Source organism: Streptomyces sp. NBC_01003 (assembly GCF_045162695.1).
Lineage (GTDB): Bacteria > Actinomycetota > Actinomycetes > Streptomycetales > Streptomycetaceae > Streptomyces.
The window spans coordinates 9,442,949-9,498,122 of record NZ_CP108707.1; the positions used below are offsets into that span (position 1 = coordinate 9,442,949).

At 69.7% G+C, this 55,174-nt stretch carries 56 protein-coding genes and 1 pseudogene (2 of these 57 cut by a window edge); 39 read left to right on the forward strand and 18 right to left on the reverse strand.

Translation table 11 applies throughout. The features are described from left to right. Together OG698_RS43400 and OG698_RS43405 are read left to right on the forward strand one after the other, a co-directional pair. On the forward strand, positions 1-143 hold the 3' portion of the coding sequence (locus OG698_RS43400; protein ID WP_406109651.1) for a hypothetical protein. The gene continues 739 nt to the left of window position 1, outside the view; 143 of the gene's 882 nt are visible here — the last part of the coding sequence; its start codon lies beyond the left edge, outside the window; the stop codon is at positions 141-143. A gap of 58 nt (positions 144-201) precedes the next feature. Continuing rightward, positions 202-915, forward strand: coding sequence for an HAD family hydrolase (locus OG698_RS43405; protein WP_406111613.1), 714 nt, complete (start codon positions 202-204; stop codon positions 913-915). 1,095 nt (positions 916-2,010) lie between these two features. On the opposite strand, the gene OG698_RS43410 is transcribed toward OG698_RS43405, so the two are convergent. Then, entirely contained in the window at positions 2,011-2,730 is a 720-nt protein-coding gene (locus OG698_RS43410; RefSeq protein WP_406109652.1) for a haloacid dehalogenase type II, read from the reverse strand. A gap of 258 nt (positions 2,731-2,988) precedes the next feature. Between OG698_RS43410 and OG698_RS43415 the strand changes: the two genes are divergently transcribed. The 5 genes from OG698_RS43415 to OG698_RS43435 all read left to right on the forward strand — a co-directional run bounded on the left by OG698_RS43415 (position 2,989) and on the right by OG698_RS43435 (position 7,935). Further along, the gene (locus OG698_RS43415; RefSeq protein WP_406109653.1) at positions 2,989-3,618 is read left to right on the forward strand and encodes a hypothetical protein; all 630 of its coding nucleotides are present in this window, start codon (positions 2,989-2,991) and stop codon (positions 3,616-3,618) included. 47 nt (positions 3,619-3,665) lie between these two features. Further along, positions 3,666-4,361 (forward strand): alpha/beta hydrolase, encoded by a 696-nt coding sequence (locus OG698_RS43420; protein ID WP_406109654.1) that lies wholly within the window; start codon positions 3,666-3,668, stop codon positions 4,359-4,361. Between the two features lie 304 nt (positions 4,362-4,665). Then, positions 4,666-6,039, forward strand: a complete 1,374-nt coding sequence (locus OG698_RS43425) for a carotenoid oxygenase family protein (RefSeq protein ID WP_406109655.1) — start codon at positions 4,666-4,668, stop codon at positions 6,037-6,039. Between the two features lie 272 nt (positions 6,040-6,311). Further along, complete coding sequence (locus OG698_RS43430) at positions 6,312-7,274, forward strand: RNA polymerase sigma factor (protein WP_406109656.1); 963 nt, start codon at positions 6,312-6,314, stop codon at positions 7,272-7,274. A 97-nt stretch (positions 7,275-7,371) separates the two neighbouring features. Further along, on the forward strand, positions 7,372-7,935 hold the full coding sequence (locus tag OG698_RS43435; RefSeq protein ID WP_406109657.1) for an NADPH-dependent FMN reductase: 564 nt from the start codon (positions 7,372-7,374) through the stop codon (positions 7,933-7,935). Between the two features lie 35 nt (positions 7,936-7,970). On the opposite strand, the gene OG698_RS43440 is transcribed toward OG698_RS43435, so the two are convergent. After that, on the reverse strand, positions 7,971-8,363 hold the full coding sequence (locus tag OG698_RS43440) for a VOC family protein (RefSeq protein WP_383090255.1): 393 nt from the start codon (positions 8,361-8,363) through the stop codon (positions 7,971-7,973). Further along, a complete protein-coding gene (locus tag OG698_RS43445) occupies positions 8,360-8,668 on the reverse strand; it encodes an ArsR/SmtB family transcription factor (RefSeq protein ID WP_406109658.1) in 309 nt (102 codons plus the stop codon). Before OG698_RS43445 ends, OG698_RS43440 begins: the two co-directional genes overlap by 4 nt. A 106-nt stretch (positions 8,669-8,774) precedes the next feature. Here OG698_RS43445 and OG698_RS43450 point away from each other — a divergent pair, with 106 nt between their 5' ends. The 4 genes from OG698_RS43450 to OG698_RS43465 all read left to right on the forward strand — a co-directional run bounded on the left by OG698_RS43450 (position 8,775) and on the right by OG698_RS43465 (position 12,455). After that, positions 8,775-9,263 carry a MarR family winged helix-turn-helix transcriptional regulator gene (locus OG698_RS43450; protein ID WP_406109659.1) on the forward strand — a complete coding sequence of 163 codons (489 nt, stop codon included), beginning with the start codon at positions 8,775-8,777 and terminating at the stop codon, positions 9,261-9,263. Next, a complete protein-coding gene (locus OG698_RS43455; RefSeq protein WP_406109660.1) occupies positions 9,260-10,585 on the forward strand; it encodes an MFS transporter in 1,326 nt (441 codons plus the stop codon). Before OG698_RS43450 ends, OG698_RS43455 begins: the two co-directional genes overlap by 4 nt. Positions 10,586-10,847: 262 nt before the next feature. Continuing rightward, a complete protein-coding gene (locus tag OG698_RS43460; RefSeq protein ID WP_406109661.1) occupies positions 10,848-11,696 on the forward strand; it encodes a calcium-binding protein in 849 nt (282 codons plus the stop codon). Between the two features lie 171 nt (positions 11,697-11,867). Beyond that, complete coding sequence (locus tag OG698_RS43465) at positions 11,868-12,455, forward strand: WD40 repeat domain-containing protein (protein WP_406109662.1); 588 nt, start codon at positions 11,868-11,870, stop codon at positions 12,453-12,455. Here OG698_RS43465 and OG698_RS43470 read toward each other — a convergent pair. Further along, the gene (locus OG698_RS43470) at positions 12,376-13,242 is read right to left on the reverse strand and encodes an NAD-dependent epimerase/dehydratase family protein (protein WP_406109663.1); all 867 of its coding nucleotides are present in this window, start codon (positions 13,240-13,242) and stop codon (positions 12,376-12,378) included. The genes OG698_RS43465 and OG698_RS43470 overlap by 80 nt on opposite strands. A gap of 113 nt (positions 13,243-13,355) precedes the next feature. After that, positions 13,356-14,228 (reverse strand): LysR family transcriptional regulator, encoded by an 873-nt coding sequence (locus tag OG698_RS43475; protein ID WP_406109664.1) that lies wholly within the window; start codon positions 14,226-14,228, stop codon positions 13,356-13,358. 92 nt (positions 14,229-14,320) lie between these two features. Between OG698_RS43475 and OG698_RS43480 the strand changes: the two genes are divergently transcribed. The 3 genes from OG698_RS43480 (at position 14,321) to OG698_RS43490 (ending at position 16,776) form a co-directional block, all read left to right on the forward strand. Then, positions 14,321-14,665, forward strand: coding sequence for a YciI family protein (locus OG698_RS43480; RefSeq protein ID WP_399980996.1), 345 nt, complete (start codon positions 14,321-14,323; stop codon positions 14,663-14,665). After that, positions 14,662-15,909, forward strand: a complete 1,248-nt coding sequence (locus tag OG698_RS43485; RefSeq protein WP_406109665.1) for an RNA polymerase sigma factor — start codon at positions 14,662-14,664, stop codon at positions 15,907-15,909. The genes OG698_RS43480 and OG698_RS43485 overlap by 4 nt, the downstream gene beginning before the upstream one ends. Positions 15,910-16,047: 138 nt before the next feature. Further along, positions 16,048-16,776: a DUF899 family protein gene (locus OG698_RS43490; RefSeq protein ID WP_406109666.1), complete on the forward strand. Its 729-nt coding sequence runs from the start codon at positions 16,048-16,050 to the stop codon at positions 16,774-16,776. Positions 16,777-16,966: 190 nt separating this feature from the next. Here the strand turns inward: OG698_RS43490 and OG698_RS43495 are convergent, their stop codons facing one another. Continuing rightward, positions 16,967-17,917, reverse strand: coding sequence for a helix-turn-helix domain-containing protein (locus tag OG698_RS43495; RefSeq protein WP_406109667.1), 951 nt, complete (start codon positions 17,915-17,917; stop codon positions 16,967-16,969). Between the two features lie 90 nt (positions 17,918-18,007). Here OG698_RS43495 and OG698_RS43500 point away from each other — a divergent pair, with 90 nt between their 5' ends. Then, the gene (locus tag OG698_RS43500; protein WP_406109668.1) at positions 18,008-22,255 is read left to right on the forward strand and encodes a S8 family serine peptidase; all 4,248 of its coding nucleotides are present in this window, start codon (positions 18,008-18,010) and stop codon (positions 22,253-22,255) included. Positions 22,256-22,318: 63 nt separating this feature from the next. Here the strand turns inward: OG698_RS43500 and OG698_RS43505 are convergent, their stop codons facing one another. From OG698_RS43505 to OG698_RS43515, 3 genes are all read right to left on the reverse strand, one after another. Continuing rightward, positions 22,319-23,686, reverse strand: a complete 1,368-nt coding sequence (locus tag OG698_RS43505; protein WP_406111615.1) for an MFS transporter — start codon at positions 23,684-23,686, stop codon at positions 22,319-22,321. Between the two features lie 50 nt (positions 23,687-23,736). Beyond that, positions 23,737-24,381: a TetR/AcrR family transcriptional regulator gene (locus OG698_RS43510; RefSeq protein WP_406109669.1), complete on the reverse strand. Its 645-nt coding sequence runs from the start codon at positions 24,379-24,381 to the stop codon at positions 23,737-23,739. A gap of 70 nt (positions 24,382-24,451) precedes the next feature. After that, positions 24,452-25,450, reverse strand: a complete 999-nt coding sequence (locus tag OG698_RS43515) for a GlxA family transcriptional regulator (protein WP_406109670.1) — start codon at positions 25,448-25,450, stop codon at positions 24,452-24,454. Between the two features lie 169 nt (positions 25,451-25,619). On the opposite strand from OG698_RS43515, the gene OG698_RS43520 reads away from it, so the two are divergent. The 3 genes from OG698_RS43520 to OG698_RS43530 all read left to right on the forward strand — a co-directional run bounded on the left by OG698_RS43520 (position 25,620) and on the right by OG698_RS43530 (position 28,326). Further along, complete coding sequence (locus tag OG698_RS43520; protein WP_406109671.1) at positions 25,620-26,204, forward strand: isochorismatase family protein; 585 nt, start codon at positions 25,620-25,622, stop codon at positions 26,202-26,204. Beyond that, entirely contained in the window at positions 26,204-26,947 is a 744-nt protein-coding gene (locus OG698_RS43525) for a cysteine hydrolase family protein (RefSeq protein ID WP_406109672.1), read from the forward strand. Before OG698_RS43520 ends, OG698_RS43525 begins: the two co-directional genes overlap by 1 nt. 239 nt (positions 26,948-27,186) lie before the next feature. After that, on the forward strand, positions 27,187-28,326 hold the full coding sequence (locus tag OG698_RS43530) for a hypothetical protein (protein ID WP_406109673.1): 1,140 nt from the start codon (positions 27,187-27,189) through the stop codon (positions 28,324-28,326). A 170-nt stretch (positions 28,327-28,496) separates the two neighbouring features. On the opposite strand, the gene OG698_RS43535 is transcribed toward OG698_RS43530, so the two are convergent. Together OG698_RS43535 and OG698_RS43540 are read right to left on the reverse strand one after the other, a co-directional pair. Then, complete coding sequence (locus OG698_RS43535) at positions 28,497-28,865, reverse strand: VOC family protein (protein WP_406109674.1); 369 nt, start codon at positions 28,863-28,865, stop codon at positions 28,497-28,499. Positions 28,866-28,995: 130 nt separating this feature from the next. Next, the gene (locus OG698_RS43540) at positions 28,996-29,466 is read right to left on the reverse strand and encodes a hypothetical protein (protein ID WP_384264780.1); all 471 of its coding nucleotides are present in this window, start codon (positions 29,464-29,466) and stop codon (positions 28,996-28,998) included. A gap of 298 nt (positions 29,467-29,764) precedes the next feature. Between OG698_RS43540 and OG698_RS43545 the strand changes: the two genes are divergently transcribed. The 11 genes from OG698_RS43545 to OG698_RS43595 all read left to right on the forward strand — a co-directional run bounded on the left by OG698_RS43545 (position 29,765) and on the right by OG698_RS43595 (position 39,873). Further along, positions 29,765-30,532 (forward strand): PIG-L family deacetylase, encoded by a 768-nt coding sequence (locus OG698_RS43545; protein WP_406109675.1) that lies wholly within the window; start codon positions 29,765-29,767, stop codon positions 30,530-30,532. A gap of 58 nt (positions 30,533-30,590) precedes the next feature. Beyond that, positions 30,591-31,775 carry a cytochrome P450 gene (locus OG698_RS43550; protein ID WP_406109676.1) on the forward strand — a complete coding sequence of 395 codons (1,185 nt, stop codon included), beginning with the start codon at positions 30,591-30,593 and terminating at the stop codon, positions 31,773-31,775. Between the two features lie 379 nt (positions 31,776-32,154). After that, positions 32,155-33,822: an acyclic terpene utilization AtuA family protein gene (locus OG698_RS43555; RefSeq protein ID WP_406109677.1), complete on the forward strand. Its 1,668-nt coding sequence runs from the start codon at positions 32,155-32,157 to the stop codon at positions 33,820-33,822. A 5-nt stretch (positions 33,823-33,827) separates the two neighbouring features. Next, entirely contained in the window at positions 33,828-34,340 is a 513-nt protein-coding gene (locus OG698_RS43560) for a DUF4387 domain-containing protein (RefSeq protein WP_406109678.1), read from the forward strand. 553 nt (positions 34,341-34,893) lie between these two features. After that, complete coding sequence (locus tag OG698_RS43565; RefSeq protein ID WP_399981033.1) at positions 34,894-35,949, forward strand: chitinase; 1,056 nt, start codon at positions 34,894-34,896, stop codon at positions 35,947-35,949. 118 nt (positions 35,950-36,067) lie between these two features. Beyond that, positions 36,068-36,478, forward strand: a complete 411-nt coding sequence (locus OG698_RS43570) for a VOC family protein (RefSeq protein ID WP_356290994.1) — start codon at positions 36,068-36,070, stop codon at positions 36,476-36,478. Positions 36,479-36,545: 67 nt separating this feature from the next. Beyond that, entirely contained in the window at positions 36,546-36,989 is a 444-nt protein-coding gene (locus OG698_RS43575) for a helix-turn-helix transcriptional regulator (protein ID WP_406109679.1), read from the forward strand. Between the two features lie 5 nt (positions 36,990-36,994). After that, positions 36,995-37,621 carry a glyoxalase gene (locus OG698_RS43580; protein WP_406109680.1) on the forward strand — a complete coding sequence of 209 codons (627 nt, stop codon included), beginning with the start codon at positions 36,995-36,997 and terminating at the stop codon, positions 37,619-37,621. Between the two features lie 58 nt (positions 37,622-37,679). Beyond that, on the forward strand, positions 37,680-38,186 hold the full coding sequence (locus tag OG698_RS43585) for an iron chaperone (protein ID WP_406109681.1): 507 nt from the start codon (positions 37,680-37,682) through the stop codon (positions 38,184-38,186). A gap of 170 nt (positions 38,187-38,356) precedes the next feature. Beyond that, on the forward strand, positions 38,357-39,172 hold the full coding sequence (locus OG698_RS43590; RefSeq protein WP_406109682.1) for an SAM-dependent methyltransferase: 816 nt from the start codon (positions 38,357-38,359) through the stop codon (positions 39,170-39,172). An 11-nt stretch (positions 39,173-39,183) separates the two neighbouring features. Then, positions 39,184-39,873 carry an HAD family hydrolase gene (locus OG698_RS43595; RefSeq protein ID WP_406109683.1) on the forward strand — a complete coding sequence of 230 codons (690 nt, stop codon included), beginning with the start codon at positions 39,184-39,186 and terminating at the stop codon, positions 39,871-39,873. Between the two features lie 64 nt (positions 39,874-39,937). On the opposite strand, the gene OG698_RS43600 is transcribed toward OG698_RS43595, so the two are convergent. Beyond that, positions 39,938-40,897, reverse strand: a complete 960-nt coding sequence (locus OG698_RS43600) for a nitronate monooxygenase (protein ID WP_329578963.1) — start codon at positions 40,895-40,897, stop codon at positions 39,938-39,940. A gap of 219 nt (positions 40,898-41,116) precedes the next feature. Between OG698_RS43600 and OG698_RS43605 the strand changes: the two genes are divergently transcribed. Next, positions 41,117-41,872, forward strand: coding sequence for an SDR family NAD(P)-dependent oxidoreductase (locus OG698_RS43605; RefSeq protein WP_406109684.1), 756 nt, complete (start codon positions 41,117-41,119; stop codon positions 41,870-41,872). Positions 41,873-42,097: 225 nt separating this feature from the next. Further along, positions 42,098-42,646: pseudogene (locus OG698_RS43610) on the forward strand (DUF1062 domain-containing protein). A gap of 87 nt (positions 42,647-42,733) precedes the next feature. Here the strand turns inward: OG698_RS43610 and OG698_RS43615 are convergent. Continuing rightward, on the reverse strand, positions 42,734-43,210 hold the full coding sequence (locus OG698_RS43615) for a LysR substrate-binding domain-containing protein (protein WP_406109685.1): 477 nt from the start codon (positions 43,208-43,210) through the stop codon (positions 42,734-42,736). 56 nt (positions 43,211-43,266) lie between these two features. Here OG698_RS43615 and OG698_RS43620 point away from each other — a divergent pair, with 56 nt between their 5' ends. Together OG698_RS43620 and OG698_RS43625 are read left to right on the forward strand one after the other, a co-directional pair. Continuing rightward, on the forward strand, positions 43,267-43,632 hold the full coding sequence (locus OG698_RS43620) for a hypothetical protein (protein WP_406109686.1): 366 nt from the start codon (positions 43,267-43,269) through the stop codon (positions 43,630-43,632). A gap of 156 nt (positions 43,633-43,788) precedes the next feature. Further along, positions 43,789-45,036, forward strand: coding sequence for an MFS transporter (locus tag OG698_RS43625; protein ID WP_406109687.1), 1,248 nt, complete (start codon positions 43,789-43,791; stop codon positions 45,034-45,036). Here OG698_RS43625 and OG698_RS43630 read toward each other — a convergent pair. Continuing rightward, a complete protein-coding gene (locus tag OG698_RS43630) occupies positions 45,029-45,943 on the reverse strand; it encodes a LysR substrate-binding domain-containing protein (protein ID WP_406109688.1) in 915 nt (304 codons plus the stop codon). The genes OG698_RS43625 and OG698_RS43630 overlap by 8 nt on opposite strands. Positions 45,944-46,088: 145 nt before the next feature. Between OG698_RS43630 and OG698_RS43635 the strand changes: the two genes are divergently transcribed. From OG698_RS43635 to OG698_RS43650, 4 genes are all read left to right on the forward strand, one after another. Then, positions 46,089-47,099 carry an aldo/keto reductase gene (locus OG698_RS43635; RefSeq protein ID WP_406109689.1) on the forward strand — a complete coding sequence of 337 codons (1,011 nt, stop codon included), beginning with the start codon at positions 46,089-46,091 and terminating at the stop codon, positions 47,097-47,099. 33 nt (positions 47,100-47,132) lie between these two features. After that, positions 47,133-47,555 carry an SRPBCC family protein gene (locus tag OG698_RS43640; RefSeq protein WP_406109690.1) on the forward strand — a complete coding sequence of 141 codons (423 nt, stop codon included), beginning with the start codon at positions 47,133-47,135 and terminating at the stop codon, positions 47,553-47,555. Between the two features lie 148 nt (positions 47,556-47,703). Next, positions 47,704-48,135, forward strand: coding sequence for a hypothetical protein (locus OG698_RS43645; protein ID WP_406109691.1), 432 nt, complete (start codon positions 47,704-47,706; stop codon positions 48,133-48,135). 91 nt (positions 48,136-48,226) lie between these two features. Next, positions 48,227-48,790 carry a dihydrofolate reductase family protein gene (locus OG698_RS43650; RefSeq protein WP_406109692.1) on the forward strand — a complete coding sequence of 188 codons (564 nt, stop codon included), beginning with the start codon at positions 48,227-48,229 and terminating at the stop codon, positions 48,788-48,790. Positions 48,791-48,846: 56 nt separating this feature from the next. Here OG698_RS43650 and OG698_RS43655 read toward each other — a convergent pair whose 3' ends face one another. Beyond that, complete coding sequence (locus OG698_RS43655; protein ID WP_406109693.1) at positions 48,847-49,650, reverse strand: PP2C family protein-serine/threonine phosphatase; 804 nt, start codon at positions 49,648-49,650, stop codon at positions 48,847-48,849. Between the two features lie 184 nt (positions 49,651-49,834). On the opposite strand from OG698_RS43655, the gene OG698_RS43660 reads away from it, so the two are divergent. Then, positions 49,835-51,178, forward strand: a complete 1,344-nt coding sequence (locus OG698_RS43660; RefSeq protein ID WP_406109694.1) for a phosphoribosyltransferase family protein — start codon at positions 49,835-49,837, stop codon at positions 51,176-51,178. A 27-nt stretch (positions 51,179-51,205) separates the two neighbouring features. On the opposite strand, the gene OG698_RS43665 is transcribed toward OG698_RS43660, so the two are convergent. The 3 genes from OG698_RS43665 to OG698_RS43675 all read right to left on the reverse strand — a co-directional run bounded on the left by OG698_RS43665 (position 51,206) and on the right by OG698_RS43675 (position 54,464). Then, entirely contained in the window at positions 51,206-51,793 is a 588-nt protein-coding gene (locus tag OG698_RS43665) for a TerD family protein (protein ID WP_100594350.1), read from the reverse strand. 392 nt (positions 51,794-52,185) lie between these two features. Further along, positions 52,186-53,910 carry an MFS transporter gene (locus OG698_RS43670; protein ID WP_406109695.1) on the reverse strand — a complete coding sequence of 575 codons (1,725 nt, stop codon included), beginning with the start codon at positions 53,908-53,910 and terminating at the stop codon, positions 52,186-52,188. Between the two features lie 80 nt (positions 53,911-53,990). Further along, positions 53,991-54,464, reverse strand: coding sequence for a MarR family winged helix-turn-helix transcriptional regulator (locus tag OG698_RS43675; protein ID WP_406109696.1), 474 nt, complete (start codon positions 54,462-54,464; stop codon positions 53,991-53,993). Between the two features lie 230 nt (positions 54,465-54,694). On the opposite strand from OG698_RS43675, the gene OG698_RS43680 reads away from it, so the two are divergent. Continuing rightward, positions 54,695-55,174: the 5' portion of a YbhB/YbcL family Raf kinase inhibitor-like protein gene (locus OG698_RS43680; protein WP_406109697.1), read on the forward strand. The gene runs 60 nt beyond the window's last position; the window shows 480 of its 540 coding nt (coding positions 1-480); its start codon is at positions 54,695-54,697; its stop codon lies off the right edge, out of view.

The following is a 55,174-nucleotide window of genomic DNA, read 5'->3' on the forward strand; positions in this document are numbered from 1 at the left end:
CCAAGGTCCTGGAAGGCGAGAAGACCACGTACTGCCCACCCGAGGAGTTCAACTCCGAGTACGTGGTGGCGACTGCCGACGGGCCGATGGAGCTCAGGAACCTTGGCGACACCACGCCACTGGTGACGTACCGGAAGTCGTGATGCAGGCGCCAGGGGCGTCGTCCGTCTCCTTGCCCGCTCCCGGGCTTGCGTTCCGGTGATGGGGGAGGCGAGGATCGCCGGCATGGTCAAAGGTGTGATGTTCGACTTTTCCGGGACCCTCTTCCGTATCGAGTCGGTTTCGGAATGGCTGGGAGCGGTTGTCGCCGAGGCCGGACTCGATATCGGTGAGGACGAACTCGCCGCGTGTGCCGGTCGGTTGACCGAGGCGGGGGCTCTGCCCGGAGGGGCTCCACCTCGCGCGCTGCCGTCGCATCTCGAGGGGCTGTGGCGTGAACGGGACCTCAGTGCCGAGCAACACCGTGCTGCGTACACCGCTCTTGCCCGCGAGGCGTCCCTCCCGTCGGCGGAGCTGGCCGAGGCTCTGTATGACCGGCATCGCATTTCGGCCGCATGGCGCCCCTATCCCGACACCGAGGCGACTCTTCGTGCTCTGCGTGGGCGGGGCGTTCCGGTCGCCGTGGTGAGCAATATCGGCTGGGACCTGCGGCCCGTCTTCCGCGACCACGGTGTCGACAGCCTCGTCGACGCGTATGTCCTCTCCTTCGAGCACGGCGTGCAGAAGCCGGATCCGGGGCTCTTCCGAGCGGCCTGCGACAAGCTCGGACTGCCGCCCGGCGAGGTCCTCATGGTCGGCGACGATCGCGTCGCGGACGCCGGGGCTGCGGCGCTCGGGTGTCCGGTTCATCTGGTCGACCACCTGCCCGTCGATCGACGCCCGAACGCACTGCGGGCGGTTCTTGACCTCGTCTAGCTCGTCTGCGAATCAGTCCGGGACAGCTCTCGAGCTCGCCCACTCCTGCGATGCCCTGGACCGCTCGGCGGACGCGCTCACCGTCCTGAACCAGGCCCGCGCCGTCCGGCACGGCCTCGGAGAGTACGCCCCCAGCCTGTACACGGAGGGGCATGCAACCGCTCTCCACGACCTCTCCGACCTGTACCGCGAGTACGACCGTCCGGTGGCGGAGAGGATCCTTCTGCGCCACGCGCACCCCCTCTACCGCCGGCTGTCCCGCGTGACCGAGGAGGGGCGCGAGGGGTTGGCGTGGTGTCCGCATGGCCTCGGCACGAGCTACGCCACGTCCTGGGCGACGGCCGACCGGGCGGTTACGTCCCTGCGGGAGGCGTACGAGCTGCGCGTACAGCTGTCGGCCGGCGACGCGAGACATGAGGAGGACCTTGCGAGCACCTGCGCGCAGCTGGCCCGCGCCCTGCTGATGACGAGCTCCTTCCACGAAGCCGTCCGTATCGCGGAGCACGAGGTGAGCCTTCGCGGCCGCCTGTTCGTCACGAACCGGGCCCGCTACGAGCGCCCGCTGTGTTTCGCGCTCCTACGGTTGGCCGAGGGGCGGGCGCCGACGGGGAACGAGGTCGAGGCACGGCGCACCGCACTGCAGGCGGGGCAGGCCTGCCTGACGCTGGTCGACCGCCCCGGCGAACCGCCGGCCGAGCGCGCGCTGCTCCTGTGCCGACTGGCCAGAGCGCTGAGCCGGACGGGCTGTTCGATCAACACACGGCACCCGCGACGAAGGACCCGTTCTCCCGGGACTGACCAGGTCTGTCGTGTGTTCCGCCGAGAACCTCTCATCCGCCCGGACGGAGTCGTCGGACGCCATGAAGCACACGGACTTCCGGCAGCATCAGGGGCGTTCGCGACTACGCTCGTATGTCGTGAACGCCTACTTCACGACGGAACAGTGCCCCAGCTGCGGCTGCCATACCGACGGCCTGTCCAACAGATTCGCCTGCACTTCCTGCGACACGGTGTGGACGTCGGGGGACCCGGACTCGGTCGTGAGCCCTCGCACGAGCGTCATGTGACGGTCAGGCAGCGCTGGTTCGTCAAACCCTATGGCTTGGGCCGGCCGGGGCGGGCAGGGCCGCCCTTGTCGAGTTGCTCGGCCAGGTCGTCCAAGTCGTCGGCGTACAGGTCGAATCGGTCCTCGGCGGTGGGCGGGTCGCCGACGGGGCGGGTGACGTAGGCGGTGCGCAGGCCGAGGGTTCGTGCCGCGCGCAAGTCCCACGCGTGAGTGGCGACCATCAACAGCCGCTCCGGCGGTCGTGCGGAGACGGTGACGGCAAGCCGGTAGACCGCTGGGTCCGGCTTGTAGGTCCGGGCGTCCTCGGCGGACAGCGCCTGGTGCCAGCGCAGGCCGGCGTGGGCGTTGACTTCCAGCAGTGCCGTCCGGCTCGCGTTGGAGAGTCCGATCAGCGGGAACCGTTCCGCAAGTCGGGCGAGCCCCGCCACGGTGTCGGCCCAGGGCGGGAGCCGGCGACCCGACACGGCCAACGCCGTTACAGCGGAAGGGACGTCGACTCCGGCGGCGTCGGCGACTAGCTGGGCCGCTTCCCGGTTGAGAGCGTCACTGGTGACGTAGGGCCGGCCACCGTCGACGATGCGACGCTGCTCGCCGTCGATGTGCTCCTGCCACAGCGACAGAAGGTCTTCGACCTGCGGATCGTCGAGCAACGGATCGAGTTCACGAATGCCGGCGCGGATACCGGCGGGCTCGTCGACGAGCGTGCCGAGTACGTCGAAGACGACGGCATCGATCTCCAGCTCCGGCATGGGCGAGGTCTCCGTGTGAGGGGCGAAACGCCTGATGGTCGAACGTAACGGGAGGTCGCAAGGGGTGCAAGTTGCGCTGGACGCTTGCGGCCGAGTGGCAGACGGCTCCAGGTAGCCCCTAGCCAGTTGTGACGAGCGCCACAACGTCTGGTTCGAACTTCCGTACTCGCCGCGCATCTTGTCGGTGTCGGTCACTCGACGGCTTCGGTAACGCACTCCTTCCGTAGTCGTCGACTCCCTTTCACCGAGGAACTTTTAATGGGTTATCTGCGCGGATTCATCCCCTGGATCGTCGCCGGCGTCGTGTCGTCCTTCGACTGGCGCTGGGGCGCGGTCGGGGGTCTCGTCACGGGGCTGCTGCTCCTGCTGCAGGACCGCCGCCGCGGGGTCGGCCTCGACGCTCTGATCCTGGAGATCAGCACAGTCCTGTACTTCGTCGTGGTCGGCGCCGTCGCCGTCTCCAGGCCCGACTCCGGCCTGGCGGACCACACCGACGTCATCTCCTTCGCCTGGCTGGCCGCCACCGCCTGGGGGAGCCTGGCCATCCGCCGTCCCTTCACGCTGGGCATCGCACGGCGCCAGACACCCCGCGAGTACTGGGACATGCCGGAGTTCATCCGGGTCAACAACCACATCACCAGTGCCTGGGGCTCGGGCTTCACCTTCATCGGCGTGAGCCTGGCTGTCTGCGGCGCGGTGGACGCCCCTGCCTGGGTGGGCATCGCGGCCCATGTCGCCGGTCTCGTCGGCCCCGCCGTCTTCACGAAGGTCTATCCGGCCCGGGCCCAGGCCCGGCTGCTGGCGGCCCAGGCCGCGCCGGTGGCGACCTCTCCCCGCACCAAGACCAAGACCAAGACCACAACGAATGAAGGAGTTGGCGCATCGTGAGCACCACACCTGAAGCAGGGCGGGCAGGGCAGGCGGGGCAAGCAAGGATGGCAACGCAAGCTACGAACGTCGTTCTCGTTCACGGCGGCTTCGTCGACGGATCGGGCTGGAGGGGGGTCCACGAGCTGCTGCGCGCGGACGGCTACAACGTGAGCGTCGTCCAGAACCCCACGCTCTCGCTCGAAGGCGACGTTGCCACGACCAACCTGACACTCGACGCTCAGGACGGTCCGACCGTACTCGTCGGACACTCCTACGGCGGAGTCGTGATCACCGAGGCGGGCAATCACGAGAACGTGACGGCGCTCGTGTACGTCACCGCGTTCGCGCCCGACAAGGGCGAGTCCGTGAACACCCTCATCGCCGACCCTCCGCCCGGGGCTCCCGTCCCTCCGATCCTCCCTCCCCGCGAAGGGTTCCTCTTCCTGGACCGGGAGAAGTTCGCCGCGTCGTTCGCCGGGGACCTGCCCGCCGACGAGGCCCGGTTCCTCGCTGACTCCCAAGTGCCATGGGGCGTGGACGCGTTGGGCGGGACGGCCGGACAGCCCGCCTGGCGATCCAGGCCGAGCTTCTACCTGGTCGCCACCGACGACCGCATGATCCCGCCCCCTGCGCAGCGCGCCATGGCCGAGCGGGCCGGCGCGACGGTGGTCGAAACCGGCGGCAGCCACGTCGTGTATGTGTCCAGGCCCGCCGAGGTGGCCGCGCTCATCAAGAAGGCCGCTTCAGGAGTGACCGGATGAGGAACCTGAGCTGACGGGTGCGTTCCCTCTATCGACGTGGACGGGGCCACCGGTGAGGACCTCTGTCTGCGGGCCCGACGGGTTCCCTGACGTGCTCGCCGCCGGTGTGTCCCAGAGGGCCACGCGTGTGATGGCGGCCGGTCAACGGCGGTTCAGCGTAACGACGTTCACCGAATGCTCTCCCCTGCGGATCCCGTGCCCCCTCACGGGATCCGCAGGGGGCTCCACCGGGGCGACGGCCCCATGGCACTCGGCACGAGGTAATTGCCGCAAGTCGACATCGAAGCCAGGAAAGCAGAGCAGTATGACCGACGAGACCACCCTTCCCCTGTATCTCCGGGGCCGCTTCGCCCCGGTCCCCGAGGAGCGAGACGCGGCGGATCTCACCGTGAGAGGCTCCCTGCCGCCCGACCTGGACGGCCGCTATCTGCGGAACGGTCCCAACCCGCTGCCCGGCGAGGACAAGGGCCACTGGTTCACCGGCCCCGGCATGCTCCACGGCATCCGGTTGCGGGGCGGCCGCGCCGAGTGGTACCGCAACAGGTGGGTCCGCACAAGGGAGTTGGAGGGGCATCCGTTCATCCGCGCGGACTCCACCGTCGACCTGGCTGCGACGCCGGCCAACACCCACGTGATCCGGCACGCCGACACCGTCCTCGCCCTGTGCGAAGTGGGGCTCCCCTACTGGGTCACTCCGTCGCTCGAGACCGTCGGACCGTACGACTTCGCGGGACGGCTGACCACCTCGATGACCGCACATCCCAAGGAGGACCCGGTCACGGGCGAACTGCACCTGTTCGGGACCGGATTCGCCCCACCGCACCTCACGTACCACCGGGTCACGGCGGAGGGAGTACTGCTCGACAGCCGCCCCGTCGACGTGCCGGGACCGACGATGATGCACGACTTCGCCATCACCGAGCACCACATCGTCTGGATGGACCTTCCCGTCGTCTTCGACCCCGCCCTGGCCGGACAGGGGGGCATGCCCTACCGGTGGGACGACGGTTACGGCGCACGGCTGGGCGTCATGTCCCGCACGCCCGGGAGGGCCGCCGTGCGGTGGTACGACGTCGATCCCTGCTACGTCTTCCATGTCGGCAACGCCTACGAGGACGCGCAGGGAAGGATCGTGCTGGACGCGGTGCGTTATGACCGGACCGGCTTCCAGCACACGTGGACAGGCATCGGCGGCCCCGCGGGCCCGAGCGGTCCGGTCGGCGTACGGGAGCCGGATCCTGCCTCCCAGGCCGATTCCGTCCTGTACCGCTGGACGCTGGACCCGTCGACCGGCCGCGCGGACGAGTCCCAACTCGACGACCGCACAAGCGAGTTCCCCACCCACAACGAGACTCTCACCGGGCGCCCGAACCGCTACCTGTACACCGTCAACGGTGACGGCATCGCCAAACACGACCTCACTCGGAGCACGGGACGCACCTATGAGACGCCCGGTAGCCGCTCCGCGGGGGAGGCGGTCTTCGTGCCGGCGGCGGACGGCGCGGCCGAGGACGAGGGCTGGCTCCTGTCACTCGTCTCGAACGACGAGGGCGAGGCGGGGGAGTTGCTCGTACTCGACGCCGCGCAAATGACCGTACAAGCAGTGGTGGAACTGCCCTACCCGGTTCCGTCCGGCTTCCACGGAAGCTGGCTGCCGGAGCCCGCCCCCCGGTCCTGACGCTCGGCTGACAGAGGAGTCCTGTCAGAGGGGTCGTAGCCGCCATGGTGGACGCCGAGAAGCTGCACCGGCGTATTCTCCCCGGCAAGCGACCCTCGACCTGATACCCAAGGTCTACCCTTCGCGCATTGCCGAGCGGCAGGAAGGGAGATTCCAACTGCCTGGCAATACACGGGTTTTGAGCCGCGGGGACCGACCCTGAGACCAAGAGAAACACTGGCCCCGATCCCGACACCGATCCATCGCTCACACCGTCACGGAGACGTTCAGACATGGTGCCCCTCGACCCACCCACGGATGAGGAACTCACCCGCCGGGCCCAGGCCGGCGAGACCGGATCCCTCGGTCTGCTGCTGGCCCGCCACCAGGCGCCGATGCGGGCGGTGGCGATGAGCCTGCTCGGTCACGGCCCCGACGCGGAGGACGCGGTGCAGGACGCCGCGTTGACCGCGCTGCGGCGCATCGGGGACGTGAGAGACCCCGCGGCCGTGGGAGCGTGGCTGCGGGCGGTCGTGCGCAACACCTCCCGCATGCGCCTGCGCGCCACTCGGGAGACGCCAGGCCTTGACGGGCTTGACCTCCTGCACCTTCGCGACCATGGTTCGACGCCCCCCGATCAGCTCATCGAGCAGCACGCGATGCGTGACTGGATCTGGGGCGCGGTGGAGGAGCTTCCGCAACAGCTGAGACTGGTGCTGATGCTGCGCCACTTCAGCGGCATCACGTCCTACCAGGAGATCGCCGACGCGTGCGAGGTGCCGGTCGGCACGGTGCGCAGCCGGCTCAGCCAGGCCAGGGCGAGAATGGCGCAGGTGCTCCTGTCGACCGCCGCGCAGGCGCACGACGACGCGGCCGCGCTCACCGAGGAAAGCAGGCACGAGGCCGTGGCGACTCTGCAGGCGTCCGAGCGCGGCTCCCTGCCCAGGGAGATCTCGGAGCTGTGGCCGGAGGAGACCAAACTGGTCGGCATCCTGAACCGGCCGGGGGAGCGTGTCCATCCCGTCCCGGTCATGCGCCGGACCCTGGAGGCCGGGGTGCGCCAGCGTCTGCGCCATGTGATCGCGAGCCGCGACATCATCATCTGGGAGATGGATGTCACCAACCCCGTCGGCGCGGTCAATCCCTGCCCGTCGAACCTGGCCTGGCTCATGTTCCGCAGCGAGGGACGGGTCCAAAGGCTCCGGGTGGTGTTCCCGGGGCCGGAGCGGCGGGCGTCGCTTCAGGAGGGTGGCTGACGGGTGGCGGCTACCGGCCTGTCGTCCACCCCGCCTTCGCGGCCGAACTACGCAGTACGTCCGCCGGGGTTGGTGAACGGGCAGATATGTTGGGCCGATGTCTGAGCCGCCATCGATCCTGTTGCTGTCCGGAAGCCTGCGGACCGATTCCTCCAACGAGGCCGTGCTGCGCACCGTGCAGGCCCTGGCCTCCCCGCCGGTGCGCACGGTCATGTACGACGGGTTGGCCGCCCTTCCGCATTTCAACCCGGACGACGACGCGGATCCGTTGCCGACTCCCGTGGCTGGATTGCGCGCGGCGATCGCGGAGGCGACCGCGATCTTGATCTGCACGCCGGAGTACGCGGGCACGCTGCCGGGTTCGTTCAAGAACCTGCTGGACTGGACAGTGGGCGGCACCGAGATCTGCGACAAGCCCGTGGCCTTCGTGAACGCGGCCTCCCCCGGCCGGGGCGAGGGTGCGGCGGCGACGCTGCGAACGGTGCTCGGCTACACGGGCGCCGACATCGTGGAATCGGCCTGCTCGAGGATCCCGGTGGAGCGCCGGATGGTCGGCACGGACGGAGTGATCACGGACGCGGCGGCGCGCGGGCGACTCGGCGAGGTGCTTGGTCTGCTGGCAGGTCTGCATGCACCGGCCGCTGAGCCCGACGAGACGTAGTTCCATCCCTGGCCCCGCACGCGGCCGGTCGGCGCCTACTGCGGCTCCGTCGCGATCTGGATCAGGTTGCCGCAGGTGTCGTCGAAGACAGCGGTGGTGACGGGGCCCATCTCCAGGGGGGCCTGGGTGAAGGTGACGCCGAGGTTGCTCAGGCGCTCGTACTCCGCCTGCACGTCGTCGACCGCGAACTGGGCGAGCGGGATGCCGTCCGCGATGAGCGCGTCGCGGAAGGGCTTGACGGCGGGGTGGTCGGCGGGCTCCAGGAGGAGTTCGGTGCCGCCGAGCTCGTCCGGTGAGACGACGGTCAGCCACCGGTGCTTCTCGCCCACCGGGACGTCGTGTTTCTTCACGAAGCCGAGGATCTCGGTGTAGAAGCGTTCGGCCTTGGCCTGGTCGTCGACGAGGACGCTGGTCAGGTGGATCTTCATGGGGTGCTCTCCTCCGGTCCGGATGTGTGGGGCGCGGGCACGGGCCATCGCTCGACGATGTGCCGTAGTGGCTCCGTGTTCAGCTCGTGGAACTTGTAGCGGCCTTCACGCCTGGTCTCGACGAGCCCGGCTGCCTCGAGCACGGCAAGGTGCTGGGAGACCCCCTGGCGCGAGATGCCGAGCTGGTGCTTCATGCTCAGCCGCCCGCAGATCTCGAACAGTGTCTGTCCGGACTTCTCCGTGAGCTCGTCGAGGATGGTGCGGCGGGTGGGGTCGGCCAAGGCTTTGAAGAGATCGTCGGCCATGGCCGAATGATAGGCAACTCCTCGCTTGCCTATCAAGTCGAGGCGCCCGAGGTGGCGAATTCCGTCGTGTTCCGCGCTATTGCATTAGCGCTGTTATATTAGCGCTGTGACATCTTCTGACCCCACCGCGCTGCCCGACCCCTGGCACTCGCTGCACGAGCTGCTGGCCGCCATGGATGCCGAGATCGAGCAGGTCTACGTCGAGCGTGGCATCAAGGGGGTGCGGCCGCGGTTCGCGTACCCGCTGATCCGGCTCGCCCACACCGGACCGCTCACCATCCGCGAGCTCGCGGAGTCCCTGAACCGCTCGCACTCCGCGATCAGCCAGACCATCGCCGCCATGCGCAAGGAGGATCTGGTCACCTCCGAACCGGGGCCCGACGCCCGCACCCGGCGGATCAACCTGACCGAGCGCGGACGTTCGCTGGTGCCGTTCCTGGAGGCCGAGTGGCGGGCCACGCACGCGACGGTCGCCGAACTGGACGGTGAGACCCCGCACGCGATGACCGCTGTCGTCGAGGAGGTGCGGCGGGCGCTGGAGCAACGGTCGATGCGCGAGCGCATCCTCCACCACCTGGCCGAGCCGCCGCAGTGAAAGTGGGGGTGCGGTTCCTCGACACCCGCCCGCTGCGTGGCAGCCGACCGTTCCGGCACCTGTGGATCGGCACCTCGGCATCCCAACTCGGCGGCCAGATAGCGACCGTGGCGGTGCTCGCCCAGGTCTGGGACCTGACCGGCAGCACAGTGGGCACCGGCGCCATCGGGCTCGCCACCGGCCTGCCGATGGTGCTGTTCGGACTGATCGGCGGCACGCTGGCCGACAGTGTCGACCGCCGGGCGCTGGTGAGGGCCACTACGGCAGGCCAACTGCTGGTCGCCGCAGGGCTGTCGACTCAGGCCCTGGCGGGCAACCGGAACGTGTTCCTGCTGCTCGCCCTGGTTGCTGCCGGGACCGCCTGTGGCGCGCTGGGTGCCCCGGCCCGGCGCACGTTCCCGGTCCGGCTGCTGCCGGCCGACCAGGTAGCGGCCGGCCTCGCGCTGACGAACATCTCCTTCCAGGTGGCGATGCTGGCCGGGCCCGCACTGGCCGGGCTGATCATCGCCCGCTGGGACCTCTCTGCCGCGTACGCCGCCCAGGCGGTGGCCACGGTGGTCTCGATGCTCGCGGTGATCCGTCTTCCGGCCATGAGGCCCGAGGGTGCGGATGCAGCTGTCGCCGAGCGGCGCCCGCAGCGAGGCGGTTGGCGGATCGTCCTGCGTCGCCCGACGCTGTGGGGCTCGATGGTCACCGACCTGTCCGCGACGCTCCTCGCCATGCCGATCGCGCTGTTCCCGCTGGTGAACGAGATCCGCTTCGGCGGCAACCCGCAGACACTCGGCCTGTTCCTCTCGGCCATCGCGGTCGGCGGGATCACGGCCGGCCTTCTCTCCGGCACGGTGACACGCTGGCGCCGCGGCGGCCTGGTCCAGCTGGGCGCGGCTGCCGTCTGGGGCCTGGCGCTGGCCGGCTTCGGCCTCTCCGGGCCGCTGTGGCCGGCCCTCGGCTGCCTGGCCGTGGCAGGTGCCGCCGACACCGTCTCCGTGGTCACCCGCAGTGCGCTGGTTCAGTTGGAGACCCCGGACGCGTACCGGGGGAGAGTCTCCTCCGTGGAACATGTCATCGGCGTCGCGGGCCCCGAACTCGGCAATTTCCGGGGCGGGTTGATGGCTTCGGCGACCTCCGCCCCCTTCGCTCTGGTCGTCGGCGGCCTGTCCGCCACGCTGGCGGTCGCGACGGTGGCAGCGACCAACGCCCCCCTCCGCGCCTACCGCACGCCGCGCACCCCCAACAATCGCCGGAGCGAGGAGCCTTACGGAGGCCCGTCGTCCGAAACTGCAGACGCCGCGCCGAAATATGACGGCTCAGAGACAGGATGAGGCCAATGAGTGAACCCGAGTTGGACCGCCACTGAAGAAAGAATTGGCCAATTGTCGATCGCATTACCGATAGCCGCAGTTCATAGCCGTCTCCGACGTCTTTGACGCACCTGCGAGGCGCATTTCCTGCCAACCGGCGACGCAACCAAGCGAATACCACGGGAGTCACATGTAGTTGTTAGAGGCACATACTCCTCATGGAGGCAATGCAATGCACTCTCGTCCCTTAAGCCGCCGTACGCTGCGCGCCGCGTCGGCGGTGATGCTGGCTGTCGGTGCGGGGCTTGCCGGCCCCGTCCTGCTGGCCGGAACGGCCGGTGCCGCGACGTCGCCGGCCACCGCCGCGATCGACGGCCGTGCGGTCGCCTACACCGCCGCCCCCGGTCAGACCAACGACGTGACCGTCACAGCGTCGAAGAACGGAGCTGACATCACGTACCTCATCGACGACGTGGTCACGATCAGCGCGGGCGACGGCTGCTCGTACCCGAGCGGCACGGACCAGACCGAGGTCACCTGCACGATCACCACGGTGGACAGCCAGGACCCGTACGCCTCCCTCGAGTTGTTCCTCGGTGATGGCAACGATGTCCTCACCCACGACAACCAGACCGACGAGACGTACAACTTCGCCTCGATCGACATGGGCGACGGCAAGGACACCCTGACCGAGACCGGCGGCGTTCAGGGCAATGGCGTCACTGGTGGAGCGGGCGACGACAACCTCTCCGTGGGTCCGGTCACGGTGGTGCTCGGCGGTGACGGCAACGACACGATCGACGCCGCCGACGGCACCATCGCGCAGGGCGGCATCGGCAACGACACCATCCACTCCAGGGGCGAGGACAGCGCCGTCGACGGCGGTGCCGGCCGCGACTCGATCTACGGAGGTGCGGACAGGCAGATCCTGTCCGGCGGCGACGACAACGACACGATCCGCGGCGGCGACGGGAGCGACTACCTGTACGGCGGCAGGGGCGACGACGTTCTGTACGGCGAAGCCGGCGACGACACGATCTACGGGAACAGCGGCAACGACAAGCTGTACGGGGGAGCCGGCACGGACACCCTCTCGGGCGGACCCGGCACGAACGTCGTCCACCAGGACTGACGTCCCATCCGCCGGCCCGGGAACTCCCAGTGCCCGGGCCGGCGTCGGCTGCCCTCACTGACGTGCCTCCGACGAAACTCGCAGCCCCTCACGCGGTGTGCTCGTGGCGTAGGTTCCGTACCTCGGAGGGATGCCGCGAAGGCCGCGCGACCGGTCCGGACGGGGGTACGGATGGAGCTTTCCGGTGTGACCCGCAACGTCGCCGGTGGAGGAGACAAGAAGACGACGAGACTGTGGCACGTCCCCACGGGTCAGCTCCGCTGGAAGCTGTCCGGCCGGACTTCCTGCACAAGCCTCGCGTTCAGCCCGGACGGAGAAGTCCTCGCCACCGCCCACGGCGCATCTACCGTGCACCTCAAGGACACCCGCACTGGTGAGGATCTCCGCGTACTGGACGGACAGCCGCAAAGAGTCACCTCCCTGGCCTTCGCCCCGGACGGCCGCACCGTGGCCGGCGGCGGCCACGACGGCGTGATCCACCTCTGGGACGCGGCCACCGGAGACCGGCGACTCGCCCTGACCGGGCACGTCGGGCCGGTGATCTGCGTGGCGTTCGGCCCCGACGGACACACCCTTGCCAGCGGTGGCCAGGACCGGGTGATCCGGCTCTGGGACGTGCGGATTCGTTGGACGGGGCTTGTTGCCGGTCGGGAACGGCCGGCCGAAGCGGATTCGCGGTTCAGCCCCTCGCGAGCTCGGTCAGCGCGTCGAGACGGGTGGGTGTCCAGCCGAGTTCGCGGCGGGCACGGGCGCCGGTGAACTGCTGGTCGAGGGCGAATGCCTCGGCGACCGGGCCCATCCGCCGCACGGCCTCCTCGAGCGTCAGCGAGTCGATACTGCCCGGGCACCCGACGGCCTGGCTGAGGGCTCGGGTGATGTCCGCCAGTGGGACGTTCTGGTCGCTGACCCCGGCGTAGGCCGAACCGGCCGGGGCATTCAGAGCCAGTACGTACAGCTCGGCGAGGTCGTCCACGTGGACCAGGGCCCAGTGGTTGGAGCCGTCCCCGATGCAGGGCACGGCGCCGGCGGCGCGTCCCGGCTCGGCGAAGAACGACTGCACAAGGCCGCCGGAGTGGCCGTAGACGAGTCCCGGCATCACCACCACCGGGCGCTCCCCGGTGGCGGCCCGCGCGAGCACGCGCTTCTCGTTCTCCAGCCGCCACGAGGTGATGCGCGGCGGGCTGAGCGGGGCGGTCTCATCGACGACTCCGTCGGTGTTCCCGTACACCCAGACCCCGCCTGTGTGTACATACGGGTGGCTTGCCGCGCCGTCCTGCAGGGCCTCCGCCGCGACGCGGTCGACGTCCGCGGTGCCCTCGGCGTAGTCCACCCCCAGGTGGATCACTCCGTCGGCCTGGCGGGCCGCCTCACGAAGGACGTCGGTGTCGGTGAGCGCCCCCGCGACAGGCGTCGCGCCCAGGTCCGACACGGTGCGCGCCGAGCGTTCGCTGCGCGCCAGCGCCGTCACCTCGATGCCACGCCGGATGAGCGCCTTGATGGTGGAGCGGCCGATGTACCCGGAGCCGCCCGTGATGAAGACCTGCATCGCCCTCACGGTCCTTTCGCATGGCGGCGGGAGGTCCGCCGCTCCTCCACCCTGGCCCCGTGCCGTACCCCGCGTCCAAGACCTAGTCCGTCGTCGGTGATGCCCTCAGGGCATCAGTGCTGTGCAACGGCGATGTCGGCGAATTCCTGCAGCAGCGGGGACTGCCGGTGAGCGCTCCAGGCAAGGCACACCTCGTTGGGGCCGATGTCGTCGATGGGTACGTGGGCGACATCCGTGTGGGTGTAGTACGCCGCGGTCGAGAGCGGAAGGACGACGACGCCGCCGGAGGTCGCGACGTGTTCGAGCTTCTCCTCGACGCTGCGGAACACGGGCGGCGGCCCGGATGCCTCGCCGCCGGTCCGGTCGGGGAGGTCGCGCCACTCGGGGACGGCGTCGGGGTCCTGGAGCAGGCGCTCGGCGGCCAGGTCCGCGATACCGATGGACTCCTTGCCCGCGAGGCGGTGATGCGCCGGCACGACGGCGACGCGCGGTTCCCGGTAGACCGGGCGCAGAACCAGGCCGCTGTGGTCGACCGGCAACCGTACGAAGCTCACGTCGAGAAGCCCCTCGTGCACCGCCTGAACCTGGTTCTCCCAGGAGGTGCGCACCACCTCCACGCCGAGGTCGGGATGTCTGGCGGCGAAGGCCCGCACCGCGCCGGTCACGGTGATCCCGGGCATGAAGCCGACCGTGAAGGTCGACGTCCCGTGCGCGGCCCGCTGGACACGAAGCTGGAGCGCCTGCGCGCCGGCCAGCAGGGGACGGGCGTCCTCCAGCAGCTGGCGGCCTGCCTCCGTCAGCTCCGTGGACTGTTTGTTCCTGGCGAACAACTGCGCGCGCAATTCATGCTCCAGGGCGCGGATCTGCCGGGAGAGCACCGGTTGCGTGATGTGCAGTCGCTCCGCGGCCCGGCCGAAGTGCAACTCCTCGGCCACGACCACGAAATAGCGCAGCTTGCGCAGATCGACATCCACTACATTTCCCACCGTTCCCGCTGTGCAGACGCCATGCGCCCAGGCTAATCCTCCGTACCTGCGTCGTGATGCGACGCTCTCGCGCCGGGAGCATCGGGGGCAGAATGAACAGGGTGAAGTACGTGCTGCTCATCTGCGACGACGAGAAAGCTTCTCCCAGTAACGAGGAGCTGGAGGCGGATCCGACACACCAGGCCTGGCTCGCGGATCTCGACCGGCGGGGCGGCATGCTTGTCGGCGCGCGGCTGCGTCCGGTGGTGGACGCGACCACGGTCCGGGTCCGGGACGGCGAAACCCTGGTGTCGGACGGCCCGTTCGCGGAGACCAAGGACTTCGTCGGCGGCTTCGTCATCGTCGAGTGTGCGGACCTGGACGAGGCGATCGCGATCGCCGAGGGCCATCCGTACGCGCGCTGGGGTGGCGTCGAGATCCGCCCGGTCTGGGAATGACCGCGCCGGACGACCGGGTCCGGACGGCCGTCGACGAGGCGTTCCGGGGCGAGTGGGGCCAGGTGGTCGCGACCCTGATCGGGACGACGGGCGACTGGGACCTGGCCGAGGACTGCGCGCAGGACGCGTTCGCCGCAGCGCTGACGACCTGGGCGCGCGACGGCGTGCCGCGCCGCCCCGGCGCATGGCTCACCACCACCGCCCGCAACCGCGCCACCGACCGGCTGCGGCGCGACGCCGCGGGTGCGGCCAAGCTGCGCCGGCTCGCCGTGATCACCCGCGACCCGGATGAACCGCCGGTGGAGGACATCCCGGACGAGCGGTTGCGGCTGATCTTCACCTGCTGCCATCCCGCGCTGCCCTTCCCCGCACGGGTCGCGCTCACCCTCCGTACGCTGGCCGGGCTGAGCACCGCCGAGATCGCCCGTGCCTTCCTGACCGCCGAGCCGACGATGGCGCAGCGCCTGGTCCGCGCCAAACGCAAGATCGCCGAGGCCGGCATCCCGTACCGCGTGCCACCCGCCGACCTGCTCCCGCAGCGACTCGCCGCCGTCCTCGCCGTGCTCTACCTGATCTTCAACGAGGGGTACGACGACGCGGGTGCGGACGACCGCCGGGCGCTGACCGCCGAAGCGATCCGGCTGGCCCGGGTCCTGATCCGGCTGATGCCCGCCGAATCCGAGCCACGCGGGCTGCTCGCCCTGATGCTGCTGCACGAGGCGCGGCGCATGACCCGTACGTCCGACGGCGTGCTCGTCACACTGGAGAAGCAGGACCGGAGCCGGTGGGATCAGGGGCTGATCGCCGAGGGGGTGGAGACCCTTGACGAGGCGCTGGCCACGAGGCGCAGTGGGCCGTACCAGGTACAGGCCGCCATCGCCGCCTGTCATGCCACCGCGCCCGACACGGAGAGCACGGACTGGCCGCAGATCGCGGTGCTGTACGCGGAGCTGGCCCGGTTGGCCCCGTCCCCGGTGGTCGAGCTGAACCGGGCGGTGGCGGTCGCGATGGCGGACGGCATCCCGGCCGGCCTGGCGCTGGTCGACGAGCTGGCCGCATCCGGGCGGCTCGACGGCTACCACCTGCTGCCCGCGACCCGGGCCGACCTGCTGCGCCGCTCCGGCCGGAGGGCCGAGGCCAGGCACGCGTACGAGGAAGCGGTGAAACTGGCGCCGACTGAGGCCGAGCGCCGCTATCTGACAAGCCGGATCCGGGAGCTGACCAGCGGAAACGGCGAGCTGTGAGCGACGTCGTGCACATCCGGCGAATTTTTTCGCCGTCGGTGTCGATCCGGGGGGTCCGTCTTCGTCGGTGGGGTGACAGTCGCTCCGGAGTGAGCCGGAGAAGACGCTCCGGACAAGGACATGAAGGGATGAGTTCTCATGAGCACCGAAACGAGCGCACCCGCCCCCAAGGCCGTCGACCGAGCCGCCTACCAGGCGGAACTGGACGCGCTGCGGATCCGGGAGAAGGCGTATACCCGTGAAGGCGACGCGATCGCGGCGGCCCGCCGCCGGCTGCCCATGGTGGAAGTGGACGCCGGCGCCCCGCTGACCGGTTCGTCCGGTCGGGTCACGCTGCTGGACGCGTTCGAGGGCCGCACGCAGCTCATCGCGTACTTCCAGATGTGGCACGCCGGCCACCCCGCCGCCGACCAGTGCGAGGGCTGCACGTTCTTCAACAGTCAGGTCCGCGAGCTGTCCTACCTGCACTCCCGAGACGTCACCTACGCGACGCTGTGCCAGGGCCCGTACGAGGTGAGCGTCCGTTACCGCGACTTCATGGGCTGGGACGTGCCCTGGTACTCGGCCGAGGAGTCGATCGACACGCTGATGGCGGGGCGCGGCCCGTTCATGCTGGCGTGCTATCTGCGCCAGGGAGACCGCGTGTTCGAGACGTACTGGACCACAGGCCGCGGCGTCGAGGCCATGGATCAGACGTACAGCCTGCTGGACCGGACGGCGTACGGGCGGCAGGAGTCGTGGGAGGAATCGCCCGACGGCTGGCCGCAGATCAGCGGTAACTACCTGCGCACCGACGGACGCCCCACCGCCCAGTGGCCCCGCCTGGACGCCGGACGCTCCGACGAACTGGAAGCCGCCGGGAGCTAGGGTCTTTCGTTTGGATCACGCCGGGCTCGCGGGGTCTGGTGCCGCACCTCGCGGCGTTGCCGTCAGTTGCCGACTCCCCAAGCTCTCGGCTGCGCTCGAGCAGGGGGGACCCCCATGACCCCGCTCCCTGATCCGGCCTGATCCAAACGGAAGACCCTAGTCGTTCAACCGCCTTACGGCTGACGGGAATTCAGATCCACCCCCGGCGCGCCGCGATCACCCCCGCCTGGAAGCGGTTCGCGGCGCCCAGCTCTTCGTGGAGGCGGCTGATCCGGCGCCGCATCGTCCGTACCGACCAGCCCAACTGGCGGGCTATCGCCTCGTCCTTGAGGCCGCCGACGAGGAGGGTCAGCATCTGGCGGTCCTCCTCGCCGAGGGGGTCTTCCTCGGCGGGGGCACCCAGTGGGGTCGCGGTGCGCCAGCACAGTTCCCAGTAGTCGATCAGGCCGTCGAGCAGGGCTGACGGGCGGATGACGGCGGCGCGTACCTCGGTGGTGAAGTCGAGGGTGAGCGGCATCAGGGCGAGGCGGCGGTCGGAGATCGCCAGCTTGATGCGCAGGCCCGGCAGTACGCGGGCCTGCTCGCCGTGCGCCACCAGCTCACGGATGTCGCCCAGGACGCCGGGCCACTCCAGCGCCTCGGGTGCGTAGACGGCGCGATAGCGGACACCCCGGGTGAGGGCTGTCGCCTCGACCGGGTTGGAGGTGGTCAGCGCGTACGGGGGGCGGTCCAGGGTGATGACCTCGTCGCGCGCTTCCTGCTGAAGCTGTACGAACCAGCGGCCCAACGCCTCGCCGCCGGTGATGACTTCGACCTGTTCGGAGCCGCCCAGCCGGGCTGCGGCAAACAGCCGCGACAGCTCGCCGGCCGCCGCCCGGACGCCGTCGAGGTCGGCGGTTCGGGAGCGGACCAGAGACTCCAGGGCCGCGCCCGGCTCAATGGCCGCGTACCGGCGGCGGGTTCCGGCGAGCCGTCCGACCAGTCCGTTCTCGCGCAGCCGGTCGAGGGCGCGGGCCACTCGCTCGGTGGAGCAGGACAGATCACCCGCGAGGTCGGCGGGCGCGGCGGTGTGCCGGACGAGGATCGCGCGGTAGACGCTCTCGTCGAAGGCTTCGATTCCGGCGGCGGTCAGCTGAGGCATGGGCGGATCTTGGCCCGTGTGTGCCAGCGGCAGCAATGGGCCAGGCCAAATCGTTGTCTGGACCACTCGCGTCCGATTAATTCGTCTGGCATGACCCCTCGAAGAACCTTCACTGCCGGGCTCACGGCCGCCGTCATCAGCGGCCTGCTGTCCGCGGTGCCCCAGTCCGCCGGTGCGGACCCACACCAGGACCCCGAGCAGCGCGTCATCGTCAGGCTGTCCGGGGATGCCGCCGCGACGGGCAAGGGCACGCTGCGGTCCGCCGACGCCGAGGAGATCGGCGCCGACCGCGCCTCCCTCGCCGCCCGGCAGAAGACGTTCCTCGGCGACGCGAAGGCCGCCGGGCTGGGCACCGGTTCCCCGCGCCGCCTGAACCTGCTGCTCAACGCGGTCGCCGTGACCGTGAAGGCCTCCGAGGTCGCCGGGCTGAAGCAACTGCCCGGGGTTGCCTCCGTCGTCCCCGACACCAAGGTGCACATCCTCACCGACGACAGCGTGCCGCTGATCAACGCGCCGCAGGTCTGGCAGCGCAAGGACCCGGCGGGTAACGGCGCCGACGGCAAGGGCGTCACCGTCGCCATCCTCGACAGCGGCGTCGACTACAGCCACCCGGACCTGGGCGGCGCCCTCGGCAAGGGCCACAAGGTCGTCGGCGGCTACGACTTCGTCAACGGCGACGCCGACCCGATGGACGACAACGGCCACGGCACCCATGTCGCCGGGATCATCGCGGGCAAGGCCGCCGAGAAGGGCGGCGTCACCGGTGTGGCGCCGGGCGCTGACCTCCTCGCGTACAAGGTCATGGACGCCGCGGGGGAGGGCTACACCTCCGACATCGTCGCCGGCATCGAGGCCGCGATCGACCCGGCCAATCCGCACCGCGCCGATGTCATCAACATGAGCATCGGCGGCTACGGAGACGGGCACGATCCGCTCGGCATGGCCGCAACCACCGCCTCCGAGGCGGGAGTTGTCGTCGTCGCCTCGGCCGGCAACGAGGGCCCGGACAGTGGCACCGTCGGCTCCCCGGCCGCCGCCGACGGCGTCATAGCGGTCGGGGCCTCGATCAGCGGGCTGCGCATACCCGGCGCCGCCTACAAGGGCGGCAAGAAGATCCAGACGTACCGCGGCATGATCTCGGCGAACCCGCCCGCCAAGCCCGTCACCACCGAACTCGTCGACCTCGGCCAGGGCACCCCGGAGGACTGGGAGCGGGCCGGAGACGTCAAGGGCAGGGTCGTCCGCATCGACATGCTGGTCGCGGCCGTCCGTGACGACCTGTACGCCTCGGAGATCGAGACGGCCCGCGAGGCGGAGCGCCGCGGCGCGCTCGCCGTCATCGGCGGGCAGAACTCGGGCGGCGGACCGGTGCTCGCCGGAGGGCCGGACAGGGCCGGTCAGCCGGGCGGCTCGGGTCGGGCGGGTGGCCCGGGTCAGCCGCCGCCCGGCGCGGACGGCACCGTGCCGCTCGACCCGGCGACGTCCGTCAAGGAGTCGGGCGACTCGCTGCGCATGGACTCCATGGTCATGCTGGGCGTCGACGCCACCCAGTTCGCCGAGCTCGGCCGCCGCCTGGCGGACGGCAAGGTCGAGGTGACGATCAGCGGCACGGACGTCACCGACAAGATCGCGTCCTTCTCCTCGCGCGGCCCCGACCTGAACTGGAACCTCAAGCCGGACCTCGTCGCACCGGGTTACGACATCCGCTCGACGGTCCCCAAGTCCCGTTACGCGCCCGGCTATTACCGCATGTCGGGTACGTCGATGGCCGGACCGCACGTCGCCGGCGCCGCTGCCCTGCTGCGCCAGCTCCATCCCGGTGAGAGCCCGGCGAAGGTCACCTCCGAACTCGTGGGCAGTGCGAAGGAGTTGAAGGACTACGGGACGACGACCACCGGTTCCGGACGGCTCGACGTCGCCGCGGCCGCGGACCGGGCGGACGCCGCCATCACCACGACGCCGGCCACCCTCTCGTACGGGCTCGCCGACCTCTCCCGGCACACCGCGGGTGGCAGCAAGAAGCTCACGGTCAACAACTCCGGCACACGGACCCGCACCGTCCGGCTGAAGGTGAGCGGCGAGGCCCGGGTCAGCCCGCGCACCCTGCGCATCCCGGCCGGCGGCAGCGCCACCGCGACCGTCGCCCTCGGCGCCGACCGCCCCGAGGGCGAGGCCGAGATCAGCGGCACGGTCACGGTCACCCCCGAGCACGGGGCGGCCCTGCGCATCCCGTATCTCCTGGTCGTACGGCAGTTGTTCGTCCAGGCGGGTCCCGACCCGAGCGACGGCAGGTCCACCGCGGTCGTCTTCACACCGGCCCCGCTGGCGAAGCCGCCGGTGCTCACCGTGACACCGCCGCACGGCAGGCCCTACACGGTCACCACCAGACTCCGCTCCGGGAACGTCTACCAGGCGGAGATCACCGGCCGCGGCATCGGCGCCCATCTGGTCTCGGTGACCGGACGGACGACCGACGGCAAGACCCTGACGAGCAACCGCGACGGCTTCGAGGTCACCCCCGAGGACAGCCGCGACTCCCGCTGGCAGCCGGTCGGACCGAACTCGGAGAGCGGCAACATCACCACCGCGAAGAGCGACCCCAAGGCCGCCCTCCTCACCCAGTACAACAAGCTCGGTCCCTGGTCGACCGACGACAAGGGCGAGACCTGGAAGCAGCACCCCAGGCTGCCGATCGGCGACGTGAGCGGCCAGGCCTTCACCGTCGTCGACCCGAAGAACGCGAAGCGCTGGTGGTACGCCTCCAACTCCGCGTCCGGCATCCCCCGTACGAGCTCGATCCTGCGCACCGAGGACGGCGGCCGCACCTGGGAGACCCTGGACACGCCCGACGTCCCCCTTACCGCCTTCCTCGCCGACGATGCGACGAAGAGGCTCGTGGCCGTCACCCCCACCGATCTGCTGATCAGCAGGGACGGCGGCGACACCTGGGCCAAGGAGCCCATCGGCATCCCCGTCGACGAGGTGTACGACGTGGCGATCGGCGGCGACAGCCTGTACTTCACGGCGGGCAGGTCCCTCTGGAAGCGCTCCGGCCTCTCCACCGGCACACTCGGCCCGGCCACCAAGATCCATGAATCGACGGGCGGCAAGGTCTCCGTCACCGTCGCCGCGGACAGCCAGGTCGTCGCGATCTACGAGATCGGCTCGGGCGTCGTCGGCTCCTTCGACGGCGGCAAGACCTGGTCGACGCTGGACGACCATGGCGTCGGCGGTACGGGGATGACCCTCACCGGCGGCGACATGTACGTCAGCTACGGCGGCGACATCCGTGTCGGCCGCAACCACGGCCGGCAGTGGAGCACCATCCCGAGCGTCAACAACGCCTCGACGGCCTCGGACTTCGACCGCTGGGCCGATGGCTCCCTGACCGTCTCCGCGGAAGCCGCAGGTGTCTACCGGGGAACGGCCGAAGGCAAGGACTACCGCCGTCTAGGCGTCCAGGGCGGCACCGTCAACTCCCTTGCCGTCAGCGGAAACCAGCTCCTTGCGGCCGGCGAACAGGGCACGCACCGTGCGCAGCTCCCGGTGTCGGGGGCGGAGTGGGGCACCACCGGCGGCGAGGGCACCATCGGCCGCTCGACCCGTCTGCTCCAGACCTCCGCCAAGGACTCGCGGGTCGTCTGGCGGGTGCGCGGCGACGCCTTTGGCGGCTTCCACCTGGAGCGCAGCGGCGACTCAGGTGCCACCTGGGAGGAGAAGGGCGCCAGTAACGGCAGTGTGTTCGCCCTGGCCGTGCACCCCGCCGACCCCGACCGCGTCTACGTCTCGTACGGCAATCTGCAGGGCATGGGCCTGTTCTCCACCGAGGACGGCGGTGCCACCTGGAAGAACGTGCTCAACGACCAGACGTACTTCACCGCGGTCGCGGGTGACCCGAAGAACCCGGACCGGCTGTGGCTCGGTGCCCCCGACGGCCTCTACCGCTCGGACAACGGCGGTGACGACATCACCAAGGTCGCCGACGGACGCGTCGACACCATCGAGTTCGCCGGCTCGCGGCTGCTGACCGGCGGCGACGCCATCAAGGTCTCGACGGACGGCGGGAAGACCTTCCGCACCGGCGACACCGGCAAGCTGCCGGCGCGGGTCAGCGATCTGCTCCAGGTGGGCGGCACACTGTACGCGGCGACCACCAGTTACTGGGAGACGGCCCTGCCGCGCGGCGGCCGCGGAGTCCTGCGCTCCACGGACGGCGGCCGGACCTGGCAGAACATCTCCACCGGCCTGCAGAACCTCGACGCGACCACTCTCGCGGCCAATGGCGGCTGGCTGTACGTCGGCACGGTCCAGGGAGGCGTGCACCGCCTGAAACTCTGACCACTCCCGAATACGCGCCGCACGCGACCCCGGGGGTGGGGGCGCGTGCGGCGCTTCGTGGTGCTATGGGCGTTCGCCGACATCTGCAACAGGGGTTTTGTTCGGCGCCAGTTGTCGTGGTGGGGAAGTGGCATTGGCGTCGCCGACCGCGTGCCGAGGCAGCAGGAAGGCGGGAATCAGGCCGAGGAGGGCGAGGAAGGCCAGGGGTACCAGGCTGCGGCTCATCGGTGAGGCGGAGGCGCTGGTCGCGCCGGCTGCGACGGCGATGCCGAGCGACGGACCGATGTTCATCGCCGTCTGTTTGAGCCCCCCGACGACTCCGGCGTAGCCCGGTGGCGCGTCGCCGACGACTGTCCCGGTGGCGGTGACCATCACCGTGGCGAACCCGGCTCCGAGTGCGGCGAAGGCGGCTGTCATGGACGGCCACGGGCTGGTCGGACCGAGCGATGACAGCTGCGCGATGCCGGCCACGACGAGAACCGTGCCTGCGACGGCGGTGCGACGTGGGCCGTACCGTCGCAGTGCGGCGCCGGCAAGGGGCGCGCCCAGGACCATCAGCGCGGTCAGCGGCAGGACGCGCAGGCCTGTGGCGAGCGGGGCGAGCCGCAAGGCGTCCTGGAGGTAGAACGTGGCTTTGAACAGGGCGCCGAACAGACCTGCGCTCATGACCAGGAGGAGCGCCATGGCCGCGGTCACCGGGACGGACCGGGCCACGGCGTGCGGCACGATCGGGTGTGCGGCACGGCGCTCGTGCAGAACGAGTACCGCCGACAAGGCCAGGCCGCTGGTGAGTTCAAGCAGAGTTGACCCAGCGGTCCACCCGCGCCCCGGTACGTCGGTCAGAGCGTGGACGAGGATCGCAAGTGCCGCCGTGAGCAGGGCCGTGCCGGTGAGGTCCAGCCGTGGCGAACCCGCGCGTTCAGGCATCGGCGTACGGACGGCGAGGGTGAGTGCGGCGATCACGAGCGCGACGGGCGCGTTGACCCAGAACACCGCACGCCATCCGAAATGTTGCACCAGAATCCCGCCGAGGACCGGACCGATCCCGGCCGCCACCGCGATCGCGCTGGTACGGATGGCGATGGGCGTGCCGAGCCGGTCCGGCGGATACGCCAGCCGCAGCAACGCGAGCGTCGCAGGCTGGAGCAGCGCACCGAAGACGCCCTGAGCGACGCGCAGTGCGATCACCCAGCCGATGGAGGGCGCGAGCGCGATGCCGGTCGATGCGACCCCGAACCCGAGGACGCCCACCAGGAGCAGCCGCGTGTGTCCGTACCGGTCCCCGAGGCGACCGGCGACGACGAGAAGCGTGGCGACGGCGATCAGGTAGCCGGTGCTCGTCCATTGGACCTGCGCCACGCTCGCGTCGAGATCCTGCCGCAGGCTGGGCTGCGCCACGAGCAGGATGGTCCCGTCCAGTGCGACGATCATCGCTCCGGACGCGGAGGCCAGGAGAGCGAAGGTCCCCCTCGCGCCAGTGCTCACGCCGTCACCGGCCCCAGGTGAGCGTCCAGGACTGCCGCGACGAGCTGGTCGCGTTCCTGGTCACCCGGCGGGGGAGTGCCGAGGGCCAGTTGCAGGCTTCGCCAGGTCCACAGCTGGGCGATGCCGTGCAGCCCGGACCACAGGGCGGCGGCGGTCACCGCGGGCGATACGGCCGAACTGCCGGGCTGGTCGGGCCCATGTACGGCGTCCGGATCCTCCCTGCACAGGCCGACCAGCTCGACCATCCGCATGAACAGCGGAAGCGTGGAGGTGCGCAACTGAGGTCGGCCTGCCTCCTGTTGTGCCCCGTCGAGCAGGTCGTGACGGAACATCAGCTCGAACATGCCGCGGCGCTCCAGCGCGTACCCGACGTACGCTCCGGCAATTCGCTCCAGTTGAGCGCGTGGTGGTGCCTCGCGGTCGTCGGCGCCTTTGAACCGGGCCGCGAGGTCCTCGAAGCCGCGCTGGGCAATGGCCGCGAGCAGGGCGTGGTGCGTCGCGAAGTACCTGCGCGGGGCCCCGTGCGAGACCCCGGCCCGCCGGGCGATCTCCCGCAGCCCCACCGAGGCGGAGCCCTCGGTGAGGACCAGGTCCACACCGACGTCGATCAGCCGCTCGCGAAGGGAGTTCTCCTCAGTCATAGACACTGTCTACCATTGAGGCGTAGACAGTGTCTATACGGTGAGGGAGGGGGGTCGCGGGTCTCAGGCATCAGCGGGTCTGGGGCACCCGGAATCTGCGGCGGTACTCCGTCGGTGTCGTGTTCAGACGTCGCCGGAACGCCCTCACCAGCGTGTCCGTCGTACCGAACCCGCAGGCGGACGCGATGCGTTCGAGGGTGGCGTCGGAGGACTCGAGGTCGTGGCGGGCCTTCTCGACGCGGACCGATTCGATGTAGGCGTGCGGGGTCATGCCCAGTTCGGTCTTGAAGAGCCGGGTGAGGTGCCGGTCGCTGACGTGCGCGTACTCCGCGAGGTCCACGACGGTCAGCGTGCGGCTGATGTTGCGCATGATGTGGTGGCGGAGATCCTCGATGCGCCGTGTCGTGGAGAGCTGTTCCAGCGGAACGCTGAACTGGCTCTGTCCGCTCGGCCGCTTCAAGTACATGACGAGCTGCCGGGCGACACGCAGCGCGATGGCTTCGCCCAGGTCATCGGCGATCAGGGCGAGCGACAGATCCAGGCAGGCACTGATGCCCGCTCCGGTCCACACATTGCCTTCGCGGATGAAGATCGGATCGGCGTCGACCTTCACCGCCGGGTGATCCGCGGCCAGTTGGGGCGCGGTCGACCAATGTGTGGTGGCCCGCTTACCGTCGAGGAGCCCGGCTGCCGCGAGGAGGTGCGCTCCGACGCATACGGACGTGACCCGGTGGGTGCGGTCGGCGAGGGTCTTCACCCACTTGACCAGTGCGGGGTCGACGAGCGCGCGTACCCGGCGTTCGCTGTCGACCTCCACCGAGCCGGGCACGATGAGCGTGTCGATGCTTCCCTCGGCGGCCTCCCGGAAGGTGATGTCCGGGAGGATGCGGACTCCGGCGGAGGTGGTGACCGGGTCCATGCTCTCGGCGGCCAGGACGACGTGATAGCCCGCCGCGTCCTCGGTCTCGCGCCGGGCCAGGGAGAACACTTCCGGTGGTCCGGTGACGTCGAGCAGGTCGACGCCTTCGAAGAGGACGATGACGATGAGCCGTCTGGCGATGTCCTGCATGAGTCCCCCTGGTCGGTCTGCCGTGCCATCGGTGGTGCGCGAGTGGCATGTCGGTATCTGCATGTTAGACGTCATTGTCGACACGCCTGCTGGGTCATAGCGTTCTAGTCGCAGCCCACCGCATCGCACGGGCTGCCAACCTCACGCGAAGACCGAAGGCGGTACACCCATGTCCAGAACTACGCTGCGCGAGCTCAACGGCTTCGACGAGACGCCCGCGAAGCTGGCCGACTCGACGCTGATCCTGATCGACTTCCAGAACACTTACACCCAGGGCGTGATGGAACTCGACGGGTGGGAGGCCTCGCTCGACGCCGCCGCGCAGCTGCTGGCACGGGCCCGCCAGGCGGGCACGAAGATCGTGCACGTCATCAACGACGGCGGCGACGGCACCCCGTACGACATCCGGGCCGAGATCGGTCAGATCCACCCCCGTGTCGCGCCGGTCGACGGTGAGGCCGTCGTCGTCAAGCAGGTCCCGAACGCGTTCGTCGACACCGACCTGGGCGCACACGTCCCGGACGGGCAGGACGTCGTCATCGCCGGCTGGATGACGCACATGTGCGTGGCGTTCACCGCGCAGGGCGCGTTCCTGCGCGGCAACCGCCCCACGGTCGTCGCCGACGCCACCGCCACCCGCTCGCTGCCGGTCGCCGGCACCGAACTCGACGCCTGCCAGGTGCACTACAGCGCCCTCGCCACCATCGCCGACCTGTACGGCGTCGTCGTACCGACCCAGAAGGAGATCGTCTGATGAAGCTGCTGCGTTCAGCCGCCGCGCTGAGTCTCGCCACCGTTCTCGCGGCCACCGCGACGGCGTGCAGCGGAAGTTCCGAAGCCGCCGCACGCACCGACCGCAAGCCGTCGCCCGCCGCGGAGAAGAACGCCGGGACCTCCGGGGAGAAGAACGTCGCGAAGGACACGACGACGCTGCGGCAGCTCAACAAGCTGGACGAGACCCCGGCGAAGCTCTCCGACGCGACGCTGATCCTCGTCGACTACCAGAACACCTACACCCAGGGTGTGATGGAACTCGACGGGTGGCGCTCCGCGGTGAACAACGCCGAAGCCCTGCTGAAGCGCGCCCGTGAGGCGGGCACGCCGGTCATCCACATCGTCGACAAGGGTTATGACCTGAAGTCGAAGGCGGGTCAGATCATTCCGGCGCTCAAGCCGGCGAAGGGCGAGCCCGTCGTCGAGAAGACCGTCCCCAACGGCTTCTATCGCACCGATCTCGCCGAACAGGTCAAGAAGGCCGGGCGCAAGAACGTCATCATCGCCGGATTCATGACCAATATGTGCACCCTGTTCACCACCCAGGGCGCGTTCCTCAACGGCAACAACCCGACCGTGGTCGGCGACGCCTCCGCGACCCGGCCGCTGCCGCTCAAGGGCAACCCGAACGGCATCCCCGCGCAGCAGGTTCACGAGGCCGCGCTCGCCACGGTCCAGGACCTCTACGGAGTCGTGGTCCCCAAGCAGAGCTCGCTCAAGTAGCCAGTACTGGTCAGGTAGTCGTCCGGTACTCGCCGCTTTCGGAGGGGGAAGGGGTACGCATTCCTTCCCCCTCCGCCCCCTGTGATCCCCCCCCAAGAAGTGAACCCCCACAAGTAAGGCCCCCCACAAATGACTCACCCAACCAATGGATTTCCCCCCATGTCCCACATGCCCCCCACGCAGATGGTTCCCCCACTCACTCAACATTCGCGCACAGAACAGCTACGGAGAAAACGAAGATGGCTACGCGCAGAGGATTTATAGGCAGCGCTTCCGGTATCAGCACCGCGGCGCTTTTGGGCTACTCGGCATCCCCGAGCGCCGCGGACACTCCACTGACCGACTCGACGGGCACGCTCGCAACGTCGGCGGTGACCCAGCAGCAGGCGAAAGACTCGATCTTCGCTGTCAACGCCGGTATGCGCTCCAACTACGCCACCCTCAAGGCGGAGTTGGTCAAGCACCTCTCCCCGGTGATCGTGGTGCAGAACGACGCGAAGGGCGGCCGGTTCACCCTCGTGACCGCGAACGGCCAGGAGTCCGTCAACCCCGTCTCGGAGACGTTCGAGCTGGCGAAGTCCATCGCTCACGTCCCGCTCGGCTGCTTCTCCGTGATCGCCTCGTACCTGGCGGACAAGATCCCGAACCTGCCGAACGCCGATCGCATCGATCCGCATGACCTCCTGCTGGTGGCGTTCAACGACGACAAGTCCACTGCGTGGATCGAACCCCTTCAGGCCTACGCCGCCACCCTCACCACGGCTCGCAAGAATCTCCCCGCCGCCGGTCTGCCGGCCGCGCTGACCACGTCGTGCGGCAACATCCTCGACGCCGCCCTGAAGTTCATCGACGCCTCGGTCACGGCGAAGGTGTTCGACATGAAGTCGTTCGAGGACTTCTCCGGCAGCGTCTACCCGGACATCCGCGTCAACATGGAGCACGCCGCGCAGGCCCAGATCAAGGGTGTGCAGGACACCATGAAGACCTGGCGCGCGAAGGTCGGCGAGGCCGCATGGGCGGACCTGTACTGCGTGGTGCTCTCGCAGTGGACCACCAGCGTGCTCAACCAGAACACCATCATCATCAAGGACTGCATGAACGCGGCGAAGGTCGCCACCCACCTGATCGACCTGCCCGGCCTCGAGACGCCGAAGGACCCGATCTTCACCGCGCTCGACAATCTCGCCCGCATCGTGCAGGACAACATCGCCGCGGAGATGGTGTTCCCGAAGGACACGAAGGTCGCCGACGCCCTGAAGGGCAAGGAGGACCTGCTGTCCGACGAGATCCTCATCCAGCTCGGCGGCAGCGCGGCGTCGACGCAGACCTCTCCCACGTACAACACGCTCTCCGAGGGGATGTGCCCGGTCAGGAAGTAGCAACGGACCGTGGTACGCGTCGGCGTGTGGACGCGTAGAACGTGCAGGTCAGGCGGCTCCTCCGGGCCTCTCCCGGTCACAGCAGGAGAGTGGTGAGGAGCCGCTCACCGCCGCTCACGGCCCAGGTCCGCTACGCGGACAGCAGCACCACGGCCTCCGCCTCGCGCCCCTCAGCCGTGACCGGTGTCGATGACACAGAAGCGGTTGCCGTCGAGGTCGGCGAGCACGATGAAGTCGGCATCGGCCGGGTACAGGTCCCATGCGACCCGTTGTGCGCCCAGGGACACCAACCGCTCGACCTCGGCGGCCTGATCGGCCGAGTCCCCGGCATACAGATCCAGATGGATCCGCGGATGTTCCTGGACCGGCGTCTCACTGAGACCGAGCGACAGCTGGACCCCGGCGCTTTCCGCCGGCACCAGCACCACCCAGTCGTCCTCCATCTCCTCGCGCGGTACGTATCCCAGGGCCTCCCCCCAGAACGCGGCCGCACGTGGCACGTCCGAGACACCCAGCACAACCGATCCGATACTCAGCATGCGCAGATTCTGGCGGACTACGGCACCTCCGCGGTATCGACGACGCGCGGGAGTCCGCTCGCGCGGGAGCCGGGCGGTGCCGTCCGTCCATGAGGACGGGGGCACCGCCCGGCGACGTCGGCCCTGCGCGTCAGAAGACGAACGGACCAGGTGCCTGCGCGGATGTGGCGTTACAGGTCACGGTGATGCCCATGACCACGACCTTCAGGGACTTGGCCTCCAGACTGTCCCCGGCGGCGACGGTCCCGTTCAGCGGCCCCGTGGACACGGGGCTGCCGGCGGGGATCGCCGGGTTGGAGTTGCCGGTGAACGTGGACGTCCCGGTGCCGTTGTTGGTGAGCGTCAGCGTCGAGTTGACCGAGCCCGCCGCGACGTCGATGGGCGCCGAGATGGCCGAGGTCGACACGCTGATCGTCGCGGCCGTGCCGTCCTGCGTGGCTGTGAGGGTCGCCGTGCCAGACCCGTAGATTCCGCAGTCGAACGAGATGGTGGCGGTGTCGGGGGTCACCGCGGTCGCCACGGGGGCGAGCGCGAGCGCGCTCACGGCGACCACGCCGACACCCAGTGCCGAACCGATACCGAGCCTTCTGCCATACCTCATGGGAGCCTGCCTTCACTGTGTGAGTGGGGGGAAAGTGCAGGTGCGGTTCCCGGTGCAGGTGCGGGTGCAGTTGCGGGAGTGACGTGCTGAAATCGTCGCCCATTGAGGCACAGGCCGCGTGAGGCGGCAAGACCGGTCCCATGATTGTTGACGTGCTACGGCTAGAACCGGCCTTGATCGGCGAACGTGGTCCGGCCCCGGGCAGGTGGGCGTGGCGCAGGCATGCCGCTATGACACGACGCCCGACAGATCCCGGGCGCCTAGGATGCGAACTCCCTGCGTTGGAAGGTGATCCCGCATGACTGTGCCGAGCCTGCTCGCGGTCTTCGCCCACCCGGACGACGAGTCTCTGTGGGCCGGAGGAACACTGGCCCGTCACGCAGCCGCCGGCGCTCGTACCGCAGTGGTTACGACGACCTGGGCCGAAGACACGCCACGCGCCACGGAGTTGGCGGAGGCGCTACGCATCGTCGGCGCGGGCACGCCACGGCTGCTGGGCTACGCCGACGCTCGCGCGCCGCAGTCTGCTCCTGGCGCGATGCGATTCTGCGACGCGCCGATCGACGAAGCCGTGGGCCGACTCGTCGCGCAACTAAGGGAGTTCCGCCCGCAGATCGTGGTCACCCATGACGCCTACGGCGGGCTGACCGGGCATCCGGACCATGTGCACACCCATCGGGTGACCATGCTCGCGGTCCAGGCGGCCGGGCTCGAGCGGCTCTACCCGGACGCCGGCGAGCCCTGGCAGCCGAGCGCCCTGTACTCGGCGTCACACCCGCACTCGGCAATCCGGGCGTGGGGCGGACATGCGGCCGCTTCGGGCAAGGCGATGCACAGTGTTCCGGACGAGCGGATCACCGCGACGGTCGATGTCGGCCCCTGGCTCGAGCAGAAAGTCGCAGCCGTGCTGGCGCACCGGACCGAGGTGGAGCGGGGAGCCGCCCCAGGCCTGGTCGCGAGCCTCCAGCCGGCCGAGCGCCACCGCCTGCTCTCCACCGAGTGGTACATCCGCCACGACCTCATCACCACGGCGGCAGCGCAGACGGAGCTGATCGCCGATACCTGACCCGGGAGCCTTTCGCGCCGCACGGATCGGCACGGAACGGACGGCCTAGGCTGGACGTATGGATCTCCAGGACGAGTTGGACGAGCTCATCGACAGCCCATACGACGTCTACGGCCGCCTGCGTGACACCTCGCCGGTGCATCGCATCGCCGGGCCGAATGGCGACCCTGCCTGGATAGTGACGCGGTACGCCGACGTACGCGCCGCCCTTGCCGATCCCCGGCTCTCCTTGGACAAGAAGCACGCTCTGGAGGGGTCCTATCGGGGTTTCTCGCTGCCGCCGGCCCTCGATGCCAACCTGCTCAACATGGATCCCCCCGACCACACCCGCATCCGTCGGCTCGTCGGTCGCGCGTTCACCGCTCACCGCGTCGAGCAACTCCGCACGCCTATACCGGAAACCGCGGACCGACTCCTCGACTCCCTGGGTTCGCACGGCAGTACGGACCTCATCGCCGCCTACGCCGCACCACTGCCGATCGTCGTCATCTGCGAGCTGCTCGGCATCCCCGACGACCGGCGCGTGGACTTCCGCACCTGGACGGACGCGCTCGTCGCCCCTGATCCCAGCCGACCCCAGGCCGCGAAGGAAGCGGTGGTGGCGATGCTCGGCTTCTTCGGTGAACTCCTGGCCCACAAGCGCGAGCAACCCGGCGCCGACTTGCTCTCGGAGCTGATCACGGTGCGCGACACCGATGGCGACCGGCTCAGTGAGGACGAACTGACATCGCTCGCCTTCCTTATCCTTTTCGCCGGGTACGAGAACACGGTGCAGCTCATCGGCAACGCCGTCCTCGCCCTCTTGCGCCATCCGGAACAACTGGCCGCACTGCGCAAGGACGCCTCGCAACTCCCCGCTGCCGTAGAGGAGTTCGCCCGCTACGAGGGACCGGCTCTGCTCGCCATCCGGCGCTTCCCGACCGAGGACATGACCATCGGGGGAGTCCCTGTCCCCGCGGGCGAGACGGTCCTGCTGTCGCTGTCCGCCGCCAACCGCGACCCCGCCCGCTTCCCCGACCCGGACCGCCTCGACCTCGGGCGCGATGCCGGCGGGCACGTGGCACTCGGGCACGGCATCCATTACTGCCTCGGCGCGCCGTTGGCCCGCGCCGAGACCGAGATCGCTCTGGCCGCCCTCCTCGACAGGTTCAAGGAGATCGAACTGGCCCAGGATGACCTGCGGTGGCGGCCGTCCATGCGCGCCCGCGGCCTGCTCACACTTCCGGTGACGTACAGCAGTTGACGGAGTGAGGTGAGGCGGACTGTTCAGCCCCGGGTCATGGCTGCAGAACTGGCGGGGGGTTCCCAGACGCCGGCCTCCCCTTGGATCAGGGCTTCGCAGTGCGCGCAGTTGTCTTGGTCAGCGGTCCTGCCAGGCACGCCGGAGGAGTACGTGCGCGATCACGAGGCTCGCCGGCACCAGGACCCCGCCCGTGCTCAGCGCGAGCCACACCACCCCTTCATCCATGACACCAAGAATCGGAGCAGCGCGCTGTCCTGACCAGACCCCCGACCTGCCCTGAGCGGCCCCCGGTAAGCCCTCCGGACCTGTCCTGTGCCTGTTCGTCGTCGGCCTCCTCGTCGGCTTCGTGATACCGAGCGTGCCGGGCACCATCGCCTCGATGGTGGTCTCCTCCCTCGGGTACGCCTCGTTCGCCGTCAACGCGCTGGTCGCGCTGTGGAATCTCGCGCCCACGCAGAAGGTGCTCGGCACCTACACCGCCCTCTACACGATCGCCTCGGCCTCCGGCATGGCGCTGGGCCCCGGTGATCCTCGGCACTGCGATCGACCTGACCAGCTGGCGCTACATGCTCCTGAACGCCGCAGTCTTCGCCGCCGTCACCTTCCTCGTCTTCACCCTTCTGGCCCGCCGCGTCCACGACGACGCCCGCCCCGCTGCTCGCGCATGGCGAAAGGCACCCCCCTCATGGAACTCCGTATCCTCGCCCCCACCGGCGCGCTCGGCGCAGGGTTCGACGCCGCTGCCTTCGCGCGCGGAATCGCCCTTTGCCCGGACGTGATCGCCTGCGACGCGGGCTCCACGGACTCGGGCCCCGCCGCCCTCGGCTCGGGCACCCCGAAGCTGTCCGCACAGGCCGTCACCCGCGGCCTGCGCCTGCTGCTGCGCGCCCGTGACGAGCTCGGCGTGCCGCTGATCATCGGCTCCTGCGGCACCTCGGGCCGCGACGTGGGCGTCGGCCGGGTCGCCGAGATCACCCGCCGTATCGCGGCCGAGGAGAGCCTGAACCTCAAGCTCGGCCTGATCTACGCCGACCAGCCCACCGAGCGTCTCCGGCAGCTCTACGACGCCGGCCGGATCCGTCCGCTGGCCAACGCCCCCGAGATCGAAAGGGAGTTGTTCGAGCGCAGCCACACCGTGGCGATGATGGGCGTCGAGCCGATCCAGCAGGCACTCCTCGACGGCTGTGACGTCGTCCTCGCCGGCCGAGCCGGCGACACCGCCCTGTTCGCCGCCGTTCCGCACCTGCGAGGCGCCGACCCCGGCCTGACCTGGCACATGGCCAAGACCATCGAATGCGGGGCCGCCTGCGCGATACCCCCGTCCGCGAACGGATTGCTGGTGACCTTGCGCGACGACCACTTCGACGTGACCACCCTCGCCAAGGGCACCCGCCTCACACCCCGCTCGGTCGCCGCCCACACCCTGTACGAGAACGCCGATCCGTTCCGCATCGCCGAGCCGTCAGGGGTGTTGGACACCACGGAGGCCACCTACGAGGCGCTCGACGAGCAGACCGTCCGGGTCCGCGGAGCCCGCTACATCCCGGCCGACGGCTACACCAACAAGCTCGAAGGCGCCGAACTCGTCGGCTACCAGACCGTCGTCATCGGCGGCGTTCGCGACCGCGTCGTCATCGACGCGCTCCCCAAGCTCCTGCCGATGGCCAAGGAGTACTTCGATGCCAAGATCCTCGACGTCTTCGGCGGCGAGGTCGACCCGGCCACCGTCGACATCGACTACCGGCTCTACGGCGACGGCGCCGTCCTCGCCGGCACCGAGCGGGACCCGCTGACCCCGCGCGAGCCCGGCGTACTGATCACGGTGACCGCCCCCGAACAGGCCACCGCGCACGCCATCGCCACGTTCGTCGCGCACGCCAGCAGCCACCTGCCGATTGCCGAGTACGACGGCCTCGTCTCCACCCTCGCCTACCCCTACTCGCCGCCTCAGATCGACCGTGGCCCCCTGTACCGCTTCACCCTCAACCACGTGGCCACCGGCGTCACCCCGACCGAGCTGTTCCGCACCACCACAGAGGAGCTGTGACCCCCATGACGACCGTGCTCGACCACTGCTCCCTGGTGCGCTCGAAGAATGCCGGCCCCTTCACCCTCACCCTCGACTTCATGTGTCACGACCGGGCCACCTACGACGCCCTGGTGGCCACCGGCTTCCTCAACCCAAGCCTCTTCGCCTCCCTGTACGGCACGGACCCCGACCGGATCCTCGTCGTCAACCACCCCCTCGCCCTCGCCGTAAAGGTCTCCTTGCCGCGCCCCATGGCCCAAGGCGCCCTCCACGACGCGGATTGCTACGCGGGGCAGCAGTACCCCCGCTCATGGACATGCCAGTCGCCTGAGTGCCGGGGCGCGGTCGGCCGTTGCGTACGATTCGGCGCGTCGAGACTGGTAGGGGAGGCCCCATGGACGCCGGGCACCGGCACGCCGACAAGGGCACCATGCTGGCCCGCTTCGCGGCCCGCATCCTCGTGGTGTGCCCCCGCTGCTCCGGGCGCGCCGTGGTCGTGCCGCGGCCCGGAGGGCCCGAACTCCGCCACTCCGTAGACCTGTTGTTCCTGTCCAGGCGGCTGGCGTGCGCGCGTTGCGGGGCCACGGCCGAGTGGGAGCCGGAGCGGCGCGGCGGCGCCCGTATCGGCGCGACGCTCGGCGGTCCTGCCGAGCCGTTCTTCGGCCGGCCGTTGTGGTTGCAGACGCGCTGCGCGGGCCGGCTGCTGTGGGCGTACGACATCGAGCACGTGGACGCGCTCGCGGCGTACATCGGCGCGCGTCTGAGGGAGCGGGGGAGTCCGTCGTCGTCTCTGGCGATGATCCCGAGGCTGCCCGACTGGATGACCTCGGCCGCCCACCGCAGTGAGGTCGTCGCGGGGCTCGCCGCGCTGCGTGCGCAGGCCGAGCGCTCCGCGCCGGAGGACGCCCCGACACCGCTGACGGGAGCGCGGCCCGGCCGCAGCGGCGGCGCGCGACGTACTAGCCCCGATCGCCACTCGACCCCAACTCCCCATTGGTCCATACCCATTGACGAAAGGTCTGGACCTCTCTACCGTGCGTCGTGCTCACGCCAACCCCCACTCGCCCGGCGATCCTGCGGAGGCCCCCCATGTCCCGTCGCAGTCGTACGTCCCGTTTGCTCGTTGCCGCCCTCGCGGCGGCCGCATCCCTCTCCACCGTCCTCGTCGCGGCGCCCGACGCCCCCGCCGCCGACACCTGCGCGACCAAACCGCGACCGGCCGGCAAGGTCCTCCAGGGCTACTGGGAGAACTGGGACGGAGCCTCCAACGGTGTGCACCCGCCCTTCGGCTGGACCCCCATCACCAACCCCGAGATGGCACAGCACGGCTACAACGTCATCAACGCGGCCTTCCCGGTGATCCGTTCCGACGGCACCGCGCTCTGGGAGGACGGCATGGACACGAACGTCAAGGTCGCGACCCCCGCCGAGATGTGTCAGGCCAAGGCCTCGGGCCAGACCGTCCTGATGTCCATCGGCGGCGCGGCGGCGGGCATCGACCTCAACTCGACCACAGTCGCCGACCACTTCGTCGAGACGATCGTCCCGATCCTGAAGAAGTACAACTTCGACGGCATCGACATCGACATCGAGACGGGCCTCACCGGAAGCGGCAACATCAGCCAACTCTCCACGTCACAAGCCAACTTGATCCGCATCATCGACGGCATCCTCGCCCAGATGCCCGCCGGGTTCGGCCTGACGATGGCTCCCGAGACGGCGTACGTCACCGGCGGCAGCGTCACATACGGTTCGATCTGGGGCGCGTACCTCCCCATCATCAAGAAGTACGCCGACAACGGCCGCCTGTGGTGGCTCAACATGCAGTACTACAACGGCAGCATGTACGGCTGCTCCGGCGACTCCTACGAGGCCGGCACCGTCCAGGGCTTCACCGCCCAGACCGACTGCCTGAACAAGGGCCTCGTCGTCCAAGGAACCACGATCAAGGTCCCCTACGACAAGCAGGTCCCCGGCTTGCCCGCCCAGCCCGGCGCAGGCGGAGGCTACATGGCTCCGAGTCTGGTCTCCCAGGCGTGGAACACGTACGGCGACGGCCTCAAGGGGCTGATGACCTGGTCGATCAACTGGGACGGGTCGAAGGGGTGGACGTTCGGGGACAACGTGAAGAGCCTGGAACAGTAGCCGCGCCGAGTCGTGGGCGTGCCCCCTTCACCCCACTGGGGTGAGCGGACGGGGTGAGCAGCCCGGCCGGTCAGGATTGGAGAAGCGCAGTCCGCCGGGCCGCTACTAACGTGGTGCCATGGACATCACCATTCACACCACCGCGCTCCCGCACGACGACCCGGACGCGTCCCTGGCCTTCTACCGCGACGTCCTCGGTTTCGAGGTCCGCAGCGACGTGGGCCAGGGCAAGATGCGCTGGATCACGGTCGGCCCCGTCGGCCAGCCCGGCACCTCCATCCTCCTCGCGCCGCCGGCCGCGGACCCCAGCATCAGCGAGGACGAACGCCGCACCATCGCCGAGATGATGGCCAAGGGCACCTACGGCTGGATCCTGCTGGCCACCCGGGACCTGGACGGCACATTCGAGAAGGTGCAGGCAGCCGACGTGGACGTCGTCCAGGAGCCGACAGAGCAGCCGTACGGCGTCCGCGACTGCGCCTTCCGTGACCCCGCGGGCAACATGGTCCGCATCCAGGAGCTTCGCTGAGCCCCGCCGCGCCAGGCGGCCCCGGGGTCCCCTGGCGCGCGCGGATACCCATGAAGGTAGGTGTCGTATGTGCCATCCCGCCTGGGGGCGCGCGCTCGCCCAGGATCAGCGGCTGAAGGACCTGGTGCGACTGCGCCGTGTCCGTGACCGGATCGACCGGGCGTACGCGCAGCCGCTGAACGTGGAGGCGCTCGCCCGCGCCGTGAACTGGCCGGCCGGGCATCTCAGCCGGCAGTTCCGGCTCGCGTACGGCCAGTCGCCGTACGGCTTCTTGATGACGCGTCGTGTCGATCGGGCGAAGGCGTTGCTGCGCGGTGGCGACCTCACGGTCACCGAGGTCGGCTTCCTGGTCGGCTACGCGTCGCAAGGCGTCTTCCGTGCCCGCTTCACCGAGCTGGCCGGCATGACGCCCAGCGCATACCGATGCGGGGTGGTGGCGGCCGCGACAAGGACGCCGCCGATACCGGTCAGGAATGGAGAAGCATTCCTCACCGAGCCACAACTAGCGTGATGTCCATGACCTCCATCGAGTCCATCACCCTCGAGGTGGCCGACCCCACGGCCGCCCAGCGCTTCTACACCGCCGCCTTCGGCCTGGACACTCAGGTCGGACTGAGCGCCTCCCAGGCGCCGACGACCGGCTTCCGCGGATTCTCGCTGTCGCTCACGGTGTCCCAGCCGGCCGACGTCAAGGCACTCATCGGCACCGCCCTCGACGCCGGCGCCACACCGCTCAAGCCCGTCACCAAGTCCTTGTGGGGGTACGGCGGCGTCGTCCAGGCACCGGACGGGACGATCTGGAAGGTCGCCACGTCCGCGCGGAAGGACAAAGGCCCGGCGACCCGGCAGATCGACAGCATCGTGCTCCTGCTGGGAGTGGCGGACGTGGCCGCGAGCAGGCAGTTCTACGTCGACCGCGGTCTCACCGTGGCGAAGAGCTTCGGCCGCAAGTACGTCGAGTTCGAAACACCCTCGAGCCCGGTCAAGCTGGCTCTCTACGGGCGTCGCGCGCTGGCCAAGGATGTCGGCGTCCCCGTCGATGGCAGCGGATCGCACCGGCTCGTACTCGGCGGCGACGCCGGGACCTTCACCGACCCGGACGACTTCGCCTGGCAGGCCACCGCGGTCGCCTCCGCGGCCTGACCCGAAGCCACCCCCGTCCCGCTCGCCCTGACCACGCGTTGCCCGAGAGGAACCTGCCATGACGAACACGCAGAGGACCACGAAGAGCGCCACGAAGAGCGTTAAGAGCACCACCGGTACCGCCACGGCCGACAAGACGTACGACGGGTTCACCGACGAGGAGCGAGGCGCGATGAAGGAGCGCGCCAAGGAACTCAAGGCATCCGCTCGACGCGGATCGCGCACGGCCAAGGCGGACGGTGACAGCGAGGTGCGCGCCAAGATCGCCGAGATGCCGGAAGCGGACCGCGCCCTCGCCGAGCGCATCCACGACATCGTCAAGACCAGCGCCCCTGACCTGGCCCCGAAGCTGTGGTACGGCATGCCCGCGTACGCCAGGGACGGCAAGGTCGTCTGCTTCTTCCAGAGCGCACAGAAGTTCAAGAGCAGGTACGCCACGCTCGGCTTCAGTGACCTGGCGAAGCTCGACGACGGCACCATGTGGCCGTCCGCGTACGCCCTGGCCGAGTTGACCGCCCACGACGAGGCGCGGATCGGCGAGCTCATCAAGCGGGCCGCCGGCTGAGACCGGCCTGCCTCTTCGTGGGCAGCGCCCGCCCGATCTCTCTCGCCTCCGCCTCCATCAATCACCCTTCTCTGTACGGTAGTTGATCCCCAGGTGGTCGCTCCTGCCGTCGCCGAGAGCATCTAGGGTGAGGGGCGAGATCGTGATCGGCGGATGCTAGGAGAGGGCCCATGACACGCGACGCACGCCCCGGCGGCCAGGACAGCAGGATCGACACCAGCAGGCCGCACACCGCACGGATCTGGAACTACTGGCTGGGCGGCAAGGACAACTACTCCGTCGACGAGGCGGCGGGTGACCAGATCCGGCAACTCCACCCGGGCATCGTGGACTACGCCCTGGCCGACCGGGCGTTTCTGGGGCGCGCGGTGCGCTATCTGGCCGGCGAGGTGGGGATACGCCAGTTCCTGGACATCGGCACCGGCCTGCCCACGGTCGACAACACCCATGAGGTCGCCCAGCGCATAGCCCCGGACGCGAAGATCGTCTACGTCGACAACGACCCTCTCGTCCTGAGCCACGCCCAGGCCCTCCTCACCAGCACACCGGAGGGCGGAACCGACTACCTCGACGCCGACCTGCGCAACGTCGAACAGATCCTGGAGTCCGCCGCCAAGACCCTCGACCTCACCCGGCCCGTGGCACTCATGCTGCTGGGCGTGGTCATCTTCGTAGGCGACGACGAGGACCCGTACGGCATCGTCCGCCGCCTGCTCGACGCGCTGCCCTCCGGTAGCCATCTCGTCCTGTCCCACACCATCACCAGCCCGGCCATGCCGGACGTGGACGCGGCCGTGGCGTTCTGGAACGAACACGGCACACCAAAGCTGAACCAGCGCACCCCGGAGCAGGTCGCCCGGTTCTTCGACGGCCTGGAACTGCTTGACCCGGGCGTGGTCTCCTGCTCACGCTGGCGGCCGGAGGGTGCAACCGCCGCGGAGCCTGATGAAGTGGCGATGTTCGGTGGGGTCGGGCGGAAGAGGTAGGGGGAGATACCGTGCTGCTGATCTCGAGCCCTTCGGATGTGTCAGGTGTCGTCTTCATCGACATAGACGGGACGCTCGTGCCGGCTCCCGGCTCGGCCGTCCACGTCGCCCGCTACTTGGGGACGGAGGCGGCCATGGCCGAAGCGGAGGCCGACTATGCGGCCGGAAGGCTGACCAACCCTCAGGTTGCCGCTGCCGACGCGAAAACCTGGTCCGGCTACACGGAGCGGGAGATCGACGACTGGATGGCCGGCGTTCCACTCGTGGACGGTATCGAGGAGACCGTCGCGTGGTGCCGAGGACAGGGGCTCATCCCCGTTCTGGCCACGCTCGCCTGGCAGTCCATAGGCAAACACCTCTGTCACCGGTTCGGGTTCGACGCGTACTGCGGACCCGAGTTGGAGACGGCGGAAGGGCGATTCACAGGCCGCGTCCTGGCAGAGCTCGACGAGTACGGCAAGCGCGACTTTGCCGTTCGCTACGCCGGGTCGCTCGGCTTTTCCCCTCAAGACTGCGCTGCCATCGGCGACAGCCGCTCGGACCTGCCGCTCTTCAGGGAGGCGGGACTGAGCATCGCGTTCAATGCCGACCAGCAGGCACGTGAGACGGCCGGAGTCTGTGTGGATGGCGAGGACATCCGAGCCGTGATCCCCCTGCTGGAGGAGTGGCTCAAGGTGCGTGGAAGCAGCCCCTCGCTGTAGATGCGGGCCGGCCAAGCCGTGGGTGCGCGGCCCACGAGCATTAAGCACGTGGGCAGTTGGTCTGTCAGCGGCGGCCCGCGCGGGTCAGTGCTTCCTCCGTCTGGGCGGCCAGGGTGGGGACGAGATCGGCTGCCGAGGGGAGGTCGGTGATGAGGTCGACGGCTTCGCCGGCCCAGACCGGCAGTGGGGGCACCGCGCCGCGTGCCACGTCGTCCTGGTAGTTCTGACGGGCCTGGGGGTCGGCGGCGAGTTCCGCCTCGCGGCCGCGCCATTGGTCGAGATACGGGTGGCCGAGGGTTCGGGCGGGGTACTTTGCGGGCCACCGGGAGCCGCGGGCAATGTCCAGTACCGAGCTGCGCTCGGTGTCCCGGCCGCGTCCTTCGACGATCGCCTTGGTGATCGAGGGGTCCACCAGGGCCTCTGTGGTGGCCTGGAAGCGGGTGCCGATGAGTGCTCCGGCAGCGCCCAGCACGAGTGCGGCCGCCACGCCGCGGCCGTCGGCGATCCCGCCGGCTGCCAGCACGGGCACCGGGTCCACGAGATCCACGACCGCCGGCACGAACGGCAAGGTGGAGCGCCCGTGCCGGGCTCCGTGCCCGCCGCTCTCGGTTCCCTGGGCCACGATCACGTCGGCGCCCAGGTCCGCGGCCTGCTCGGCCTCCTCCAGATCCGTGACCTGGAGGATCAACAGTGCCCCTGCTCGGCGGACACGCTCCGCGTAGGGGCTGGGGTCGCCGAACGACAGCATCACGGCCCTCGGCCCGTACTCCAGAGCCCGCTCCACGGCGGCGACGTCGATGGCCCAGGTCAGGAATCCGACGCCCCACGGGCTGTCGGTGCCCGCGACGATCGGCACCTCGCGTGCCAGCCACTCCGGGTCCCCGAACGCGCCGCCCAGGATCCCGAATCCACCGCCGCGCGAGACCGCCGCGGCCAGTGCGCCGCCGGCCGACCCACCCATCGGCGCAAGTGCGATCGGGTACCGCACGTCGAACATCTCGGTGAACGCCGTCGAGAACGCCATGGCCACATCATCACTCCTCGCCCAACGGACGGGGCACATATGCGGCAGGAAATGCGCGGTCAGCGGGGATGAATGCGCTACTTATGGCGGCCATAGGTGAGGCCATGCGGCGATCAGGAAGCGTCGACCGGTTGGCGTGGCTTACATCTGTGGCTGGCGGGGCTTTCGGGCTGATGCGTCGGCCGATCGGACATCGACACAGCAGGACGGTGAGCCATCATGACTTCAGACCTGTCCGGCACCACGGCACTGGTGACCGGTGCGACCAGCGGCATCGGCCGTGCCACGGCGATCGCGCTGGCCCGTCTCGGCGCGAACGTCCTGGTCTCGGGGCGTGACGGGACTCGGGGCGAGCGGGTCGTGAAAGAGATCCGTGCGGCTGGTGGCCAGGCGCAGTTCCTGGCCGGCGAATTGAAGGACGCGGCCTCCGCGCGTGCCCTCGCCCGCCGCGCCAAGCAGGAGGCCGGCCAAGTGGACGTACTGGTGAACAACGCCGGCATCTTCCCCTTCGGGCCCACGGAGCAGACCAGTGAGGAGGAGTTCGAGGCGGTCTACTCCCTCAACGTCAAGGCGCCCTACTTTCTGGTGGCCGAACTTGCGCCGGACATGGCCGCACGAGGCCGTGGCGCGATCATCAACGTAACCACCATGGCCGCCGAACTCGGCGCCGCCGGCATGAGTCTGTACGGCTCGAGCAAGGCCGCGCTGACCCTGCTCACGAAGGCCTGGGCCGCCGAGTACGGGCCGCGCGGCGTGCGGGTCAACGCAGTCAGCCCCGGCCCGACCCGCACCGAGGGAACCTCGGGCACTCCGGGTGCCGAGGACGATCTCAACGCTCTGGCCGCGGCCGGTCCCGCGGGCCGCCCCGGCACGGCCGAGGAGATCGCCTCCGCCATCGTCTTTCTCGCCACCGACAGTGCCGGCTTCATGCACGGTGCCGTCGTGCCTGTGGACGGCGGCCGTACGGCCGTATAGCGCTCCAGGACCTGTCCGGCGGACCGGAGTTCGCCGGACAGGATCCGAAAACCCGTGGCACCGCGCCGCTGCGGGCCATTACCGTGCTGCCGAACCAAGTCGCCCAGGCAAGGACGTGCCGTTGTACACCCTGTGAGACCTCCCGAGCGCTGATTTGTCGCGCGTCGCGCATGTGCGCCGCGCTCCTTTTTGCTGCGGACTTCTCACTGAAACCGGTGTACTTCTGTGCTCAATAGCTGGGTGGTCATGCCCACCTGCCTGCCGCTCGTTCTCCGCCGTTGCCACGCGTGAGCGTCCGACCGCTTCCGGGTAAACGGTAAATTCCGCGTCAACGCCAACCACAAGCTCATCGACGCCTGGCTCCTCGCGCTCTGTACCGCTTGCGGGGAAACCACAAAGCTCACGGTCCTGGAGCGGATGAATGTGCGCTCCGTACGGCCCGAGCTGCTGGACCGGATGCATGACAACGACCCGGGCCTGGCAGCTGAGTTGCTCCAGGATCCGGTCGTGCGGCGCCGTAATCGCATCGCCCTCGACTGGGACGACGCCTGGCGCCTCGACACCGGCGGATCGGATCACCTGGACCGCGAGGTGATCGACGTCCTGGTCCGCTTTGCGGCGCGCATCCCTGTCCGGCCGGTGCGACTGATCGCTGAAGGCTGCGGTCTGTCGCGGACCGAGGTCGAGAGACTGGTCGAGGAGGGGAAGCTCGTCTCGGCAGTCCGGCTGAGCGGCAGGCTCTCCGGCGACTTCACCTTCACGCTCAAGCGCTGAGCCCTCCTCACGACAGGTCAGGTCGCTTTTCTCGCTCCTTGGAGTGGGGGAAGCGACCAGGCCAGTAGTGGCGTTCTGGTTCCCGAATCAGTTCGGTCCGCGGAAGTCGAGCGCCGCGAGGAGGTGTCCCAGGTCGCGGCGGTGGGAGCCGGCGTCCCACACCGCCCAGGTGCGCCGCACCAGCGGGTGGCCCACCAAGGGGAGCCACGTGACCGTGTCCGGCAGTGGCTGGGACCAGTCGGGGGGCGCCAGCGTGAAGGCGCGTCCGGCGCTGACGGCGGCGAGTTTGACCTCGGCGATCAAGGTCTGGCCGTCCGGCGGCGTCGGGCCCACGGCAATCCCGTGACTGCGCAGGGTGGCGGTGAGTTCGTCGTACCACGCGGGGCTTCCCGAGCGCGGGAAGCCGATCCATTCCAGACCGGCCAGAGCGTCAAGGCGAATTCCCTGAGGGCCGAGTATCTGCGTACCAGTCGACCGCACATCTTCGCCCTGGGCGATGTCAACGGCGGGCCGCAGTTCACGTACGTCTCCCTGGACGACAGCCGCATCGTCCTTGACCAGCACGTCGGGAACGGCAAGCGCACCACCACCGACCGCGTCGCCGTACCCACACCCTCTTCATGACCCCGCCGCTGGCAACCGTCGGCCTGACCGAGAAGCAGGCCCGCGCCGCCGGACACCGGGTCAAGATCACAAGCCAGCCCGTCGCAGAGATCGTCGCCATGCCCCGGGCCTACGCCGTGGAGGAGCCCCGCGGCCTGATGAAGTTCGTCATCGACGCGGAGAGCGACCGGATCCTGGGCGCCGCACTCCTCAGCGTCGACGCGCAGGAACTGATCAACACCGTCGCACCGGCCATGCGGCACGGCATCACCGCCACCGATCTGCGCGACGCGATCTACACCCACCCCAGTTCCACCGAGGCGTTCAACGACGTCCTGGGCGCCGTCGTGCGTATCGACGAACCGGGAACCACGCAGGCCTGAGACCCGGATCAGGGACGTCCACACCTACCGGCGGCTCTGTACAACGATGGGTTGTGTTCTCATGGCGGGTCGGTTGTTTGATCTCGTCGTCTGCTCCTCGCTTTGATGTCGGTGGTCAGCGCGTGGGTGATCGGGGCGGCGAGAGGTGCGGTGGGCGTGAAGGGCAGGCGGGCGCTGGGGCGGCGGTTCGGGTGGTTGTGGGCGGCGTTCGCGGTCAGTTCGTACGGCACGGGGTTCGGGTTCGGCGCGTTCCCCTTGATCGCGATCCTCGTGCTGCACTCCGGGCCGACCCAGGTGGCGGCGCTGGCCGCCGCGGGGCGGGCCGTGGGGGCCGTGGTCGCGGTGCCGCTCGGGCCGTGGATGGAGTTCCGGCGTAAGCGGCCCGTCATGATCGCGATGGACCTGATCCGGTTCGCGGCGCTGATGAGTGTCCCCGCCGCGTTCGCGTTCGGCCGGCTCAGCTTCGCCCAGCTCCTCGCCGTCTCCGTCGTCGTCGCCGCGGCCGACATCGCCTTCAAGGCGGCCAGCGGCGCGTATCTGAAGTCGCTCGTGCCGCCGGAGGACCTGCTCGTCGCGAACGGCCGGTTCGAGTCCACGACATGGACCTCGATCGTGGTCGGGCCGCCGCTCGGCGGGGCCGCGATCGGGATGTTCGGCCCCGTGACGACCATGGTTGCCGACGCGGTCAGCTACCTGCTCTCGGCGCTCGGCATCCGCGCCGTCGGAGGGACGGAAACGCGCCCCGCGCGGGCCGCCGCACCGCGGCTGCGCGCCGGTGATCTGCTCGAAGGCTGGCGCTACATCCTCGGCCACCGCACGCTGCGCCCGCTGTTCCTCAACTCGATCGTCGTCAACGGCCTCATCATGGCCTCCGAACCGCTGATCGCCGTGCTCATGCTGAGCCGGCTCGGCTTCGCACCCTGGCAGTACGGTCTCGCGTTCGCGGCCCCATGCATCGGTGGACTCATCGGCTCACGCGTGGCGCACCCGCTCGTGGCACGTTTCGGGCAGCACAAGGTGATGCTCGTCGTCGGGGCGCTGCGTGCGTGCTGGCCCATCGGACTGGCGTTCGTCCAGCCCGGAGTCCCCGGAATCGTGCTCGTCATCGCCGTCCAGCTCGGCCTGGTGACCTGCTGCGGCCTGTTCAATCCGGTGCTTGCCACCTACCGGCTCGAACACGCCGACCCCGACCGGGTCGCCCGCACACTGTCCGCGTGGTCGGTCAGCAGCAGCCTCTCGATCGCGGCTCTGACCGCCGTGTGGGGTGTCGTCGCCGCCGTCACCGGCCCCCGCATCGCGATCGCGCTCGCCGGAGTGGTGCTCCTGGCCACCCCGCTGCTGCTCCCGCGCCGCGAGAAGGCACCCCGGGGTACGGGGGAGCAGGCCGCCGCCAGCCTCACCTGACGGGTTCATCCGCGGTGTCCTTGGTGCTGAGTACGGTCGCGCGGAAGGACGTGACGACCGGGCGCAGATCGATCTGGTGCCATGCTGCCCAGAGGCGTACTGACCTTTGGAACCAGGGGAGTTCACGGACAGTGACCCCTGGGGTGTCGCCTCGCAGCATGCTCTCCTGGACGAGCGTCATGCCGAGGCCGGACGCGGCCAGGCCGAGAGCGGTGAGAGGCTCGGGGGCTTCGAGCCGGATGTCGGGCGTGAACCCGGCCGCCGCGCAGGAGGCGACGAAGTCGTCGCGCCAGGCGGGCTGTTGGCTGTTCTCGATGGCGATCCACGGCTGATCGTCGAGGTCTTCGGGCAGGATTTCCGCCCGCCCCGCAAGTGCGTGGCTGCTCGGCACAGCCAGGAGCAGGGGGTCCTCGAGAAGGAGGGCGCCGCGCAGGTCGGGGTCCGTCTCGGGGGGTGCCTCCGGTACGAGGGCGATGTCCAGGCTGCGCTGGCGCAGGCCCTCGAACTGCTGGGCCGCGGTGAGGTCGTAGAGGGCAACGTGGATGCCGGGGCGCTCGTCGTGCAGGGCGCGCAGCGCCTGGGGCAGGATCCCGGTGTGCATGGCATCGCCGACGTATCCCACGCACAGGCCGCCTTCCTCGCCGCGGCCCAGGCGGCGGCCGAGATTCTCGAGCCGGTCCGCGTGCCGCAGCAGGGCCGTGGCCTCCGTGAGGAAGACGCGGCCGTCGGAGGTGAGGCGGAGTCGCTGCTGGCTGCGCTCGAACAGGGTCAGGCCCAGGTTCTTCTCCAGCTGGGCGATCTGCCGGCTCAGCGGTGACTGGGAAATGTGCAGGCGATCGGCGGCGCGGCCGACGTGTTCCTCCTCGGCCACGGCCACGAAATAGCGAAGTTGTCGCAGGTCAAGCATGTAAGACCTCGGGGGACTCAAGTGTGTCCAAGCAAGTCTTGGACAGTCTGACCCCTCGATCCTAACCTCGACAGAGCAAGAGCCGCGGAGCAGGATAAAACCGTCCTGATCGCCGCATTACGCCTCGAACAGAAAGTTTCCCACCATGGGTATCAAGTCCCTCCTGCCGGCATCCCTCGGCTTCGGTACCGCCCCGCTCGGCAACATGTTCCGCAGCATCCCGGACGAGGAAGCCGCGGCCACCGTCGAAGCCGCCTGGGACCAGGGCATTCGCTACTTCGACACCGCGCCCTTCTACGGCGCGGGCCTGTCCGAGCTGCGCCTGGGCGAGGTGCTGGCCGGCCGGCCGCGCGACGAGTACGTCCTCAGCACCAAGGTCGGCCGCGTCATCCTCGACGAGCTGGAGGACCCCGCCGACCGCGACCTGGGTGAGAAGGGCGGCCTGTTCGAGCACGGCCGCGCGAACAAGATGGTCGACCTCTACACCGCGGACGCCACCCTGCGCTCCATCGAGGACAGCCTCAAGCGCCTGAAGACGGATCGTCTCGACATCGTCTGGGTGCACGACGTCGCCCAGGACTTCCACGGCGACGACTGGCTCGCCGTCTACGAGACCGCACGCACCGGCGCCTTCCGCGTCCTGCAGAACCTCCGCGACGAGGGCGTCATCAAGGCCTGGGGCCTGGGCGTCAACCGCGTGGAGCCGATCGAGCTCACCCTCGACCTGGACGAGCCCAAGCCCGACGCGTTCCTCCTGGCCGGCCGCTACACCCTGCTCGACCACAACCGGTCCCTGCAGCGCCTCCTGCCCGCCGCCACCGAGCAGAACGTCGACATGGTCGTCGGCGGACCCTACAGCTCCGGCATCCTCGCCGGCGGCCAGCACTTCGAGTACCAGAAGGCCCCGGCCGACATCATCGCCAAGGTCGAGCGGATCAAGGCGCTCGCCGCCGCGCACGGTGTCAGCATCAAGGCCGCCGCCCTGCAGTTCGCCCTGGCTCACCCGGCGACGGCCGCCGTCGTCCCCGGCGCGACCCGGCCCAGCCGCATCGCCGAAGACGTCGCCGCCCTCGACGAGAACGTCCCGGCCGCCTTCTGGACCGCGCTCCGCGACGAACAGCTCATCGCCGCCGACGCCCCCACCCCCACTGCCTGACCCCGACTCCACGGCACACGCAAGGAGCAGCACATGGCCACCACCGCCACCGCCACCATCGACCTCCCCCGATCCGCAGACGACGTCTGGCAGCTCATCGGCGGCTTCGACTCCCTGCCCGACTGGCTCCCGTACATCCCCAAGAGCGAGCTGAGCGAAGGCGGCCGCGTCCGCCGCCTGACCAACCAGGACGACGGCGTCATCGTCGAACGCCTCAAGGCCTTCGACCACGACAAGCGCACCTACTCCTACGCCATCGAGCAGGCGCCCTTCCCTGTCACCGACTACCTCTCCACGCTGACGGTGCGCGACATACCCGGCGCCCCCGGAACGTCGCAGGTGGAGTGGACGGGCTCGTTCACGCCCGTCGGCGTCAGCGAGACCGACGCCGAGGAGCTCTTCCACGGCATCTACGCGGACGGCCTCGCCGCACTGCTCAAGACCCTCAACACCTGAGGAAGACACCGGTGTTGGACCGGTCACGCCATGCACCGGGTGCCGACTTGTGACGCTGTCGGCACCCCAGGTGCTCTACGGTCGGGGAGAGACGGATCGCGGCGTGGCGCAGCCAGGTGGCCGCCGCCCCTCCCGGGAGTGGAGTCAGGTGAAGGACGAGGAAGTACGTGCGCTCTTCGACGGCCGTGGCCGCGTGGAGCTGATCCCCGGACGTCCCACAACCGCCAGGCTGGGACGGATCGAAGAGATCGCCCACGCGCTCGGCTACCAGCAGCACTCCATCGAGAACCTCGGCCGCGGGGGGCTCCGGCTCGTCTACGGACGCGACGACTGCCCCCAGGCGCGCCGCCGCGCCGAGCTGACCATCGCCCGGCTGCGCGAGGGCGGTCCCCTGCTGCCGGCGATCGAGCCGCCCCCGCCCCCGCCACCCACTCCGCCGCCCCCGGCCCCCTCACAGGCCCCGCCCCGGCAGCGCAGCCGCCCTCTCTCGGCGCCCCCACCACCCCCACCGCTGTTTCCACCCCTACCCTCCCGGCCGCCGGGACCACCGCCTCCGCCGTCCAACACCCCGACCTCATAACGGCGCCGGCCAGATGAGGGATGCCGATGATTTTCCGGGGCGGGCGCGGTCATGAAGAGTGGACCAGCCACGGCTCAGGAGGAGGCGCGGGATGCGCGCTCTGGCGATCACTCAGAACATCACCGTCGACGGTTGCATCGAGATGCTCACCGATTGGTTCGAACCGCAGGCCCAGGGCAACGCGGACATGGCTGATGTGCTGGAGGAGGGCCACCGTCAGGACAACGAGGCAGATGCACTGCTCGTGGGCCGGCGAACCTTCGAGGACTTCCGCGGCTACTGGCCCGGGCTGACCGACGACACCACGGGCATCTCCGACTACCTCAACCAGGTGCGGAAGTACGTCGTGTCCGGCTCGATCGAGGACCCGCAGTGGGAGAACTCGATCGTCCTGTCCGGCGACGCGGTCAAGGAGGTCACCGCCCTGAAGGCGCTGGAGGGCGGCAAGGACATCATGCTCACCGGCAGCATCAGCTTGGCCCACACGTTGATCGAGGCGGGCCTCGTCGACGAGTACCGCCTCTTCGTGTACCCCGTGGTCCAGGGCCGCGGCAGGCGCCTCTTCCCCGATGGGTACGAGGTACCGCGACTGCGGCTCGTGGACTCGAAGTCCTTCCGGAGCGGGATCGTGCTGCTGCGCTATGTCCCGGCCTGACGGAGGTCAGCGGGTGCTGATGGCTGGAGGCGGTCGGCCTGTCGGCCGTTGTCGGGTCAGCCGGCCACGGAGACCAGCGCGATCGTGACGTTGTCGGGACCGCCCGCGGCCATGGCGGCCTTCCACAGCTCGAAGACGGCCCGGCCGCCGTCGTGCGCCCGAAGCACATCGTCGATCTCGCTCTCGAGTACGGGATCGGTCAAGCCGTCACTGCACACCAGCATGCGTGTACCTGGGGTGAGCGTGGACGTGCTGACATGCGGCGTGATCGCGCTGAACGTGGGTGCGCCACCGAGCGCCTGCGTGACGATCGATGTGGTGCGCCGGCCCTGCGGAGGCGGTGGGCTGTCGTCCACGCTCACCTGGTGGAGTGTGTCGTCTGTGGCGGCCCGGGCACCGGTGAGGCCGCCGTCGGCACTCGTCTCGATGCCGTCACCGGCAGGGCCCACTTCGATCACCCTGCTGTCGCCGACGTTGAACACGAGCAGTTCCTGTTCGAGGATCACGACACCTGCGACGGTCGTCCCCATCGTGCACAGCTCCGGGGCGCGGTCGGCCGCCGCGTACACGGCGTGATTGCACATCCCCAGCGCGTCACGCACCGCTTCCTCGCCGTCCAGCGCCGGCCCGAACAGGGCGAGCCGGCGGACGACGAGACTGCTGGCCACCTCGCCGGCCGGCTGCCCGCCGATGCCGTCTGCGACAGCGACCACGAGCGGGTGGCCGAGCGGGAACGCCATCGTCTGCGGATTCTCCGTCACCGATCCGCACAGCGTCCATGGGCCGACGACCAGGCTGTCCTCGTTGTGCTCGCGCCTGAGTCCGGGGTGACTCAGCGCGGTGACCGATATGTACGGCATAGGGGGTGCCGCCCTTCCGCGAAGGAGCGCATCATCCGCACCACCATTGTCGCGCCGGAGAGCGGCCCGGGTCGCGCGGTGCGCACGCCCCGAGTTGCGCGGCGCCGCGAACGGGGTTAGCCCGGAGGTAAGGGCAGGAGGTGCCTACCCTTGCCTGCGAGGGCCTCCGAGAGGGGCGAGCGCTGTGCGGTTCACGGATCGTACTGATGCCGGGCGGCGGCTTGCCGCGGCGGTGCAGCATCTGCGTGACGAGGAGCCGGTCGTCCTCGGGTTGCCGCGTGGCGGTGTTCCGGTGGCCTTCGAGGTGGCGCGTGCGTTGGGCGCCCCGCTCGATGTGATCGTGGTCCGCAAGCTCGGTGTCCCGTACCAGCCGGAACTGGCGTTCGGCGCGATCGGCGAGGGCGGCGTGCGGGTCCTCAACGACGACGTCGTGCGCCACTGCGGGATCGAGCCGGACCACATCGCGGCCGTCGAGCGCGCGGAGCGACAGGAGCTGGAGCGGCGGGCACGGAGGTACCGCGGCGGGCGGCCTCCGGCAACCCACGAGATCCGCACGAGGACCGGCGAGACCCGCACCGTGATCGTCGTGGACGACGGGATTGCCACCGGTGCCACGGCGGCGGCCGCGTGCCAGGTCGTACGGGCGCAGGGCGCGGCCCGGGTGGTCCTCGCCGTGCCGGTCGCGCCGCCGGACGCTGTGCGCAGACTGAGCGTGGTGGCCGACGACGTGGTGTGCCTCTCCGTACAGCCCCTGTTCGGTTCCGTCGGTGAGTGGTACGGCGACTTCACGCAGACCACGGACGAGGAGGTGGCCGCGTGTCTGGCACGGGCCGTGGCGGACCCCGCACGCGTCCGGCAGGCACCGGTCACGACCGGCGTAGAGGTGGAGGCCGCCGGAGTCCGGCTGGCCGGAGACCTCGCACGGCCGGAAGGGGCCGCGGGGGTGGTGATGTTCGCCCATGGCTCCGGCAGCAGCCGGCACAGCCCGCGTAATCGTGCGGTGGCGGAAGTGTTGCAGGAAGCGGGCCTCGGCACGCTGCTGTTCGACCTGCTCACGCCCGCCGAGGAAGCCGACCGGGACAACGTCTTCGACATCGGCACGCTTGCGGGCAGGCTGGCCGGAGCCACCCGCTGGCTGCGCGACCGCGAGTCGGCGCCGATCGGATACTTCGGTGCCAGCACCGGGGCCGCGGCGGCGCTCCGGGCGGCCGCCGACGACCCGGACATCGGCGCAGTGGTGTCCCGCGGCGGACGGCCCGACCTGGCCGGACCCCGCCTCGACGACGTACGAGCACCGACCCTGCTCATCGTCGGCGGGGCCGACACGATGGTGCTCGACCTCAACCGTGCCGCCCAGGCTCAACTCCGTTGCGAGAACCGGCTGGAGATCGTGCCCGGAGCAACGCATCTCTTCGAGGAACCCGGAGCGCTCGACCGGGTCGCCGGCCTCGCGAGGCAGTGGTTCACCACGCACCTGACGGCAGGCAGCGACCCTTCGACGTCGGCGCGCCGGGAGCCACATCGCTGACCGGTTCGGGGCCGGGCGCCGGAGCGCCTACCGGTTGCTCACCGCGAAACGCATCAGCGCCCGCTCGTCGCCCTGCTTGATCTTCCCCGTCTCGTTCAGCACCTCGAGCTTCCAACTGCCGTTGACCCGGATCGCCTTGGCGACACGGCAGCCGTTGTCGTTGGTGAGCAGGCTCGGCCAGATGTCGGCGACCTGCTGGGAGGTGCCGCCGGTCGCGTCGTACACCTTGAAGCTGATGTTCCGCGCCTTGGTGAAGGAGCTGGACTTCTTGTAGGCGGCGGCCACGAAGACGATCGACGTGATGTTGGCCGGGACACGGCCGAACTCGACGGTCACTGTCTCGTCGTCCCCGTCGCCGCGCCCCGTCTGGTTGTCGCCGCTGTGCACCAAGGAGCCGTTGCCCAGCGGGTCCAGGGAGTCGAGGCCTGCGAGCCGTACCGGGTCCGCGCCTTGCAGCGCGACGGCGATGAGGTCGAGGTCCGTGCCGACGTTCCGGCGGAGCTTGCCCATCAGCCCGCCGCTGCTTCCGGCGGTGGGGTCCCAGGACACGCCTATCGACAGGTGGGTCACACCGTCGAGATCTGCCGGTCCGTCTTCCTTGGTGAGCGTGATCATGTGAATCCCTCGTGATGGTGGAGTGCAATGCATGAAGTCTGCCGATATCACTCGCCGCTTGATACACCAGGTCCGAAATTGGTGTCGGTCGGTCCTGCGTCATGGACGGCGCGGGCGCCTTCGGCGGGGGATTCCCCGGCGCGAGCATGACGGCCTTTGCCAAGGTGGACGCCGTGGCGGAGGGAACTCGAGGCGGGTCCGGTCGACCGGGCGGCGCGGCCGAGGCCGGCGACGGGATGTGGTGGCCGCGGCCATCACGTGCGCGGCACTCGCGGTCGGCGTCGTTCATCTGGTCTGGCCCGGGATCAGGATCGACTGAACCGTCGTAGTGCTGGGTGGAGACGGCTCCGGGCTGCGGTGCAGAAAGGCACCACAGCCCGGAGGTCAATCGCTCAGGCCACGCTGTTGCGCAGCTCCGCGAGGCTGTCCTTGGTCAGGTGCCGGGGCGTGCTGTCGGTGTCGACGAGGACGACCGTGCACGTGGCGGAGTGGGTGAGCGCGGTGGTGAGACTGCCGTCGGCGAACTGGGCGAGGGGGCCGCGCGGTGAGTGTCCGATGGCCACTGCGCGGGCGTGTACGTCCGCCGCGTGGTGGGCGAGGGCGCGGCCCGCGGCGGCGTGGTCGCCGACGCTCGTCAGGATCTGGCCGGTGGCGGCGATGCCGTCGGCGCTGAGGCGGTCGAGGTGGGCGGTCACGGCGGCGCGGGCCTGTTGGTCCGTCTCGGTGTCGACGGCCTGTTCCTCGACGACCGCGGTCTGCTGGACGTGGACGACCTCCAGCGGGCTGCCCGTGTCGCGAGCGAGCCGCGCCGCGGCGTCGACGATGCAGGCGGCCTTGTCGTGGGCGCCTACGGCGACGATGACGGGCGGCGCGTCGGTCGCGGCGGCTGTCTTGCCGACAGGCGTGAGCGACGGGCTGATGGTTTCACTCTCGACCGGGTTCGCCTCGGCCTCGCGCAGCAGACCATGGCCGCTGGCCAGTGCGGGGATGGCCAGGAGGAAGGTGGCGGCGCCCAGGTAGAACGGAACGCTCAGGTCCGTGGCGTCGGCGAGCTTGCCCGCGACGAAGGGGGCCAGACCGCCGCCGATGAAGCGCAGGAACCCGTAGGCGGATGAGGCCACGGGGCGCTCGACGGGGGAGACGAGCATGACGGCCTGGGTGGTGAGGGTGTTGTTGATGCCGATGAAGGCGCCGCTGACGATGACCGCCACGATGACGACTGTGGGGGTGGCGACGCCGGCGGCGATGACAGCCATCACTATGCCGAGGCCGAGCAGGTTCGCGTACAGGACGGGGGCGGTGCCGAAGCGGGCCTGCAGGCGCGGGGCGAAGAAGACGCTGAAGGCGGCCACCAGCAGGCCCCAGCCCGTGAAGACCAGACCGAGCTCGTGGGCGTTCAGCTCCATCGGGTACGGGGCGTAGCCGAGCATCGTGAAGAAGCCCCAGTTGTACAGCAGGGCCATGATGCCCATGGTCAGCAGACCGCGGTGGCGCAGCGCCTTGAGCGGTGCGATCGGTGAGGTGGGGCGCTTCGGCTTGGGCAGTGAGGGCACGAAGGCGAGGGTCGCGGCCAGCGCGATGGCCATCAGGACGGCGACGCCGAAGAACGGGCCGCGCCAGCTGATGCCGCCCAACTCCCCGCCCAGCAGCGGGCCGACGGCGATACCGAGGCCGAGCGCGGTCTCGTACAGGATGATCGCGCCGCCGAAGCCGCCGCTCGCGGAGGCGACGATGACGGCGAGGGAGGTGGCGATGAACATCGCGTTGCCCAGGCCCCAGCCGGCCCGCATGCCGACGATGCCGTTGACTGAGCCGACCATGCCGGCCAGGGCGGCGAATACGACGATGACGACCAGGCCCACGACCAGGGTGCGCTTGGCGCCGATGCGGCTGGATATCCAGCCGACGAAGAGCATGGCGACCGCGGTCACGATCAGGTAGCTGCTGAAGAGCAGGGACACCTGGCTGGGTGAGGCGTGCAGGTTCTCGGCCAGGGCGGGGAGGATCGGGTCGACCAGGCCGATGCCCATGAACGAGATCACGCAGGCGAACGCCACGGCCCAGACGGCTTTTGGCTGCTTGAAGGGGCTGGCGGCCTTTCCATGCGGTGCACTCATGCGCGGTTCTCTCCAAAGTGTCGAGAAGAGGGGTGGGGAGGAGGGGGTGCGGGGGAGCGGACAGGTTGCGGCGGGATGGGTCAGTCGTGGGCCGTACGGGTCTGGCGGTCCTGGATGGCGCGGGCCAGGGCGGGCAACGCGGTCCGCACCGCCTGCTGCTCCGGTTCGGTCAGCTCCCCGATGAGCAGATCGAGGGCCTGGGTCCGCTCGGCGCGCCGCTGCCGGAAGACCTCGATGCCGCTCTCGGTGGCTTCCACGAGGACGGCCCGGCCGTCGTTGTGGTCAGCCACTCGGCGTACCAGGCCCGCGCGTTCCATGCGGGTGACGAGCTGGGTCATGTTCGGCTGGGAGACACCTTCGGCCCTGGCCAGCTCGCTCAGTCGATACGGGCCTTCGCGGACCAGCCGGCCGATCGCGGACGAGGCCGCCGTGCTCAGGCCGCCGGCGACGGCGCTCTGTCGCACGTAGCGGACCATCTGCTCCACGGCGATCATCAGGCCTTCGGCCCGGGGGTCGACTTCCATAACCCGCTTATCCATAAGCGCATTATGCATCTACTTGTAGTGTGAATCAATACCGCGTGGGCGGGGTGTTTCGTGTCCGGTGACGGCGCTTTTCCGGGACGTACATCGACATGGATCGACGTCGTCCGGACAGAAGTCGCCCATTTGCGGCGTGCGGCGCCTGTGGGTGTCGTGCGAGTGTCGGGGGTGTGGTCGATCAGGGCGGGTCGGTCACCGACCGCTTCCGCGCGCACCTGACCGCCTGACCAGAGGAGAAGCACATGCCCCACTCCTTCGATCCGTACAGCGTCCTGCCCTCAGTGCCGGAGTTCGGCTTGCACAGCACGGACATCGCGGACGGGAAGCCCCTCGATGTCGCACAGTGCAGCAGTCTCTTCGGAGGCCCGGGCGAGGATCGCTCTCCACAGCTGTCCTGGGAGGGCTTCCCGGCCGACACGCAGAGCTTCGCGGTGACCTGCTTCGACCCGGACGCGCCGACGGCGAGTGGCTTCTGGCACTGGGCGGTGTACGACATCCCCGCGTCGGTGCACGAACTGGAGGCCGGTGCCGGGGCGCCGGGCGGGAAGTACCTTCCGGCCGGCGCGAAGATGCTGGCCAACGACGCGGGCGGGCACAGCTTCCTCGGCGCCGTGCCCCCTCCCGGGCACGGTCCTCACCGTTACATGTACGCCGTCCACGCGGTGGACACGCCCGAGCTGGATGTGCCGGCGGCGGCTTCCCCGGCCTGGCTGGGCTTCCAG

Excerpts from the sequence above, each read along its gene's own strand:
- OG698_RS43540 (WP_384264780.1), bottom strand. The coding sequence starts at position 29,466 with ATGAGGTATGGCAGAAGGCTCGGTATCGGTTCGGCACTGGGTGTCGGC.
- OG698_RS43630 (WP_406109688.1), bottom strand. The coding sequence starts at position 45,943 with ATGCTTGACCTGCGACAACTTCGCTATTTCGTGGCCGTGGCCGAGGAG.
- OG698_RS43515 (WP_406109670.1), bottom strand. The coding sequence starts at position 25,450 with ATGCAGGACATCGCCAGACGGCTCATCGTCATCGTCCTCTTCGAAGGC.
- OG698_RS43415 (WP_406109653.1), top strand. The coding sequence starts at position 2,989 with ATGGGTTATCTGCGCGGATTCATCCCCTGGATCGTCGCCGGCGTCGTG.
- OG698_RS43545 (WP_406109675.1), top strand. The coding sequence starts at position 29,765 with ATGACTGTGCCGAGCCTGCTCGCGGTCTTCGCCCACCCGGACGACGAG.
- OG698_RS43440 (WP_383090255.1), bottom strand. The coding sequence starts at position 8,363 with ATGAAGATCCACCTGACCAGCGTCCTCGTCGACGACCAGGCCAAGGCC.
- OG698_RS43495 (WP_406109667.1), bottom strand. The coding sequence starts at position 17,917 with ATGCCTCAGCTGACCGCCGCCGGAATCGAAGCCTTCGACGAGAGCGTC.
- OG698_RS43510 (WP_406109669.1), bottom strand. The coding sequence starts at position 24,381 with ATGACTGAGGAGAACTCCCTTCGCGAGCGGCTGATCGACGTCGGTGTG.
- OG698_RS43570 (WP_356290994.1), top strand. The coding sequence starts at position 36,068 with ATGGACATCACCATTCACACCACCGCGCTCCCGCACGACGACCCGGAC.
- OG698_RS43465 (WP_406109662.1), top strand. The coding sequence starts at position 11,868 with ATGGAGCTTTCCGGTGTGACCCGCAACGTCGCCGGTGGAGGAGACAAG.
- OG698_RS43500 (WP_406109668.1), top strand. The coding sequence starts at position 18,008 with ATGACCCCTCGAAGAACCTTCACTGCCGGGCTCACGGCCGCCGTCATC.
- OG698_RS43670 (WP_406109695.1), bottom strand. The coding sequence starts at position 53,910 with ATGAGTGCACCGCATGGAAAGGCCGCCAGCCCCTTCAAGCAGCCAAAA.
- OG698_RS43590 (WP_406109682.1), top strand. The coding sequence starts at position 38,357 with ATGACACGCGACGCACGCCCCGGCGGCCAGGACAGCAGGATCGACACC.
- OG698_RS43525 (WP_406109672.1), top strand. The coding sequence starts at position 26,204 with ATGAAGCTGCTGCGTTCAGCCGCCGCGCTGAGTCTCGCCACCGTTCTC.
- OG698_RS43575 (WP_406109679.1), top strand. The coding sequence starts at position 36,546 with ATGTGCCATCCCGCCTGGGGGCGCGCGCTCGCCCAGGATCAGCGGCTG.
- OG698_RS43490 (WP_406109666.1), top strand. The coding sequence starts at position 16,048 with ATGAGCACCGAAACGAGCGCACCCGCCCCCAAGGCCGTCGACCGAGCC.
- OG698_RS43530 (WP_406109673.1), top strand. The coding sequence starts at position 27,187 with ATGGCTACGCGCAGAGGATTTATAGGCAGCGCTTCCGGTATCAGCACC.
- OG698_RS43650 (WP_406109692.1), top strand. The coding sequence starts at position 48,227 with ATGCGCGCTCTGGCGATCACTCAGAACATCACCGTCGACGGTTGCATC.
- OG698_RS43410 (WP_406109652.1), bottom strand. The coding sequence starts at position 2,730 with ATGCCGGAGCTGGAGATCGATGCCGTCGTCTTCGACGTACTCGGCACG.
- OG698_RS43480 (WP_399980996.1), top strand. The coding sequence starts at position 14,321 with ATGAACAGGGTGAAGTACGTGCTGCTCATCTGCGACGACGAGAAAGCT.
- OG698_RS43405 (WP_406111613.1), top strand. The coding sequence starts at position 202 with ATGGGGGAGGCGAGGATCGCCGGCATGGTCAAAGGTGTGATGTTCGAC.
- OG698_RS43665 (WP_100594350.1), bottom strand. The coding sequence starts at position 51,793 with ATGATCACGCTCACCAAGGAAGACGGACCGGCAGATCTCGACGGTGTG.
- OG698_RS43460 (WP_406109661.1), top strand. The coding sequence starts at position 10,848 with ATGCTGGCTGTCGGTGCGGGGCTTGCCGGCCCCGTCCTGCTGGCCGGA.
- OG698_RS43425 (WP_406109655.1), top strand. The coding sequence starts at position 4,666 with ATGACCGACGAGACCACCCTTCCCCTGTATCTCCGGGGCCGCTTCGCC.
- OG698_RS43535 (WP_406109674.1), bottom strand. The coding sequence starts at position 28,865 with ATGCTGAGTATCGGATCGGTTGTGCTGGGTGTCTCGGACGTGCCACGT.
- OG698_RS43635 (WP_406109689.1), top strand. The coding sequence starts at position 46,089 with ATGGGTATCAAGTCCCTCCTGCCGGCATCCCTCGGCTTCGGTACCGCC.
- OG698_RS43565 (WP_399981033.1), top strand. The coding sequence starts at position 34,894 with ATGTCCCGTCGCAGTCGTACGTCCCGTTTGCTCGTTGCCGCCCTCGCG.
- OG698_RS43420 (WP_406109654.1), top strand. The coding sequence starts at position 3,666 with ATGGCAACGCAAGCTACGAACGTCGTTCTCGTTCACGGCGGCTTCGTC.
- OG698_RS43485 (WP_406109665.1), top strand. The coding sequence starts at position 14,662 with ATGACCGCGCCGGACGACCGGGTCCGGACGGCCGTCGACGAGGCGTTC.
- OG698_RS43620 (WP_406109686.1), top strand. The coding sequence starts at position 43,267 with ATGACCCCGCCGCTGGCAACCGTCGGCCTGACCGAGAAGCAGGCCCGC.
- OG698_RS43585 (WP_406109681.1), top strand. The coding sequence starts at position 37,680 with ATGACGAACACGCAGAGGACCACGAAGAGCGCCACGAAGAGCGTTAAG.
- OG698_RS43505 (WP_406111615.1), bottom strand. The coding sequence starts at position 23,686 with ATGATCGTCGCACTGGACGGGACCATCCTGCTCGTGGCGCAGCCCAGC.
- OG698_RS43470 (WP_406109663.1), bottom strand. The coding sequence starts at position 13,242 with ATGCAGGTCTTCATCACGGGCGGCTCCGGGTACATCGGCCGCTCCACC.
- OG698_RS43580 (WP_406109680.1), top strand. The coding sequence starts at position 36,995 with ATGACCTCCATCGAGTCCATCACCCTCGAGGTGGCCGACCCCACGGCC.
- OG698_RS43605 (WP_406109684.1), top strand. The coding sequence starts at position 41,117 with ATGACTTCAGACCTGTCCGGCACCACGGCACTGGTGACCGGTGCGACC.
- OG698_RS43435 (WP_406109657.1), top strand. The coding sequence starts at position 7,372 with ATGTCTGAGCCGCCATCGATCCTGTTGCTGTCCGGAAGCCTGCGGACC.
- OG698_RS43655 (WP_406109693.1), bottom strand. The coding sequence starts at position 49,650 with ATGCCGTACATATCGGTCACCGCGCTGAGTCACCCCGGACTCAGGCGC.
- OG698_RS43550 (WP_406109676.1), top strand. The coding sequence starts at position 30,591 with ATGGATCTCCAGGACGAGTTGGACGAGCTCATCGACAGCCCATACGAC.
- OG698_RS43555 (WP_406109677.1), top strand. The coding sequence starts at position 32,155 with ATGGTGGTCTCCTCCCTCGGGTACGCCTCGTTCGCCGTCAACGCGCTG.
- OG698_RS43520 (WP_406109671.1), top strand. The coding sequence starts at position 25,620 with ATGTCCAGAACTACGCTGCGCGAGCTCAACGGCTTCGACGAGACGCCC.
- OG698_RS43560 (WP_406109678.1), top strand. The coding sequence starts at position 33,828 with ATGACGACCGTGCTCGACCACTGCTCCCTGGTGCGCTCGAAGAATGCC.
- OG698_RS43675 (WP_406109696.1), bottom strand. The coding sequence starts at position 54,464 with ATGCATAATGCGCTTATGGATAAGCGGGTTATGGAAGTCGACCCCCGG.
- OG698_RS43640 (WP_406109690.1), top strand. The coding sequence starts at position 47,133 with ATGGCCACCACCGCCACCGCCACCATCGACCTCCCCCGATCCGCAGAC.
- OG698_RS43445 (WP_406109658.1), bottom strand. The coding sequence starts at position 8,668 with ATGGCCGACGATCTCTTCAAAGCCTTGGCCGACCCCACCCGCCGCACC.
- OG698_RS43600 (WP_329578963.1), bottom strand. The coding sequence starts at position 40,897 with ATGGCGTTCTCGACGGCGTTCACCGAGATGTTCGACGTGCGGTACCCG.
- OG698_RS43430 (WP_406109656.1), top strand. The coding sequence starts at position 6,312 with ATGGTGCCCCTCGACCCACCCACGGATGAGGAACTCACCCGCCGGGCC.